Source organism: Citrobacter sp. MGH110 (assembly GCF_001037515.1).
In the GTDB taxonomy this organism is placed as follows: Bacteria; Pseudomonadota; Gammaproteobacteria; order Enterobacterales; family Enterobacteriaceae; genus Citrobacter; species Citrobacter portucalensis.
Genome location: NZ_KQ089830.1, coordinates 2623777 through 2681447, shown reverse-complemented (window position 1 = coordinate 2681447; position 57671 = coordinate 2623777). Strand labels below are relative to the sequence as shown.

General features: G+C 49.7%; 49 protein-coding genes and 1 tRNA gene (1 of these 50 running past the window's edge). 26 read left to right on the top strand and 24 right to left on the bottom strand.

Annotation, left to right across the window (positions count from 1 at the left end):
- A protein-coding gene (pepD, locus tag SK38_RS12700) for a cytosol nonspecific dipeptidase (RefSeq protein WP_008783788.1) crosses the window boundary here: on the bottom strand, nt 1–347 show its start. Its footprint begins 1111 nt before the window's first position; only the first 347 of its 1458 coding nucleotides appear in the window; it begins with the start codon at nt 345–347; the stop codon falls past the left edge of the window.
- A 261-nt stretch (nt 348–608) separates the two neighbouring features.
- Here pepD and gpt point away from each other — a divergent pair, with 261 nt between their 5' ends.
- The 3 genes from gpt (at nt 609) to crl (ending at nt 2871) form a co-directional block, all read left to right on the top strand.
- Nucleotides 609–1067, top strand: a complete 459-nt coding sequence (gene gpt / locus SK38_RS12695; RefSeq protein ID WP_003031380.1) for a xanthine phosphoribosyltransferase — start codon at nt 609–611, stop codon at nt 1065–1067.
- A 100-nt stretch (nt 1068–1167) separates the two neighbouring features.
- The gene (gene frsA / locus SK38_RS12690; protein WP_048214870.1) at nt 1168–2412 is read left to right on the top strand and encodes an esterase FrsA; all 1245 of its coding nucleotides are present in this window, start codon (nt 1168–1170) and stop codon (nt 2410–2412) included.
- Nucleotides 2413–2469: 57 nt separating this feature from the next.
- The gene (gene crl / locus SK38_RS12685) at nt 2470–2871 is read left to right on the top strand and encodes a sigma factor-binding protein Crl (protein ID WP_008783790.1); all 402 of its coding nucleotides are present in this window, start codon (nt 2470–2472) and stop codon (nt 2869–2871) included.
- Between the two features lie 181 nt (nt 2872–3052).
- On the opposite strand, the gene phoE is transcribed toward crl, so the two are convergent.
- A complete protein-coding gene (gene phoE / locus SK38_RS12680) occupies nt 3053–4108 on the bottom strand; it encodes a phosphoporin PhoE (protein ID WP_003830831.1) in 1056 nt (351 codons plus the stop codon).
- Nucleotides 4109–4397: 289 nt separating this feature from the next.
- Between phoE and proB the strand changes: the two genes are divergently transcribed.
- The 11 genes from proB (at nt 4398) to SK38_RS12625 (ending at nt 17469) form a co-directional block, all read left to right on the top strand.
- Complete coding sequence (gene proB, locus SK38_RS12675; RefSeq protein WP_048236045.1) at nt 4398–5501, top strand: glutamate 5-kinase; 1104 nt, start codon at nt 4398–4400, stop codon at nt 5499–5501.
- An 11-nt stretch (nt 5502–5512) separates the two neighbouring features.
- The gene (gene proA, locus SK38_RS12670; RefSeq protein ID WP_048236044.1) at nt 5513–6763 is read left to right on the top strand and encodes a glutamate-5-semialdehyde dehydrogenase; all 1251 of its coding nucleotides are present in this window, start codon (nt 5513–5515) and stop codon (nt 6761–6763) included.
- A 278-nt stretch (nt 6764–7041) separates the two neighbouring features.
- A complete protein-coding gene (locus tag SK38_RS12665; protein ID WP_048236043.1) occupies nt 7042–7761 on the top strand; it encodes a Crp/Fnr family transcriptional regulator in 720 nt (239 codons plus the stop codon).
- A gap of 597 nt (nt 7762–8358) precedes the next feature.
- Nucleotides 8359–8946 carry a common pilus major fimbrillin subunit EcpA gene (gene ecpA / locus SK38_RS12660; RefSeq protein WP_003830835.1) on the top strand — a complete coding sequence of 196 codons (588 nt, stop codon included), beginning with the start codon at nt 8359–8361 and terminating at the stop codon, nt 8944–8946.
- Between the two features lie 52 nt (nt 8947–8998).
- Nucleotides 8999–9676, top strand: coding sequence for an EcpB family pilus assembly chaperone (locus SK38_RS12655; protein ID WP_048236042.1), 678 nt, complete (start codon nt 8999–9001; stop codon nt 9674–9676).
- A gap of 58 nt (nt 9677–9734) precedes the next feature.
- On the top strand, nt 9735–12227 hold the full coding sequence (locus SK38_RS12650; RefSeq protein WP_048236041.1) for a CS1-pili formation C-terminal domain-containing protein: 2493 nt from the start codon (nt 9735–9737) through the stop codon (nt 12225–12227).
- A gap of 10 nt (nt 12228–12237) precedes the next feature.
- A complete protein-coding gene (locus tag SK38_RS12645; protein WP_048236040.1) occupies nt 12238–13845 on the top strand; it encodes a fimbrial protein in 1608 nt (535 codons plus the stop codon).
- Nucleotides 13842–14537: a fimbrial biogenesis chaperone gene (locus SK38_RS12640; RefSeq protein ID WP_048226424.1), complete on the top strand. Its 696-nt coding sequence runs from the start codon at nt 13842–13844 to the stop codon at nt 14535–14537. Before SK38_RS12645 ends, SK38_RS12640 begins: the two co-directional genes overlap by 4 nt.
- Nucleotides 14538–15049: 512 nt before the next feature.
- Nucleotides 15050–16498, top strand: a complete 1449-nt coding sequence (locus SK38_RS12635) for an EAL domain-containing protein (RefSeq protein ID WP_048236039.1) — start codon at nt 15050–15052, stop codon at nt 16496–16498.
- Nucleotides 16499–16763: 265 nt separating this feature from the next.
- Nucleotides 16764–17228 (top strand): methyltransferase family protein, encoded by a 465-nt coding sequence (locus SK38_RS12630; protein WP_048236038.1) that lies wholly within the window; start codon nt 16764–16766, stop codon nt 17226–17228.
- Between the two features lie 165 nt (nt 17229–17393).
- Nucleotides 17394–17469, top strand: a tRNA-Thr gene (locus SK38_RS12625).
- 209 nt (nt 17470–17678) lie between these two features.
- Here the strand turns inward: SK38_RS12625 and SK38_RS12620 are convergent.
- The 4 genes from SK38_RS12620 to SK38_RS12605 all read right to left on the bottom strand — a co-directional run bounded on the left by SK38_RS12620 (nt 17679) and on the right by SK38_RS12605 (nt 22099).
- Complete coding sequence (locus SK38_RS12620; protein WP_048236037.1) at nt 17679–18860, bottom strand: MalY/PatB family protein; 1182 nt, start codon at nt 18858–18860, stop codon at nt 17679–17681.
- Between the two features lie 12 nt (nt 18861–18872).
- Nucleotides 18873–20324, bottom strand: coding sequence for a Na+/H+ antiporter NhaC (gene nhaC / locus SK38_RS12615; RefSeq protein WP_048236036.1), 1452 nt, complete (start codon nt 20322–20324; stop codon nt 18873–18875).
- A gap of 153 nt (nt 20325–20477) precedes the next feature.
- Nucleotides 20478–21482, bottom strand: a complete 1005-nt coding sequence (locus SK38_RS12610) for a LacI family DNA-binding transcriptional regulator (protein WP_008783828.1) — start codon at nt 21480–21482, stop codon at nt 20478–20480.
- Nucleotides 21483–21649: 167 nt separating this feature from the next.
- On the bottom strand, nt 21650–22099 hold the full coding sequence (locus SK38_RS12605; RefSeq protein ID WP_008783829.1) for a GNAT family N-acetyltransferase: 450 nt from the start codon (nt 22097–22099) through the stop codon (nt 21650–21652).
- A 124-nt stretch (nt 22100–22223) separates the two neighbouring features.
- Between SK38_RS12605 and pdxR the strand changes: the two genes are divergently transcribed.
- Complete coding sequence (gene pdxR / locus SK38_RS12600; RefSeq protein WP_048236035.1) at nt 22224–23693, top strand: MocR-like pyridoxine biosynthesis transcription factor PdxR; 1470 nt, start codon at nt 22224–22226, stop codon at nt 23691–23693.
- 192 nt (nt 23694–23885) lie between these two features.
- Nucleotides 23886–24599, top strand: a complete 714-nt coding sequence (locus SK38_RS12595) for a GNAT family N-acetyltransferase (RefSeq protein WP_048236034.1) — start codon at nt 23886–23888, stop codon at nt 24597–24599.
- Between the two features lie 52 nt (nt 24600–24651).
- Here the strand turns inward: SK38_RS12595 and cbdX are convergent, their stop codons facing one another.
- The 13 genes from cbdX to puuD form a co-directional block, all read right to left on the bottom strand.
- Nucleotides 24652–24741, bottom strand: coding sequence for a cytochrome bd-II oxidase subunit CbdX (cbdX, locus tag SK38_RS24045; RefSeq protein WP_003830863.1), 90 nt, complete (start codon nt 24739–24741; stop codon nt 24652–24654).
- 13 nt (nt 24742–24754) lie between these two features.
- Nucleotides 24755–25891 carry a cytochrome d ubiquinol oxidase subunit II gene (gene appB / locus SK38_RS12590; protein ID WP_048236033.1) on the bottom strand — a complete coding sequence of 379 codons (1137 nt, stop codon included), beginning with the start codon at nt 25889–25891 and terminating at the stop codon, nt 24755–24757.
- Nucleotides 25892–25902: 11 nt separating this feature from the next.
- A complete protein-coding gene (gene appC / locus SK38_RS12585) occupies nt 25903–27447 on the bottom strand; it encodes a cytochrome bd-II oxidase subunit 1 (RefSeq protein WP_048236032.1) in 1545 nt (514 codons plus the stop codon).
- Between the two features lie 87 nt (nt 27448–27534).
- On the bottom strand, nt 27535–28392 hold the full coding sequence (locus SK38_RS12580) for a hydrogenase expression/formation protein (protein WP_048236482.1): 858 nt from the start codon (nt 28390–28392) through the stop codon (nt 27535–27537).
- Nucleotides 28392–28793, bottom strand: a complete 402-nt coding sequence (hyaE, locus tag SK38_RS12575) for a hydrogenase-1 operon protein HyaE (RefSeq protein WP_048236031.1) — start codon at nt 28791–28793, stop codon at nt 28392–28394. The genes SK38_RS12580 and hyaE overlap by 1 nt, the downstream gene beginning before the upstream one ends.
- Nucleotides 28794–28798: 5 nt before the next feature.
- Nucleotides 28799–29380 carry a hydrogenase 1 maturation protease gene (hyaD, locus tag SK38_RS12570; protein WP_048236030.1) on the bottom strand — a complete coding sequence of 194 codons (582 nt, stop codon included), beginning with the start codon at nt 29378–29380 and terminating at the stop codon, nt 28799–28801.
- On the bottom strand, nt 29377–30111 hold the full coding sequence (gene hyaC / locus SK38_RS12565; RefSeq protein ID WP_048236029.1) for a Ni/Fe-hydrogenase b-type cytochrome subunit: 735 nt from the start codon (nt 30109–30111) through the stop codon (nt 29377–29379). Before hyaC ends, hyaD begins: the two co-directional genes overlap by 4 nt.
- Nucleotides 30112–30129: 18 nt before the next feature.
- Complete coding sequence (hyaB, locus tag SK38_RS12560) at nt 30130–31923, bottom strand: Ni/Fe-hydrogenase large subunit (protein WP_048236028.1); 1794 nt, start codon at nt 31921–31923, stop codon at nt 30130–30132.
- Nucleotides 31920–33047 carry a hydrogenase 1 small subunit gene (gene hyaA, locus SK38_RS12555; protein ID WP_153753693.1) on the bottom strand — a complete coding sequence of 376 codons (1128 nt, stop codon included), beginning with the start codon at nt 33045–33047 and terminating at the stop codon, nt 31920–31922. Before hyaA ends, hyaB begins: the two co-directional genes overlap by 4 nt.
- Before the next feature lie 208 nt (nt 33048–33255).
- Entirely contained in the window at nt 33256–34536 is a 1281-nt protein-coding gene (locus tag SK38_RS12550) for an NAD(P)/FAD-dependent oxidoreductase (RefSeq protein ID WP_048236026.1), read from the bottom strand.
- A gap of 2 nt (nt 34537–34538) precedes the next feature.
- Complete coding sequence (gene puuC, locus SK38_RS12545) at nt 34539–36026, bottom strand: aldehyde dehydrogenase PuuC (protein ID WP_048236025.1); 1488 nt, start codon at nt 36024–36026, stop codon at nt 34539–34541.
- Between the two features lie 138 nt (nt 36027–36164).
- The gene (puuR, locus tag SK38_RS12540) at nt 36165–36722 is read right to left on the bottom strand and encodes an HTH-type transcriptional regulator PuuR (RefSeq protein ID WP_003830877.1); all 558 of its coding nucleotides are present in this window, start codon (nt 36720–36722) and stop codon (nt 36165–36167) included.
- Nucleotides 36723–36747: 25 nt separating this feature from the next.
- Nucleotides 36748–37512 carry a gamma-glutamyl-gamma-aminobutyrate hydrolase gene (puuD, locus tag SK38_RS12535; RefSeq protein WP_048236024.1) on the bottom strand — a complete coding sequence of 255 codons (765 nt, stop codon included), beginning with the start codon at nt 37510–37512 and terminating at the stop codon, nt 36748–36750.
- A gap of 212 nt (nt 37513–37724) precedes the next feature.
- Here puuD and SK38_RS12530 point away from each other — a divergent pair, with 212 nt between their 5' ends.
- Nucleotides 37725–39143, top strand: coding sequence for a glutamine synthetase family protein (locus SK38_RS12530; protein WP_003830879.1), 1419 nt, complete (start codon nt 37725–37727; stop codon nt 39141–39143).
- A gap of 343 nt (nt 39144–39486) precedes the next feature.
- Nucleotides 39487–40875, top strand: a complete 1389-nt coding sequence (locus tag SK38_RS12525) for an APC family permease (protein WP_048236023.1) — start codon at nt 39487–39489, stop codon at nt 40873–40875.
- A gap of 186 nt (nt 40876–41061) precedes the next feature.
- Here SK38_RS12525 and SK38_RS12520 read toward each other — a convergent pair whose 3' ends face one another.
- Together SK38_RS12520 and SK38_RS12515 are read right to left on the bottom strand one after the other, a co-directional pair.
- Nucleotides 41062–43284 (bottom strand): EAL domain-containing protein, encoded by a 2223-nt coding sequence (locus SK38_RS12520; RefSeq protein WP_048236022.1) that lies wholly within the window; start codon nt 43282–43284, stop codon nt 41062–41064.
- Between the two features lie 504 nt (nt 43285–43788).
- The gene (locus SK38_RS12515; protein WP_048236021.1) at nt 43789–44901 is read right to left on the bottom strand and encodes an agmatine deiminase family protein; all 1113 of its coding nucleotides are present in this window, start codon (nt 44899–44901) and stop codon (nt 43789–43791) included.
- Between the two features lie 403 nt (nt 44902–45304).
- On the opposite strand from SK38_RS12515, the gene SK38_RS12510 reads away from it, so the two are divergent.
- The gene (locus tag SK38_RS12510) at nt 45305–45868 is read left to right on the top strand and encodes a DJ-1/PfpI family protein (protein ID WP_048226390.1); all 564 of its coding nucleotides are present in this window, start codon (nt 45305–45307) and stop codon (nt 45866–45868) included.
- A gap of 56 nt (nt 45869–45924) precedes the next feature.
- On the opposite strand, the gene SK38_RS12505 is transcribed toward SK38_RS12510, so the two are convergent.
- A complete protein-coding gene (locus SK38_RS12505) occupies nt 45925–46671 on the bottom strand; it encodes an SAM-dependent methyltransferase (protein ID WP_048236020.1) in 747 nt (248 codons plus the stop codon).
- 10 nt (nt 46672–46681) lie between these two features.
- Entirely contained in the window at nt 46682–46939 is a 258-nt protein-coding gene (locus tag SK38_RS12500; RefSeq protein ID WP_008783846.1) for a YjhX family toxin, read from the bottom strand.
- 1319 nt (nt 46940–48258) lie between these two features.
- On the opposite strand from SK38_RS12500, the gene pepT reads away from it, so the two are divergent.
- The 4 genes from pepT to SK38_RS12480 all read left to right on the top strand — a co-directional run bounded on the left by pepT (nt 48259) and on the right by SK38_RS12480 (nt 52160).
- A complete protein-coding gene (gene pepT / locus SK38_RS12495) occupies nt 48259–49515 on the top strand; it encodes a peptidase T (RefSeq protein ID WP_048236019.1) in 1257 nt (418 codons plus the stop codon).
- Nucleotides 49512–50873: a C4-dicarboxylate transporter DcuC gene (gene dcuC / locus SK38_RS12490; protein WP_048236018.1), complete on the top strand. Its 1362-nt coding sequence runs from the start codon at nt 49512–49514 to the stop codon at nt 50871–50873. Before pepT ends, dcuC begins: the two co-directional genes overlap by 4 nt.
- 322 nt (nt 50874–51195) lie before the next feature.
- A complete protein-coding gene (locus SK38_RS12485) occupies nt 51196–51825 on the top strand; it encodes a DUF2913 family protein (protein WP_048226383.1) in 630 nt (209 codons plus the stop codon).
- A 98-nt stretch (nt 51826–51923) separates the two neighbouring features.
- Complete coding sequence (locus SK38_RS12480) at nt 51924–52160, top strand: hypothetical protein (protein WP_020996594.1); 237 nt, start codon at nt 51924–51926, stop codon at nt 52158–52160.
- A gap of 101 nt (nt 52161–52261) precedes the next feature.
- On the opposite strand, the gene SK38_RS12475 is transcribed toward SK38_RS12480, so the two are convergent.
- Nucleotides 52262–52891 carry a LysE family translocator gene (locus tag SK38_RS12475; protein WP_048236017.1) on the bottom strand — a complete coding sequence of 210 codons (630 nt, stop codon included), beginning with the start codon at nt 52889–52891 and terminating at the stop codon, nt 52262–52264.
- 109 nt (nt 52892–53000) lie between these two features.
- Here SK38_RS12475 and SK38_RS12470 point away from each other — a divergent pair, with 109 nt between their 5' ends.
- From SK38_RS12470 to foxA, 3 genes are all read left to right on the top strand, one after another.
- Nucleotides 53001–53906 (top strand): LysR substrate-binding domain-containing protein, encoded by a 906-nt coding sequence (locus SK38_RS12470; protein ID WP_048236016.1) that lies wholly within the window; start codon nt 53001–53003, stop codon nt 53904–53906.
- Between the two features lie 124 nt (nt 53907–54030).
- On the top strand, nt 54031–55014 hold the full coding sequence (locus SK38_RS12465) for a helix-turn-helix transcriptional regulator (protein ID WP_048236015.1): 984 nt from the start codon (nt 54031–54033) through the stop codon (nt 55012–55014).
- 121 nt (nt 55015–55135) lie between these two features.
- Nucleotides 55136–57244, top strand: coding sequence for a ferrioxamine B receptor FoxA (foxA, locus tag SK38_RS12460; RefSeq protein WP_128612356.1), 2109 nt, complete (start codon nt 55136–55138; stop codon nt 57242–57244).
- Nucleotides 57245–57671 lie beyond the last annotated feature (427 nt).

Sequence of the window (57671 nt, the reverse complement as noted above, 5' to 3'; positions counted from 1 at the left end):
TTATCCGCACCCAGCGTAGTGCCACGGGCTTTCACCCATTCGCCGTCAATATAAGGCTGGATAGGATCTTTAGTGAAGTCATGCACGGTGTCGTTGTTTTTCTGCGGGACCATATCCAGGTGCGCCTGCAGAACGACCGGCTTGCGGTTTTCCATGCCTGCGGTAGCGGGTTTGCGAATCAGGATATTACCGACTTGATCGCGCTCGACGTGGAAACCTTTCTCTTGGGCCCAGCTCAGAATGTGTTCAGCGAGCTGCTCTTCATGATAGGACGGATGAGGAATAGAACAGATTTTGGCAAAAATATCCCATAGCGGTTGCGGGGATAATTGAGACAGTTCAGACACGTTGAGTCTCCTTGGCGATGTCCTACAAAACTTGCTTGCAGGCCACGGGGTTAGCAGAATTAAAAACACCACAAGTCAGGCTTGCGCGATGCGATTGAGAATACCACTTTCTCCGCTGACGGCTAGCATAAAGCATGCAAAAAGAGGCGCGGATTCCGCGAAACACTGGTTTTTAGTGCGTCAGATCTCTATAATCTCGCGCAACCTATTTCCCCCTCGAACACTTTTTAAGCCGTAGATAAACAGGCTGGGACACTTCACATGAGCGAAAAATACGTCGTCACCTGGGACATGTTGCAGATCCATGCACGTAAACTGGCAAGCCGCCTGATGCCTTCTGAACAATGGAAAGGCATTATTGCCGTTAGCCGTGGTGGTCTGGTGCCGGGCGCATTGCTGGCGCGTGAATTGGGTATTCGTCATGTCGATACCGTATGCATCTCCAGCTACGATCACGACAACCAGCGCGAACTGAAAGTGCTGAAGCGTGCCGAAGGCGACGGTGAAGGTTTCATCGTAATCGATGACCTGGTTGACACCGGAGGTACCGCCGTTGCGATCCGCGAAATGTATCCTAAAGCGCATTTCGTCACTATCTTCGCTAAGCCGGCTGGTCGCCCGCTGGTGAATGATTATGTTGTTGATATCCCTCAGGATACCTGGATTGAGCAGCCGTGGGATATGGGCGTAGTGTTCGTCCCGCCGATCTCTGGTCGCTAATCTAAAAAGTTTTCAACGCCTGGCAACTGCCGGGCGTTGTTCTTTTTGTGCTGTGTCAGGTTACACTATGCCTTAGTGAGTACTCATGGAGGCTGCAATCATGTCACAGGCTAACCTCAGCGAAGTCCTGTTTAAACCCCGCTTCAAACACCCTGAAACGTCAACACTGGTTCGTCGTTTTAATCACGGCGCGCAGCCGTCCGTACAATCTGCCCTGGATGGCAAAACCATTCCGCACTGGTATCGCATGGTGAATCGCCTGATGTGGATCTGGCGCGGCGTCGACCCGCGTGAAATCCTTGAGGTGCAGGCACGTATCGTGATGAGCGAAGCCGAGCGTACAGATAAAGAACTCTACGATACGGTTATCGGCTATCGCGGTGGGAACTGGATCTATGAGTGGGCGAAGCAGGCGATGGACTGGCAACAGAAAGCGTCTATGGAAGAGGATCCGCAGGTGAGCGGACGCCACTGGCTGCATGCGTCTACGTTGTACAACATTGCCGCTTACCCACACCTGAAAGGCGATGAGCTGGCAGAGCAGGCACAGGCTTTGGCGAATCGCGCCTATGAAGAGGCCGCACAGCGATTGCCGGGCACGCTGCGTGAGATGGAGTTTCCCGTCGCTGGCGGTGCGCCGATCACCGGCTTCTTACATATGCCAAAAGGTGACGGTCCGTTCCCGACGGTGCTGATGTGTGGTGGTCTCGATTCCATGCAAACGGATTACTACACCCTGTATGAGCGCTATTTTGCCCCACGGGGTATAGCCATGCTGACGCTGGATATGCCGTCGGTTGGGTTCTCGTCAAAATGGAAACTGACTCAGGATTCCAGCCTGCTGCATCAGCATGTATTAAAAGCGCTGCCTAATGTTCCCTGGGTGGATCACACCCGCGTGGCGGCCTTCGGTTTCCGCTTTGGCGCTAACGTAGCGGTACGTCTGGCGTATCTGGAATCATCGCGTCTGAAGGCGGTGGCCTGTCTGGGGCCAGTGGTTCATGCGCTGCTTAGCGACCCGCAGCGTCAGGCGAGCGTCCCGGAAATGTACCTTGATGTACTGGCTAGCCGCCTGGGGATGCATGACGCCTCCGATGAAGCGCTGCGCGTTGAACTTAATCGCTATTCATTAAAAGTGCAGGGCCTGCTGGGGCGACGCTGCCCGACGCCAATGCTCTCGGGATTCTGGAAGAACGATCCGTTTAGCCCGGAAGAAGAGTCACGTTTAATCACATCTTCATCTTCAGACGGTAAGCTACTGGAGATCCCCTTCAACCCGGTGTATCGCAATTTTGACAAAGGGCTGCAGGAAATAACCGGTTGGATCAATCAGAGATTGTGTTAAAAGTTTGCTAAATTTTAGCGATTTGGTAAAACAGGTGCTTCACCTAAGGAGATCGTAATGACGTTACCGAGTGGGCATCCGAAAAGTAGATTGATCAAGAAATTCACCGCGCTTGGCCCGTATATCCGGGAAGGGCAGTGCGAAGATAATCGATTTTTTTTCGATTGTCTGGCTGTTTGCGTCAACGTGAAACCCGCCCCTGAGAAACGCGAGTTCTGGGGCTGGTGGATGGAACTGGAGGCGCAGGAAAAACGTTTCACGTACAGCTATCAGTTTGGTTTGTTTGATAAAGACGGTAACTGGACGGCGGTGCCGGTGAAAGAGACTGAAGTGGTAGAGCGACTGGAATACACCTTACGTGAATTCCATGAAAAATTACGTGGCTTGTTGACGACGCTGAATCTGGCGCTGGAACCTGCTGACGACTTTAAGGATGAACCGGTTAAGTTAACGGCATAATGAACAGTAAAATGCCGGATGGCGGCGCAACCCCATCCGGCATTTTTTTATGCTATACCCTAAATAATTCGAGTTGCAGGAAGGCGGCGACGCAGCGAATCCCCAGGAGCGTACATAAGTACGTGACTGGGGTGAGCGAGGAAAGCCAACGCACATGCAGCTTGAAATATGACGGGTATAATTAGAACTGGTAGACCATACCGACAGCAACGATGTCATCATCGTTGATGCCCAGTTTATTATCGCTATCCAGCTGGTTGATTTTATAGTCAACAAACGCGGACATATTTTTGTTGAAATAATACGTTGCGCCCACGTCGATATAATTCACCAGGTCTTCATTGCCGACGCCTTCAATATCTTTCCCTTTAGAAAGCACATAACCCAGTGACGGACGCAGACCAAAGTCAAACTGGTACTGAACAACCGCTTCGAAGTTCTGTGTTTTATTGGCGAAGCCGCCGGAAATTGGCGTCATATTGCGTGTTTCAGAATAGAACGTCGCAATATAAATATCGTTAGCATCATATTTTAAGCCGGTTGCCCAGGCTTCAGCTTTATCACCCGTACCGCGAGTTTGCAGATTCTGCTGGTTGGTACGATCGGAGTTGGTATAAGCGCCGCTCACCGCGAAATCGCTGCCGCCAAAGTCATAGGTAACAGAAGTACCAAAACCGTCGCCGTTCTGTTTTTTCACATCGCGATCCTGGTTTTTACCCTGGTATTGCAGGGTCAGATCCAGGCCATCCACGACGCCGAAGAAGTCGGTGTTACGGTAAGTTGCCAGACCGCTGGCGCGTTTGGTCATAAAGTTATCGGTCTGTGCGGAGGAGTCGCCACCAAATTCCGGGAACATATCGGTCCAGGCTTCCACATCATACAGCGCGCCCAGGTTACGACCATAATCAAACGAGCCAAAATCTTTTAATTTCACACCGGCGAAGGCCAGACGTGTTTTTTGTTGGTTAGAGTCGCTTTCAGCTTTATTGCCGGCAAACTCTGCTTCCCAACGACCATAACCGGTTAGTTGATCGTTAATTTGCGTTTCACCTTTAAAACCTAAACGGATATAGCTTTGGTCACCATCTTTGCTGTCATAATCCGTCATGTAATGCATGGCTTTTACTTTGCCGTACAAATCCAGCTTATTACCGTTCTTGTTATACACTTCCGCTGCCTGTACGGATGCCGACGCAACAATTCCCATCACCACTAATGCCAGAGTGCTCTTTTTCATTTTCATTCCTGATTAAAAGTACGCGCTAATATTCACTGGGTGTGATCCCCGTTAAAAGACAGGAGGGTTTTTAACGTCTGGCAATGAACGTTTTATGACAAAGTAAGAATATTTTTAAAAAAGGATGTTTTTTTGTTTCTGTAATAAATGCGTCAAAATCTGCCGCTACGCTTGCTGATCCTGCGCAATAAAATTTCATGCTTTGTGCGCTGGCTGTTGGCAACCGGGGCCAGTCCTGCTAAAACGTTCGTTTGATATCATTTTCCCCAATTTTGAATGGCAGAGAATCATGAGTGACAGCCAGACGCTGGTGGTAAAACTTGGCACCAGTGTGTTAACGGGCGGATCCCGCCGCCTGAACCGCGCCCACATCGTAGAACTGGTTCGCCAGTGCGCGCAGCTCCATGCCGCAGGGCATCGTATTGTTATCGTTACCTCTGGTGCGATTGCCGCCGGACGTGAGCATCTTGGTTACCCGGAGCTCCCGGCAACGATAGCTTCGAAACAGCTGTTGGCGGCGGTCGGGCAGAGCCGACTGATTCAACTGTGGGAACAGCTGTTCTCGATTTACGGTATTCATATCGGGCAGATGCTGCTGACGCGTGCAGATATGGAAGACAGAGAGCGCTTCCTCAACGCCCGCGATACGCTCCGCACGCTGCTGGATAACAACATTGTTCCTGTCATTAATGAGAATGACGCCGTAGCGACCGCCGAGATTAAAGTCGGCGATAACGACAACCTCTCCGCGCTGGCGGCAATTCTGGCTGGAGCCGATAAGCTGCTGCTGTTGACCGATCAGCAGGGGCTGTTCACCGCCGATCCACGCACCAACCCGCAGGCTGAGCTGATTAAAGACGTGCACGGCATTGATGATGCGCTGCGCGCCATTGCCGGGGATAGCGTCTCAGGTCTGGGAACCGGCGGCATGGGCACAAAACTGCAGGCCGCCGATGTCGCATGCCGCGCCGGGATTGACACCATTATTGCCGCAGGCAGCAAGCCGGGCGTGATTGGCGACGTGATGGAAGGCGTTTCCGTTGGGACGCGTTTTCATGCTCAAGCCTCTCCGCTGGAGAACCGTAAACGCTGGATCTTTGGCGCGCCGCCTGCCGGAGAGATTACCGTCGATGAGGGCGCGACCGCAGCAATTCTGGAACGCGGCAGCTCATTACTGCCAAAAGGCATTAAAAGCGTGACAGGTAACTTTTCTCGTGGTGAAGTGATCCGCATCTGCAATCTCGAAGGGCGCGATATTGCCCACGGCGTCACCCGCTATAACAGCGACGCGCTGCGCCGTATTGCCGGACACCACTCACAACAGATCGACACCATCCTGGGCTATGAATACGGTCCGGTTGCTGTCCATCGCGACGACATGATCACCCGTTAAGGAACAGGCATATGCTGGAACAAATGGGCATTGCTGCCAAAGCCGCGTCATACAAGCTGGCGCTGCTCTCCAGTCGCGAAAAAAATCGCGTACTGGAAACCATTGCTGATGAGCTGGAAGCGCAAACGGAAAGCATCCTCAGCGCGAACGTACAAGATGTTGAGCAGGCGCGAGCCAACGGCCTGAGCGAAGCGATGCTCGACCGCCTGGCGCTGACGCCGGCGCGTCTGAAAGCGATTGCTGACGATGTGCGCCAGGTCTGTAATCTTGCCGACCCGGTAGGGCAGGTGATTGACGGCGGCCTGCTGGATAGCGGTCTGCGTCTGGAGCGTCGTCGCGTCCCGCTGGGCGTGATTGGCGTGATTTATGAAGCGCGTCCAAACGTCACCGTTGACGTTGCCTCACTGTGCCTGAAAACCGGCAATGCGGTGATTCTGCGCGGTGGGAAAGAGACCTACCGGACCAACGCCGCCACCGTGGCTGTTATCCAAAAGGCGCTGGAAGCCTGCGGTTTACCCGCGGCTGCCGTACAGTCAATTGATAACCCGGACCGCGCGCTGGTCGCTGAAATGCTGCGGATGGATAAGTACATCGATATGCTGATCCCTCGCGGTGGCGCGGGTCTGCATAAGCTGTGCCGTGAGCAGTCGACCATCCCGGTCATCACCGGCGGTATTGGCGTATGCCATATTTATGTTGATGATACCGCGGAGATCGCCCCGGCCCTGAAGATTATCGTTAACGCCAAAACCCAGCGTCCAAGCACCTGTAACACTGTAGAAACTCTGCTGGTGCATCAGGATATTGCTGAGCGTTTCCTGCCTGCGTTAAGCCAAAAGATGGCGGATAGCGGTGTTACGCTGCACGGTGATGAAATTGTGATGCAGGTTCTGCATGGCCCTGCCAAACTGGTGCCACTAAAACCGGAAGAGCTGGATAACGAGTTTCTGTCTCTGGATCTGAACGTTGTGGTGGTCGAAAATATGGATGGTGCTATCGCCCATATTCGCGAACACGGTACCCAGCACTCGGACGCCATACTGACGCGCACGCTCAGCAACGCCAACCGTTTCGTGAATGAAGTGGACTCTTCTGCCGTGTATGTAAACGCCTCTACTCGTTTTACCGATGGCGGCCAGTTCGGACTGGGTGCGGAAGTGGCGGTGAGCACGCAAAAACTGCACGCACGTGGCCCAATGGGACTGGAAGCACTGACCACATATAAGTGGGTTGGCTTCGGTGACGACACGATTCGTGCGTAATTAAAACTGGGTGATGTAATAATAGCCATCTGATTTAAAAGGCTATTAAGGCATCACCCAGTTAATTCTAACCTTCACCCCGCTGCCGCATTTTTTATCCTGCGTTTTTAACATCATCCGCACCAGTCTGGTTCTGACCTATGCATTCTCTGGTGCCAGAAAGGCGGCGTATCACAGAATTTTCCCTGCCTGCATGAATTTTCCTGGTCTTCGTTTCACGTATTGTTCCCATGGCCCGATCTATTAGAATCAATCTCATTTTTATGAGGAGTTGTTGCGTGAAATCGGATATTCACAAACTTAGCATTCCTGTTGTGCCGCTTGGCAACCCGTTTCCTCCCCGTCATTGTTCGCTGTGCCCAAAGGGAGCGGCGATTGACCGTGATAATCAATACAAATTAATAGACAAAAGAAGGCGGTTTAAAGCTGGGGAGATACTCGCTCGGCAGGATGAAACCGCGGAGATGCTTTTTGTTATCCATGAGGGGTACTGCAAGTCCAGCGTGGAATGTGGCGATAACGTTTATATCAGCCGCTTTTATGTTCCGGGAGATATCATGGCGCTGGATGCTGTCGAAGGAGGGAAGTATCTGACAACTATCCAGGCCGCAACGGCTGCAGAGGTTTGCCACATTGATATTGCGCGGTTGTTCAAGGTAGCAGAGAAGGAGCCTTCGGTTGCTGCTGCAGTCATAAAGTTTCTCTGCAGGGACAATGGATTCATTGTTGAAAAACTGCGGCGCTATGCGAATAAACATGCTGAGGCCAGGATCGCGGCTTTCCTGGTGGAATTTTACGAGATGCATTTACGCATCGGCAGGCCAGAAACGACGCTTCGCTTGCCATTTTCTCGCGAGGAAATTGCCAGTTATCTCGATCTTAAAATTGAAACCGTTAGCCGCTCATTAAAGTCACTTGAACAGCAGAATTTGATTACCTTACATAGGGTACGTACCGTAACTATTAATAGTTATCTTGGTTTAAAACGTTTTATCTAATTTTCTATTTAACGATAATCATTATCTCTCCTGATAAGCCAGGAATATTCATTTTATATGGAAAATTCCTGGTTTTAATTTTGTCAAATAATTATCAATTAGAATGTAGTTTCTGTAGGTGAATGTTTTTTTATAAGAATATTCCCTCGCAAATGGATATATCATGAGAATTTTCTTGCAGCGTTAAAAATTTAGCATAATTGCAACAAATAATAAGCATTATAGAGAAACTATGGAGGTGTTAATTATCTTTATGTTTTGTAAGGGTTTTGCTCTCGTGGTATTTGTATGATCTTTTTGATATTTATCAAAAACATAAAAAAGATGAATTGTTTGATTTGCCTTATTTATTTGGGTGATAGTTCTGGTTCATGGTGTTATTTAAGTAAATTAAACTTAGGAAACTTCTTAGATTATCGTTTTAGTGGGAAAATTCTTAGTCTTTTTGTAATTTTTGCGTTTCAGGGTTTGTTGAGATGTTACTTAATTCAAATGATAATTTTTGGGCGCGGCAATTCTGGCTCGCAATTAATGGAACCGCTGGAGTGACTTAATAATAAGACTCGGTGGTGAGTTTGTTCTTAGGAGAAGATAAAAATGAAAAAATTATTATTAGTGACCTCTCTGGCGTCTGTATTTGTTGCGGCAAATGCAATGGCAGATGTCACTGCTTCTGCAACGGCCTCGTGGGACGCGACGGCAACAAAAGATACCACCAGCATGTTGGTCGTCACTCCGCTGAACTCTTTGACTTTCCAGTATGCGGAAGGTCTGAATGGCTTCAACTCCCAGGATGGCGCGTTTGATGTGACTATTCAGGGCCAGGAAACGGCAACTGATTTTGAACTGACCGCTCAGATTATTAGCAATACTCTGACCAACGCCAGTGGCGATGCGTCTACCCTGAACGTAGGGGTGGCATGGAATGGCACCGCGTTGACTAATTCATCAGATACTGTCCTGGTAAATTCCAGCTCGACTTCTGGTCTTGAAAGCCTGATGGCTGATGGCGCTTACAACGGTGCTGACCGCGTCAGCGATCAATCCAACTTCAAATTCACCATTGCGTCTGCGACTTCTGATGGTAGCACGCCGGTAACGGATTACTCTGCACTGCCAGACGGCTATTGGACTGGTGATGTAAAAGTACAGTTCAATGCAACCTGGACGACTCCGTCCGCCTAAGAAATAAAATTTCGGGAGGAGAAATTCTCCCGAATTTATCAGGAATGGTGTCATGAATAAATATTTACCGGCAGCAATGTTGGTAGGGTTGGTAATCTCTTTTTCCAGCTGGGCAATTAACGTTGGTGATATCACGTCGATAATGACTTCTTCTGAGAGTTCATTATCGAAAGAAATTACTAATACGACAGATTCGGCTCGTTATGTCAGCGTATCGGTAAAAAAACTGTCATCACCTTTAGCGGGCGGAGTCGAAATAAAACCCGTTAATTCCGGGGAATTACTCTCTACGCCTGCCAATCTAATTCTGCCTGGTCAGGCAAAGGATGTTTTTCGCTTCTTTTATAAAGGGCCAGCTGATGATGTCGAGCGTTATTATCGTCTGCAATGGATAGATGAGCCGGTCACCGAGAGCGCGGAAACCAGGGCCAATAAATTGGCTGTTGCGACAGCGTCAGCAGAAATTGGCACGATTTTGGTTGTTGCGCCGCGAAAAGAGCGTTTTGAATATAATCGTAATGGTGATGTTATTAGCAATACTGGCAATGTTTCATTTCGAGTAATCGCCTATGGGGCTTGCAAAGATAATGCTCGCGATCAGGGGCGGGGCTGTCGTGAACGTTATTACATTATGCCAGGTACAAAAATAAAACTGCAGTTCACCGACATTAGTAATAGCCGCTCACGCATTGGGATCTGGCACGGTAAGCAGTTTATTACAGTGAAGTGATGGTCAATAGCAGCCATCTGTACGGGAAAAATAAAAATACCGGATTGTAAGGATGCATATGACAACAACATATATTGTTGGCGGTAGCATTTGTCTTTTTCTTGCGCTGACACCAGGAACTTCACATGCAGCCCCAGTAAAAGTGGGTAATTACGTTATTCCCAGCGCTTTCGCTCGTTCACTGGAGCAGGGAATGACGGTGCCGGTATATATACGTTACAACGAGACTGATGAGAAAAGTCAGCAAAAAATTGCCGATGCGGTGATTTCGCTTGTTGATGGCAATATTACAGTTAAAGCACTGACTCTTGCTGAATTGCCCAATAATGCTGTGTTATCCGAGAAAACCCGCGCGTTAGTGGAAAAAATCCGTGATGTAAAGTTTCACGATAATACGAATATTGAACTGTCAGATGATGCTCGACTGCAACTTAATGTCTCATCATTTCACCTGGAGATGATTGTCAGCAAAGATGCGTTAACTGAAGCGATTGTCGCGCGCAGTAGCTTGCTTGGACCTTCCAGCGTTGAAACTCTGTCTAACGTCCTGAACTACAACTTTGGTACCTACTATAACGATTACCGAAATGGCAGCAGTACCCGCAGCTATCTGACGATGGACAATACAACATCGCTGCGGGAGCACCACATTAATGTTAACGGTTCGTTTTACGGCATCGGTGACAGCAATGGTACCAGTAAACTTTATCGTGCGATGTATGAGCGCGATTATGAAGGGTATCGACTGGCGCTGGGGATGCTTGATACATGGAATGTCCAGTCTATTGCCAGCCTGAATGCGCTGAATGGTGGGAAAATTTACGGTGTGAGCTACGGGAACAAAGGAAGTACGGTTGTTGAGAATACCGCGCTTTCACTCACGCCGATTACCGTATTTTTGCCAGCCGCTGGTGAGGTTCATGTCTTCCGCGATGGACGTTTGCTCAGCGTGCAGAACTTTAATATGGGCAGCTATGAAATTGATACCAGTCGCTTTCCGTATGGTGTTTACGACGTCACGGTAGATATCGTGGTCAATGGGCGGACAATTAATAGTCGTGTCAGCCGGGTTAATAAGATCTTTGCTCGCCAACAAGCTGCCGGAGTTCATCAGCTCTCATGGCAGTTTTTTGGTGGTTCGCTGGATTATGATCGGGTGAGCTATAAGCGTAACCACTATCAGGATTTGGGTAGTGAACAGACCTGGATTGCCGGGGGGGCCGCATCGGTGACGCTGGCGATATTGTCGGGGCTGGGCCTGAAATCAACGATCTACGGTTTTGACAACAATGCGGTTAATGAAACGGATGTCACGCTGAATGTGAATGAATACGTCAGTATTGGCAATCAGATGTTGGTAGCGAACGATTCATCATGGCGAAACATCAGTAACATTAATCTCAATGTCCCTGAGGGATATGGTTCCCTTTGGGCATCTCGTGAAGACAGTAAAATTGGCGATCGCTTGCCTATGCAGGAGCGTGATAACTATTCCATTGGCGGAACTCTTAACCTCGGAAAGTTTATTCCTCATGGTGGTTCACTCACCGTGAGTCAGACGGAGAATCGTTACTCAGGCAATAAATACCGTAATCTGGATTACAACACGACTCTTTATTCTGGAAGGTATGCCATGATTGGGTTACGTGCAGGAATTCAGCGTTATTACTACAACAACCGAAATGACGATGGGCGACAGGAACGTTATGTCAGCCTGGACTTATCGTTGCCGTTGGCGACCTGGTTGAGCATGGGCGTCTCCCGAGATCGCTATGGCAGCACCCAGGGTAATCTCAGTGCACGAAAACAGTATGCTGAAGGGCCGATTAAATCGGTCGGATTATCTGCATCAACGCGTCTGAGTGGTGAACAGTATTACGACAATAATTATTCGGTAAACGGCAATCTAAGTTATGACACGAAATATAACGCTGGCACCGTATCGGTAACACGTTCTGCTGACAACTCCACCAATATGAACTTCTCTTCCCAAGGTTCTCTGGCATGGGCAGGTAAAGACTTCGGTCTGAGTAAAGAGAGGCAGCGTTCTGGCGTTATCGTAAAAACAGATTTGACCGGCGAGGGGAAACTGGCTGCGAAGATTAATAACCGCAATTATCGTCTCAGCGGTAAATCAAATTTCATTGCACTGCCGCCCTATGCTCAGTACAAGCTGGAAATCCTCAATGATAAAAACTCTGAGGACAGCTTCGATATTGTTTCAGGACGCAAACAGGAGCTGACGCTATATCCGGGTAACGTGGGAGTTATCAACCCTGAAGTGAAAAGCATGGTCACCGTATTCGGTCGCATTCGTTATCCCGATGGACAGTTGGCTGCAAATACCGATATTCATAACCACATCGGTAAAACACGTACGGATGCAAAAGGTGAGTTTGCTATCGATATTGATAAAAAGTATCCGGTTATTACGTTAATTTCTGCCAATGGCAGGGTATGTGAAGCCGATCTGGATCTGGAAAAAGCACGCGGCGCTGCGTGGGTTGGCGATGTGAAATGTGCAACGCAAACCACGATGGCACAACGATAAGGTATTAATAATGAATAAATCTCTTTCCCTTATTCTCGGCTGTGTCTTTGCCGCGTTATCTCCATCCGCCTGGGCGCTCTCGGCTTCCACTCAGGCGGCGGTCAACAACAACTATTTGTTTATAGAAAACAATGTTGATAACGAATACTTTATTACCCCGTCCTCTCTCGATCCTCGCATTAGTGGGTCGAACACCTGGGTAAAATATGGAAACGACCAGGATAGCCTGGGATATATGGGTATCGTTGGTTGGGTAGCCAATATCTCATATTATAAAGATATGTGGATTGATAATTCGCCAATCAGTGAACCATTCCGGGGTATTCGTTGCACTACTGGTGCTAATTGCCCTGCATCTGGCTATATTGCTGCCGAGCTAACCGATCAATTTGGTTTTTATCACACCAAAGCAACCGGATCCGGAATCGCCGGTGGATACTATGGTTTTGCATCGCTGACAGACTCGGCGTATGAATACTTCCGCAATATGTCGGTCGGAAGCGCAGAGACATATAACCTTAATTTTTGTCGAACCACGATTGACTATGATTATGCGGCTGGGCAACGTTGTAAAGACCAGAGCAGCGGTAATTGGTATATCAGACCTTATACATTAAATAAAATAGGTCATTTATCTTTGGTTTCTACCAATGCATTTCAGGAGTTATGGGTTGCCAGTGATGGCACCCCGAGCATCACTAAAGACAGTGGTTATTGTGAGCTGGGTGTGGTCAGTCGTGAAGATGGCGTTATCTGTAAGATGATTTCATATAATTTAAATCAAACCAGCAATCTGACGGCTTCACTACGTATTCGTATGTACGCAGATAGCGGTTTGCTCGGTTTTACGCCTGCGGCTGCCACAATAAAATATTCTGGTGATGGTCAAACCTGGACTAACTTTAGCTCGACGTCGGTTTATTATAATGTTTTTAGTAATAGTGGTGAGTATGTCTATGTTTTTCTGTCGAAAACATTCCTGAAAAATATGGTGGATCGTGGCGTCAGTATCACCAACAGCCAACCATTTACATTTGCTTTTACAAATAGCGTGACGCCAGAGTCGGGGTATTACCAGTTTACTCCTTCGCTACAGCTCAATATTGTTCCAAAGGAATATGGGATCAGTATTATCTCATCGGATAACAGCACCTCGGCAAGCGGCAGCGGCACAATTGGCGAGACCGCTCCGATTGAGATGGATTACACCGTGACGGTCTCGGGGCCTCGTCAGGCTGATAGCATTACCGCACAAGTTATTGGGGAAAGTACGACGATAAACAATGTGCCTTATTGCCTGTTCACCTCTACGCAAGGTGGGTTATCTGTCCCCATTCCCGCCTTCCTTCAGTACAACAGTCAGTCGGGTGGCGTGGTACAGAAACGAAATAGTTGTAGTGAAGCGGCAATCAGCATGAGAGATGCGCAATGGCAACAGACGCCCTGGGACGCAAATAATACAGATGATGGAAGCTACTTTGCGACTGATTTAAAATTGCTTTTCCCAATGAATGATTCGCGTTCGATGTTGACCGTTTCCGGTGCGGATTGGGAAGGTGTTGTCAGTGCCAGCGGAGAGATAAAAGTGACGGCGAACTGGGTGGGAGTGACGCCATGAGCCACTGTCGTTTGGCGCTAAGATGGATATTGGCCTTGCTTTCCGGGCTGGCGGTGTTCTCCGCACAGGCCGTCTACCTGGAGTCGACTATTTATGAGATGCCATCGGATAAATCATTTATCAGTAAACGAATCTATAACGATAGCCAGAAACAGAACGTGTACAGTATTAGCGCAGTTAAAATAGATAAACCGGGACCGGGAGGTGAAAACAGAAGTGCTATTGCCGAAGGCGAACTTTTGTTTACTCCGCTCCGTTTTTCACTGGCACCGCAGGCAAGTGAGTTTTTTAAGATTTTCTATCGTGGCCCGCAGGATGATAAAGAACGCTATTACCGAATACTGTTTCGTGAAATGCCGATAACGCTGTTTACCGAGCGTAATCAAGGGAAAGGCGGACAGGCTCTCCCGGTGATCGCTATGGATACCATATTGGTCGTTCGTCCGAGGAAAATGAACCTGGCCTACACCATTGATGAGATAAACGGGACGTTGAAAAACACAGGGAATACTTTTTTCAAAATTATCGTACACCAGGGGTGTCACTCAACTGATGATGAAGCCACCATGCGTTATGTGTTACCGGGGGAGACCTGGCATAGTAGTGAGTTGAAAACAAAAAACCGGAAATTTATCGTAGCGTTGCAGAAATACCTACCCGTTGGTCAGGGTTGCTTAAAACTTAATCATTAGGGGGGGCTGAACCAATATGCCCTGATTATATATTGAACCTATACTGTCACTCGCTATAGAAAATGTAGCAATAAATTTAGAGTCGATGAAACAATATGTCGTGCATATTGCCGGAAATGTTTATGAATACAAGATCTACGACATCCTCTCTTAGTTTGTCGGTCAGCATAAACTACGGTAATATGTTATTCTGTTGGCCATTGTAGTTATATGTTTTGTAAATTTTGTATTTATAGCTTTTTGTTTTGTAATGAAGTGAAAGTGAGTAAAGGGATTTGTACTGATTAAGAAATGGAGATTTTTCTTTTTCAATTTTTAAATGGAACTTACGGTGTGATGAGAATACTCATATGGATAACTGTGATTATAAATTCTGAATTTACGTGATATGGCTTATGGATAAAGTTATATCACGAATCGCCTTATGATTATTGGAGGTCGAAGGTGTTGTATATTCTCTCGTGAATAGATCGAGGGACCTGCTATGCCATAAATTTAAGTTGGTGATAACTATGAATACGAAAAAAATTTTTCTGCTCAGTTATGATACTTTCCTTTTTTCAGGAATAAAAGCATGGTTACCAAATCTGGTATTGGTCGATGCACGGACATTTATTTCTGGCACGCAGTCAGTTATGTCGCAATATCCGTCCTGCTTGCTGGTGATCGATAACCGGTTGCCATTATTATTGGTCAAAAAATGGCTTCAGAGAAACAGTACACAGTTCATCAACATACACTGTATTGTTCTGCGGATGTGCGAAACTCTGCCTGTTAATCGGGGATATGAAGAATATTCCTTTATCAATGGGGCGGAATTGTCGGAGCAGTTGATCGCTCAATTAAAAGAGAGTCTATTGGCACCTAACAAAGTTGTGGAAGTCAATAAAGATTCACCGATGTTTACTTTTAACTTGACTGAATTTGAAGAAGAAATGCTGTATTCATCATTCACAAAAGAAAAACTGCATGATTTCTGTATTGCTAATTCGCTAACAATTAAGTCAGTGTATCGATATCGGGATAAAATTACTGCTCGCCTCGGCTTTTCCAATTTTAATGAAACTGTTATCTTTTTAACCCGAAATAATTTATTAAATGAAAGCTCTATAATCAATAATAATGTGAATGGGGATGCAGTTTACACTGGCGCATATGATTTTTCGGATACTAGTAGACTGAGTATGGCAATAAGGAATGAGGAGATCATTCCTTATTTTCAGCCCATCGTGAATATCAGGGGCGACGTTTGTGGTGTTGAGGTATTGGCTCGTTGGCCACAGGGACATAACTATGCTATTTCTCAGCGAGAGTTTATTCCATTGGCTGAAAAAAGTGGCTTAATCAATGAGTTAACTAGCTATTTAATGACCGCTGTTGCGCGCAATCTGGTCTCTGGAGGCGCAAGCATTAATAAAACTCTGTTCGTTTCTTTTAATGTCAGTCCGTCAGGTTTAAATAATCCCGTATTCTATTGGGAATGCCTTAATTTTATGGAGATAACGCAAGGTCTGCCGATAAAATTGATGATAGAGATAACAGAGAACCAGACGTTCACGATCACTCCTGCAATCAAAGAACTTATTCGTTCGTTACGAAATAAAGGTGTTTTGTTCGCTTTGGATGATTTTGGTACTGGATACGCTAATCTCTGCTATCTCAATGAGTTAGACCTTGATGTAATCAAAATTGATAAAAGCTTCATTAAGGAAATTAAAGAGGCTGATCAATATATCCCTATGCTCGAGTCAATTACTCACCTTTCAGGACTTATGGGGTTACGTACGGTGGCTGAGGGCGTTGAAAATGACTATCAGCAACAATGGCTGGGAAAAAATAATGTTGACTATCTGCAGGGGTATCAGTTTCTACCGCCAGTGACATTTAATGATTTTATCCGGTATTACCAGCAGTCTGTAGATTTGTTTGAATCAGCGTCGGATTCACCTTTATCTACGTAATTCATTTTTGACACGGTTTTTACATATGAAGGGTAAAACCTTTAAACGAGTATGTGCTCTGAGCTGACATGGCCTGCAGCATGATTTTTTCCTAAACACCAGGGGCAGACGCCTCTGGTATGGGCGTCTTTGCATCGCTGCCTGTCTGTCTGGTTAAGTAAAAAGTCCTACAGTGAAGTACGCACCGTTTGTTTATGTATCTTAAACGGGGTATTTATAGTGATATCAGCGTTAATCAAACAGGTACTGAGGTTTGCCCGCAGCCATGCGTCATTTCCTGACAAAATTAAGAGTCTGGCTTCCACCACCACTCATCCTGTTATTATTCCTCATCGCGGATGCGTTGACGGCGATCCCGCGTTTCACATTTGGCGCGGTGACTATCGTAATAAGTGCATTGTTGGCTAGCGTCAGTCTGGCGATGATACTGCATACCGCGTGGCAGATGCGGAAGAAACGTACGACGCTAAACCCACTGCATGCAGAGAAATCGACCACGCTTGTTACTGGCGGATGTTATGCCTGGAGCCGCAATCCAATCTATCTTGGAATGAGTGGACTCCAGTTAGCTTTTGCTCTCTACATTGGTAGCCTGATTGGAATATTGGCTGCACCGCTGTTTATACTGGTGGTTGCCAGATTACATATTGATTTTGAAGAGGAACAACTGCGAAAACATTTCGGGCCGGAATGGATACGCTATGAGCAGCGTGTTCGCCGCTGGTTATAGAATTCCCTTGCCGCGTACCAGGACACCTGTGACGACACGATTCGTGCGTAATTGAATCCGGATGATGCAAAAATAGGCGTTTGATTCGCAAGGCCATTGACGCATCGCCCGGTTAGTTTTAACCTTCTACCCCGTGTTCACATTCGTGGGCATGTCCTTATCAGGGCCGATATAGCTCAGTTGGTAGAGCAGCGCATTCGTAATGCGAAGGTCGTAGGTTCGACTCCTATTATCGGCACCATTTCAAACTCTTCCCAAGTCTACCGAAATCAACGCAAACCCCGTTTACTGCGGTTTTCAGCGCACATCTTATTTTTCGGGTAACCTGCCCCACGTTCTCCGTATCGCCATTCTTGGTTGGTAGTTCAGAGGCCGTTAATCAGGCCTCGTCGAAATGGCTGATAATATCGAGCGGCCCTGTGCCAGGGCCGATTCGTTTACTGAGCAGATTCAACAGGATGTAAATGCAATACGCTTCAATCCCTCTACCGCTTTTTCGAGGTAGGCGCGTGGACATCCCATGTTCAGGCGGATAAAACCTTTTCCAGCAGGACCAAAGCCATTTCCCATTGAAGGCGCAATACCGGCAACATCAAGCATTACCCATTTGAGCTGCTCATCATCCAGTCCAAGCGCTTTGCAATCTATCCACAATAGATACGTTGCCTGGGAAGGAACAACCCGAGCCCATGGGAGATATTCATCAATTTGTTGAATAAACCAGCGTCGATTTTCAGCCAGATAGCCAAGTAACTCGTCTAACCATGGCGCACCATGTTGCCATGCAGCCGTACTCGCCTCGACGGATAGCGCATTGAATACATCAAGTCCATGCGCATCCAGACGGCGTAAAAAGTGTTCACGCAATGCCGGTGCCGGTATCAGAAAATTAGCAATACGCAATGTCGACAAACCAAACGTTTTACTGGCTGAAGTGGCTGAAATTACACGCGAATGCCAGCGTTCTCCCAGATGCAGAACTGAAGTAAATTGTTCTCCAGGAAGCAATAAATCTGCCCATATCTCATCAGACAGCAACGTCACATCATAGGTCTCGCATAGCGTAAGTAGCTGTTCCAGCTCTTGTGCAGACCAACAACGACCGGTTGGGTTATGCGGATTACATAAAATCATTAATGGTGGACGTTCAGTCCGGAATAACATTTCCAGGTGAGCAAAATCCATTTGATAACCGGTAGCCGGGTCCTCATACAACGGATTTTCCAGCAGCTGTCTGCCGTTCAGAGAGATAATTTTAGCGAATGAGCCATAATAAGGTCCCTGAACGACCACGCCTTCACCGGGTTGACTCAGCATTTGTACGAGTAGCGATAATCCCGGAACAACACCTTCAATACTGCAGATCCACTCTTGCTTGATTTCCAGCTGATGCCGGGTTGAGAACCATGAGATTAATGAATCAAAGTAGCTTTGTGGTCGTTCGCTGTAACCAAAAATACCGTGCCCGACGCGATGAGTTAAAGCTTCCTGAACAGCGGGCGGGCAAGTAAAGTCAAAATCAGACACCCACATTGGCAACAGTTGATGTGTATCCTCGCCGAAATATCGCGCCATAAAGTCCCATTTCAGCGAGGCGGTATCGTGACGATCGATAATCTTATTAAAATCCATTACATGCTCTCCCTATTCTGTTGCCGTGATATTTTTTTCTGTTTCTGCCACTGATGGTGCCTTCGCAATACCGATTCCCGTGAAACCGTAAATCAAGGCGAAGAAGATTGCGGCATAGCACTGAATCGCCCATGGCAATAAATCCAGCGTGCTCACTCCTAATGTCGTGGCCATATAAACTCCGGCAGCGGTCCACGGCAACAACGGCTCAATAACGGTGCCAGCGTCTTCAATGGTGCGGGACAGATTTTTGGTATCCAGTCCCATACGACGATATGCGTCTTTAAACAGTTCAGCTGGAACCAGAAGAGCCAGCTTGCCGTCGCTTGTTGCTCCGGTCACCAGAAGGGTGGTACCAATGGTTGCCGCAATTAACTGACCGACACTGTGAATGACCGTCAGTAAGTGGTTAATGATAATGTTGAGCGCGCCGGTTAACGTTAAGGCACCGGCAAAAGAGAATGCGCAAAATACCAGAAGGATAGTGCTCATCATTGAGAACATTCCGCCGCGGTTCAGCAGGCGCGGAACATCAGCAATAATGCCCTCACTCCCTTGCGGGAACATAGTAATGTTGAATCCATCTATAAAGGCATCCAGTCCCTGCTTGATGCTGAGTCCTTGCATGACAACGCCCAGAATCAGGGCTAATACGCATGCACTCAGCATTAAAGGAATGACCGGCTTTTTACGAATTGCGCCCCACAACACAATAACCGGCGGCAAAATCAGAATGATATTGAAGTGGTATAGCGACTCCAGAGCGTTGACAATATCGGTAACCCGTTGCGGCGTGGCGACCTCGCCCAGCATATTGCTGTGGCCGGCAATAAGATAAACCACGGCGGCAAGCAGAAAGCTGGGAATGGTGGTCCATAATAAGTGCTGGATATGCTCGAAAAGGGTGGTATCTGCAACAATGGCCGCAAAGTTGGTGGAGTCTGACAGCGGCGATATCTTGTCACCGAAGTAAGCGCCAGAAACAACGGCACCTGCCGCTGCTGCCATCGAAACATCCAGTCCGGCGGCAACGCCCATCAATGCTACGCCAACCGTTCCGGCGGAACCCCAGGAGGTTCCGGTACACACCGATACGACGCTGGTCAAAAAGAAGGCGGCGATGAGAATGTATTCGGGGCTGATGAGTTTAAGTCCCCAGTACACCATGTAAGGGATGGTGCCGCTGAACATCCATGTACCAATCAGGCCGCCGACACAGATAAGAATCATGATAACCGGCATTGCTTTGGCGAGTTTATCAACCACCGAATTAATGATGTCTTCCCAGCAATACCCTTGCCACCAGGCCATACCCGCGGCGACTGCAGCAGAACATAGCAACAAAGGCTCAATACGTAGCCCCATGATGCCGTAGCCAATAATTAGCAGCAGTAGCATGGCTAAAATAGGGATCACTGCCAGTCCAAATGAGAGTGTTTTTTTCTGATTTTGAGAGGCATTCATTCATGAATCTCCAGTCTGTAAGGTCGCTCAAGAGTAGAGAACACCCTTTTGCCTGACTGTGATCGCTCATTGGCCCTCATGTAAGCGATTACATGAAGACGTTAAACTTGAAGTCGATCACAATTCAGGGGCTTGACGATTTACGCATTGATTTCAGAGAGAGGGGGGAAGAACAGAATCGCGGATCACTAAATCCGCAGTGAAACTATTCACGCTGGGACGCTGAGTTGCGCCCTTAAAAAGCTGTATCGCCAGCTGCGAAGCGCAGCGAGCCATGCGCTCAACGGGATAATGCATTGTTGTGAGTGCGGGGTAGAGATAGCGGGCCATCACCACATCATCAAATCCAACGATCGAAAGCTGCTGCGGAAGTGTAATTCCCTGCTGATGGAGAATGCGCATAATTCCGGCGGCCATTACATCATTAAACGTCACCGCTGCGGTGAAAGGAATGCCGCAATTAAGCAGCTGGTGTGCAGCGCGTTCGCCACCTTCTTCATTAAAGGGCACGCTAATCACCCAGTTTTTATCTGGCGTAATGCCATATTCGGCCAGCGCCTGGCGATAGCCTTCCAGCCGCTCACGGCGATCGATAATCGGTAAATCACTTGTCACGCAGGCAATACAACGGTGCCCCTGTTCCAGGAGATGTAGCGTGGCTGTTTTAGCTGCCTGACTATTTTCCAGCCACACGCAGCGATTGGCCATCCCGGCAATATAGCGGTTCACGACCACCATGGCAGGAAAATGAGCGGCATATCGCAACAGTTCCTTTTCAGACAGTCTACTGGCATGGACCACAATAGCTTCACAGCCCTGGTTTATCAGGAAATCGAGTCCTGATTTTTCCATTCCTTCATCGTGGCCACCGCTGCATACCATCAGCCGAAATTGCTGCTGGCGTGATACTTCTTCCACGCCTCGGGCAAGCCTGGCAAAAAAGGGATCGGCAAGGTTGCCGGTCAATAACCCGAGCATGTCACCGCTGCGTTTCGCTAATGCAATAGCGGCGGCATTGCGATGATAGTTCAGTTCGCGCATGGCTTTTTCAACACGCTCACGCGTCACGGGTTCAACCCATGCGGTTTGATTAATAACACGTGAAACTGTTGCGGTGGACACTCCCGCTAACTCTGCAACATCCTTTATCGTTGCCATGCTGGCTCTTTACCTTTTTGATTCTTAAGAATTTGCTTATCGCTGGGTCTTTTCCTTATCTTATTCAGGTTGGGGGGATTTGTCACCGAGACATCCTCTGAGTATATCTACTCAGAGGCTTATTTTTAGTACTGAATAATTAAATACTATCCTGAGTATTATTATCCTTACATACGATATTCGATCATCCCGCTCTTTTGGGCCACCCAGTCATACAGACGTTGTCCACGGAGATTGGTTTCATGCGTATGCCAGTATAATCTTGACGCGTGGTGTTTTTTGGCTTGTTGTTGGACATACTCGATAAGCTGTTTACCGATATGTTGACCACGTACCTCTTCGCTAACAAATAAATCTTCGAGATAGCAATAGTTGGATTCTGCCCATGTTGAACGGTGAAAGAGATAATGCACCAGTCCCACTATTTTTCCATCATATTTGGCAACAGCACAATAAACAGGTTCGCTCGGGGTAAGGAAACGCTCCCACGTTAATTTTGTTACTTCATCTGAAATTTTAGTGCGATAAAATGTTTGATAGTTTATCCATAAAGGAAGCCAGCTGGCGTAGTCTTTTTGTTCTGCACTTTCAATAGTAACGGTATTCATGTTAATCATATATATCCTGATATTTTATACGAGTAATGTGTTAGTATGATGATACTAAGAACTTTATAAATTCTCGTAAAGAGACACTTTCGATATATTGATAGGATCCACTTTTAGTATAAAGGTTAATACAATGAAGAAAAACAATGCGCCTTTATTTCAAGGATTTGTTTTAGGAAAAGGCGCGGTTAAGGTGCAGGTTTACCACATCCTCCGCGATCACATCCTCGAAGGGCGATTGCCGCCAGGAACAAAAATGCCGTCAACCAGGGCATTGTCCGAGATGATGTCAATTTCACGAAACTCAGCGATCGCCGGTTATGACAGGCTATTAGATGAAGGGTATATCCTGACCCGTAAAGGGTCTGGAACATATGTCTCACATAATATTCCGGATCGGAGTATCAGCAATAGCTATCCAAAGATGGCGTCGGGGGACGTCGTCTCGCCTGATGAACAGGTTCACAGCCGAAATAATCCTGTTCGCGATTTGTGGTCAAATGAGTATGAAGGGCGCGGCATGAACCGCCTATTTGCGGTTGGTGTCGGGTGTACGGATCTCTTCCCGCATGCGTTATGGGGAAAGCTACTGCAACGTGTCTGGAGACAATCCCGGCATCAACTGGGCGCTCACACTCATCCTTGCGGGTACTTTCCATTGAGAAAAGCGGTTTGCCGCTACATTAAAACAACGCGTGGAGTGAACTGTAACGAAGAACAGATAATCATCGTAAATGGTATTCAACAGGCATTGAACATTACTGCACGAGCATTGCTGTCGGCAGGAAGTGACGTTTGGCTGGACGACCCGGGTTACAAAGGCGCCCGCGGAGCCTTCATGTCAGTTGGCGCGATGGTGAGGCCCGTACCGGTAGATAGCGAGGGAATGAACGTCCGCTATGGTATTGATCATTTTCCTGACGCTAAGTTGGCCTATGTCGTCCCGTCGGATCAATATCCATTAAGTGGAACGTTAAGTTTATCCCGGCGTTTTGAGTTGCTGGAATGGGCGAAGTTGAATCAGGCATGGATATTTGAAGATGACTATAATAGCGAGTTCCGTTATGCCGACCGTTCTTTACAAGCTCTGCAAGGATTAGATCAGAATCAACGCGTAATCTACGCCGGAACATTTTCTAAAATGATGTACCCGGAATTCCGTTTAGGTTTTTTAGTTGTCCCGCCGGGTTTACAAGAACAAATTATGGTGACGAAATATTTTTCCGATCTTGGCACCAGTTATCTTGAACAGGCTGTGATGGCGAATTTTATTGAGGATGGTCACTATGCCAGTCATGTGCGCCGAATTCGTAAGGCATGCTATGAAAGAAGAACTGCGCTGGTCAATGCTATTCAAGAATACCTGGCTGATAAAATGATTGTGCAACCTTCTGACTCTGGCGTCCATATTGTGTGCTGGCTACAAAACGGATTAACCGGAAATGAAGTTGAGGAGCAAGCCAGATTACTAGGGATGGGAATACTATCACTAAGTCGTTATTACCAGAGCGATGTCTCACGACAGGGGATTTTGATTGGTTTTGCAAATCATCCGGTAGAGGCAATTGTTGATGGGATTCGCCGTTTGGCTCAGGTTATTTAAATTATAATTTATTCAGCTCTTAGCATTAATGCAGTAAATACGTTTCTTTCGCTACGGGCAAAAATATAGTGCCTGTTTTTTGTACAATTAAAGAGTGTGGATCCGTTAAAAACACGCATTGTGGTTCTTTTGGGCCGCTCAGTTTGATCATACCCTGCGCTGGTTTAGTTCTGTTTTGTAAGAGGTACAGATATGCCGGGCGTCTTTAATCAATTCCAACAACCCGTAGGTATGACTTTGTCTGACTGGAAAGGCGCACCCTTTCCACAGGCTCAGCAAATTACAGGTCGCTATTGTAAGCTTGAGCGCATTAACACCGAACGCCATGCAAAAGAGTTGTATGAAGCGTACTGCGAAGCAAGCGATTGTCGTGACTGGACATATCTGGCGGTCGGACCTTTTGAAACTTTTGATGCCTTCCTGGTTTATTTAAAACACATGGAAGAACAGACAGATCCGATGCATTTTGCCGTGATCGATTTAACCAGTATGAAACCTGTTGGTACGTTTGCTCTTATGCGGATTGATCCCGCAAATGGTGTGATTGAGGTAGGGCATGTTTCTTACTCCGTACGCATGAAACGCACGCGAATTTCAACGGAAGTCATATCATTGCTTTTAAAGTACGTTTTTGAGGATCTGGGCTATCGCCGTTTTGAATGGAAATGTGATGCCTTCAATGAGCCTTCCCGTAGGGCGGCGGAGCGCTTTGGCTTCAGTTTTGAAGGTATATTTCGGCAGGCTATCGTTACCCGGGGTCGTAATCGAGATACCGCATGGTACTCAATCATTGACGGTGAGTACCCGATACTTCGACCTGCCTACGATCTGTGGCTCGATGAGCGTAATTTCGATAGCCAGGGACGGCAGATTCGGCGCCTTGGCGAGCTGATGGAAAGGGGATAAAAAAGCTCCCCGAATAAACCGGAGAGCCAGAAAGCGTAGCGCACGCGCAGTATTATTTCTGCCGCGACTCCAGCCAGACCAGTGCCAGCGTGGAGAGTGCGCACATCAGCAGAATGCCGACAAACCAAAACAGATACCACATCGTACGGTCCTCCCTAGTAAAGTTCGTGATTGTGGCGGCGGATCGTTTCTACATTGATTCGTCCCAGCATTTTGTAATAACTCCACACGGTATAAAGCAGAACGATCGGTAGAAAAATCAGCACAATAACCAGCATGATACTGAGCGTCATCTGGCTGGAGGTACTGTCCCACACCGTCAGGCTAGAGAGCGGATACGCGCTTGAAGGCATCACAAACGGAAACAGGGTGATTCCGGCGGTGAAGATCACGCAGGCCTGGGTCAGTGAAGCGCACAGAAATCCCCATACGGCCCGACGTTGCCCGCAGGCATAGATCGCGAGCATCGGGAACATCATGCCAAGCAGCGGAATAATTAACAGCAGTGGTGACTGATAAAAGTGCGCCATCCACGCGCCCGGTGAGGTCGTTACCATTTTTAATAGCGGGTTGGAAGGACCATTCGGATCCTGGCTAAGTAGCACATAGCCGTCGATCCCCGTCCATAGCCAGTAACCGGCTAACAGAAAGCAGAGCACGACCAGCATTGCGCTACGACGGGTAGCAGAGAGCGCACGTTGGTGAAGAATGCCGTCGGTCTTCAACTGGAGCCAAACACCCCCTTGCAGAATAACCAGCATCAGGCTTAATGCGCCGCACAGCAGCGCAAAGGGTGAGAGTAACTGCCAGAAAGTGCCCAGGTATTGCACATGAAGCTGTGGTGTGAAGATAAAAGGCACGCCCAGGAACAGGTTGCCGAACGCGACGCCGAAGATAACAGGAGGGACCAGGCTCCCGATAACCAACCCGGTGTCCCACAAAGCACGCCAGCGTGCATTGGCTATTTTTCCGCGATAATCAAAGGCCAACGGGCGAAAGAAAAGAGCACACAGCACCAGGATCATCGCCACATAAAACCCCGAAAATGCGGCGGCATAGACCCGCGGCCAGGCCGCGAATAATGCACCGCCCGCCAGAATGAGCCACACCTGGTTACCTTCCCAGTGCGCCCCGACGCTATTAATCAACACCCGACGCTCATCATCGTTTCGCGCGATCAGCGGTAACAGGCAGCCGACCCCCATATCAAACCCGTCAGTGACCATAAAGGCCACCAGAATGATGCCAATCAGCAGCCACCAAATGAGCCGCAACGTTTCATAATCCAACATGATTGTCTCCTTTATCCCTGTTGTTGCGTTGGTTGCTGGTTATGCATTGCATCTGGACCAAGGCGCGCGTATTTCTGCATCAGGTAGACCTCAGCAATTAAAAACAGGGTGTAAAGCGTGAGAATTAGCCCCATCGAGAAGGCCAGTTGGCCTGCGCTCAGCGCGGAGTGGGCGTACCATGTCGGCAAAATATCCTGAATCGCCCACGGCTGGCGGCCAAACTCCGTCATAAACCAGCCAGCTTCGATGGCAATCCACGGGAGCGGCAGGCTCCACAGCGTCATGCGCAGTACCCAGCGATGCTGGTCGATACGCCAGCGTAAGGTCTGGATCAGCGCAATCGCCATCACCAGTAGCAGCAGCGAACCGCAAGCAATCATGATGCGAAAGCTCCAGAACACGGGGGCCACTTGCGGAATGGTGCCGCGTTGCGCGGCCTGATATTGCGCTGGCGTAACGTGGTTCATGTCAGGCGCGTAGTTCGCCAGCAGGATGCCGTAACCCAGATCTTTCTCCACAGCGTGAAAAGCGTTCAGTACCTGAGGCGTGCGGTTACCTTTGGCAATTTCCTGCATCAGTAACCACGCCTCACGGCCCCGCTGCAGGCGTGGGAGCGCGTCCGCCATCAGGTTTTTCAGCCCCGGAACCGGCGTATCCAAAGAGTGGGTCGCCAGAATACCCAGCAGGGCCGGTATTTTCACGGCAAAGGCGTTACGCTCTTGCTCCTGCTGCGGCCAGGCGATGACATGAAAGGGCGCGGGGGCCGGTTCGGTTTGCCATTCGCCCTCCATTGCCGCCAGTTTTACTGGCTGGAGCTGGGCGACCTCAAAGGCTGAGCTATCACCCAGTTGTAGCGTGCCGAGGATAGCCAGCGTGCCAAAGACGGAACCCACCGCGAAGGAGCGCCGGGCGAACTCGCGATTGCGACCACGCAGCAAATACCAGGCGCTGATGGACATCACAAACATGGCGCCGGTGACATAACCAGACATCACGGTATGCACAAATTTCACCTGGCTGACGGGGTTAAAGACCAGCTCGCTAAAGCTGGTCATCTCCATGCGCAGGGTATCAAAATTAAAGTGAGCGCCAGTTGGATATTGCATCCAGCCGTTGGCGTTGAGGATCCACAGGGCCGAAATGTTAGAGCCAAACGCAACCAGCCAGGTCACCAGTAAATGCTGATACTTGTTTAAGCGCTGCCAGCCAAAGAAGAACAGCCCCACGAAGGTGGATTCAAGAAAGAAGGCCATCAAGGCTTCCATCGCCAGCGGGGCACCGAAAATATCACCCACATAGTTGGAATAGAGCGACCAGTTAGTACCGAACTGAAACTCCATGGTCAGGCCGGTTGCCACGCCGAGCGCAAAGTTAATACCGAATAGCTTTCCCCAGAAACGCGTCATGTCGCGGTAGACTGTTTTGCCGGTCACCACGAACAGGGTTTCCATGATGGCTAGCAAAAAAATCAGCCCCAGCGTCAGGGGAACAAACAGAAAATGGTACAGCGCGGTCAGTGCAAACTGCCAGCGCGATAGGTCAATGACGTCCCACATGCGAACTCCATCAGGCATTAGAGAGTGAATAGGTAAGAAAAAAACGTCAGACCCGCAGTAGACAAGTACGCGGGTCTAAAGAGGGGATCAGGCAGGCGGGCCGGATGCCAGCCAGCCGCAGACTTCATCCAGCCGCTCGAGCGAGTCGAGCAGATCTTCCTGTGCGGCCAATACCAGTTCCGGCAACGGACAGATCTCATAACTCTCAAGCAGAAGCCCTTTCAGGGTATCCAGACAGCGAACATGCCAGACATGGCGCAGCGCCGTGGCGTCGATTTGGCTCTCGCCGTAGCCGATGGTGCGGATTTGAATGTGCCCTTCGCCGCACAGGCGGGCGAGGAACAGGCGATCCGCGTCGCTAATCGGCAGTTGGGTGAGGTTAATGCTATGGGGTTGCGCTGCCGGATCGCGCACGTGCGCCAGCAGTTCCTGGGCCAGCGTCAGGCCATTCATCAACCCATCTATAGGCGGAGGCAGCAGGCTATCGTCCGGCAGCGTAGTGATTGTTGCCGCCTGCCACAGTGCCCGTGGTGCGCTGCCTACTTCCAGATGTTCCTGCCATTGCCCCTTGTCATCCTGACAACGCACCCGCCAGATACCGCAGAAAATCGACTCCTGAATCTCGCTCGCCCTGCCGTCAGCATGCTGAATGCGCACGGAAACTTCGCCTTCGCCGAGTAGCGTATTCAGAAAGGTGAGATCGTCTGCATTGAGCGAGGATAAATCCCATCCCAGCACATCCTGTTTGGCGGGAATTCTCTGGGTGAGCTGGTGGCGCACATCGGCTAACAATGCCATCACCGCCGGGCTGTGCGGACAGTTTTCCAGTGTTGCCATGCTGGGGTCGCTGTTGAGCTGGCAGGTGAGGGGCAAGGGATTCATGCTGAAGCAGTCATCACCTGGCTGCGTTCCTGGCCCCAGCAGATGAAAAAAGGAATCGCTCATCATGCAGACTCCGGCGGTATACGTTCTTCAACGAGGGGACGCATCAGGTTGAGCAAGTCGGCCCACGGGTGGATACCGCTGAGAATGCCGCGCAGCTCACCTTGGGTAAACACCAGGGTAGCCGGAAAACGGAACACGCCGAAGCGATCGCCGATCGCCTCACTGTGTTCAAGATCCGCCATGGCGATGTGCCAGTCAAACTGGGGAAACTCGCGGAGCAACTCGGCAATCATGACCGGGTTATCGCTGACTTCCGGTGTACGGCGAGGATCGCTACTGAGCAGGACCACGCCATTACGCACGCGGGTTATCCAGTCATCCAGTTCAGATGCGCTCAGCGGTTGCCAGCCCTTAGCCAGCATTCGCTGCCATAGCGCAGAAAACGGTTGGTCATTCAACATGTTAATTATCTCTCCAGCGTTACGCGATACTGGCGAATACGCACGCCTTCATAGTTTTCCATCGACAGGCAGTCATAGTTCAGGCAACGCGTTTCATCGCTTGTCTGTGGCACAATGCCCCACGCGGCCAGTTGCGTAAGCGCGGCCTGTTCCGCCGCCGGGAGCTGAGCGCGCGCGATGTCGGTCAGGCTGCCGCCATAGTCGTCCAGCTGTACCGGCTGTAGTCCCACCAGAGCGATGTGCGCGGGGAGATGGCCGCGAATATCCGCCAGAGCCAGCACTTCAGAGAAGCTGTTCTGATGCAGACTCATTTTTTTAGCGCTGAGGTAACTCGGGACTTTGTCTCCGGCGTAAGTTTGCAGGGTTCCCGGCTCAAGCCCGTAGTCGATGGCGTCAAGCAGCAGCAAATGGCTGGCCTGCTCAACGTAGCCCAGCAGATTCAGTCCCTGCGTGCCGCCGTCAACAATCTCTACCGATTCTGGCCAGTGATAATGGGCGTACAGGCGCTCAGCGAGGCGAATACCAAACCCTTCATCTGCCCACAGCAGGTTGCCTAAGCCCATCACGATGACGTTAGGTTCGCTCATGACGCCTCCTTATCGTGCTGACCCTTGGGAAACTTATGGCTACGAAAGCCGTTAATCATGGTTGAGATGACGGTTTCGTCAGACATGATGTCCTCACGAATCGCCATATACACATGGCCTACGATGAAGGCGGCGATGAACCACATCCCTAACCGATGCCAGCTGTGGATATCGAGAGAGTTCCCGCCGGTCCAGTAGAAAAACTCCGTCACATAGCGGAAAGGGGTAAAAATGGCGTACTGGCTATGTTCGCTGTATAAGGCAAAACCGGTGAGGATCATAAAAACGGAAAGCAGGAAATAACCGCACATCGCCGCCTGTGCGATGGGGTTATGACCGATATCATCTCCCGGTTTTTTTTCCAGAAACAGATACCAACGCACCACAGAATACGCACCCTGCCACCAGCTGCGCCGCCAGACCGGCACGATAAACAGTTCGCGTGAATAACGGTTACCGACGAAGGCCCAGTAAATGCGCATCAGCAGTATCACCGTGAACACCATGGCGGCGGCGAAATGCACCAGCCGGATGTCGCCTATATAGAACAGATAAGTGGCCTCACCGCTGACCGACGGCAGCGGTCGGCCAATGAAGTATCCGGTCACCATCAACACCAACATGCAGCCCACCGTCAGCCAGTGCCACAAGCGTACTGGCGCTTCAAACACATAGTGGCTGGTGGCGGTATCACGCGCCTCCCTGACGCGTAGGGATGTTTTTCCAGTCATCGTTCCGTTCCTTAACGCTTAGCGAACCTGGACGGCGATAAGCTCGCTGCCGTCGTCGCCGAGTACGTGGGTTGAACATGCCAGGCAGGGGTCGAAGCTGTGCAAGGTGCGCAGGATCTCCAACGGTTGATCCGGTATCGCCATTTGGGTGCCCATCAGCGCCGCCTCGTAAGCGCCAATTTGTCCCTTTGGATCGCGCGGGCTGGCATTCCAGGTGGTCGGCACCACGCATTGATACAGGTCGATCTTCTGGTCGCGAATCGATGCCCAGTGGCCTAATGCTCCGCGCGGCGCTTCGGTAAAACCGATCCCGCGACAGTGCTGCGGCCAGCTTTCAGGCTCCCACTTTTCGGTATTTGCGGTAGCCAGATTGCCGTTTTTCAGGTTGGTCATCAGCTTGTCGAAGAAATATTGCAGCTTGCTCACGGCCCACTGCGCTTCGTGCGCGCGGCACAGAATACGTCCCAGCGTTGATTGCATACCCGACAGCGGCAGCTTGAGGGCGGACATCATGCGATCCACGGATTCAATCGTGGCGGCATCCCCTTTGTGATAGGCAATCAGCGTACGCGCCAACGGCCCAACTTCCATAGCGTGTCCGCGCCAGCGCGGGGCTTTAATCCACGAATAGCGTTCCTGTTCGTTGAGCTGCTTGATATCGGTATCGCTGCCTTTGACATCGCCCGGGTTGTACCAGGGTTCAGTAATCCCTTCGAACGGGTGGCGACCTAATTGATCGTCCGGATAACGATACCAGGCATGATCGACAAACTCCTGAATTTGCTGCTGATCGTTCAGGTCCACCGGCATGACGTTGTTAAAATCACCGTTAATCACCGCGCCGCCAGGCATCAATAGGCTCTTCGCGCTGAAGTCATTGGCGATATCCGGGAACGCGCCGTAGCTTAAGACGCACTTATCAGAAAGCCCGGTGCCAATCTGGCTCCAGGGTTTATTGAACTGGCCGATAGCCAGCGCGTCAGGCACCATGACGTTGTTGATGAAATCAGCGGTGCGGGTGATGATCGACTGCACCAGGTTCAGGCGTTCCATATCGACTGCGCCTACCGCGCCGCTCTGATCGATATTGATAGCGCACGGCATCCCGCCGACAATCCAGTTCGGATGCGGATTCTTACCGCCAAACACCGTATGGATTTTGATGATCTCGCGCTGAAAATCGAGCGCTTCCAGATAGTGGGCAAAGCCCATCAGGTTGGCCTCTGGCGACAGCTTGTACTGCGGATGTCCCCAATAACCGTTGCGGAAAATCCCCAACTGACCGCCTTCGACAAATTTCTTCAGGCGATTTTGAACGTCAAAGAAGTAGCCTGGAGAAGACATCGGCCAGGCTGAAAGGCTTTGTGCCAACTGCGATGTGGCGCGCGGGTCTGCTTTCAGTGCATTCAGCACGTCAATCCAGTCCATTCCGGCTAACTGGTAAAAATGCACCAGATGGTCGTGGCACCACAGCGTCGCCAGCATAATATTGCGAATGATGTTGGCGTTGTCGGGCACCTTTATGCCAATAGCGTCCTCAATGGCATAGACCGAGGCGAGCGCATGTACGCCGGTGCACACTCCGCAAATTCGTTCGACAAATGCCCAGGCATCGCGCGGGTCGCGCCCCTGTAGAATGATCTCCAGCCCGCGGAACATAGTGCCGCAGGAAACTGCGTTGGTGATGATGTTCTGCTCATTAATGTTCACTTCACAACGCATATGGCCTTCAATGCGCGTGATGGGGTCGACAACCAGGCGGCGACCGGCATTATTGACCGTATATCCCTGGGTTTGATACGAATTGCTCATGCCTGTTTATCCTTATTGTCTGGAGACTGTTGTCCGGCGTCGGCTAGTTGCTGTTTGTGGCGGTTGTGTTGATTGACGGCGCTGGCGACTGCGTGAACACCGACACCGGCCGCCACGACGCCTAGCGCGGTGAGGCCCACGGTATCGGCGGTTGAATGCGTCCCCATTTGTGGAATATCAACCACGCGGCTGTAGAACGAACCGCGATCCCAGAAGCCGTTTTCCGAACATCCCAGACAACCGTGGCCGGACTGGATGGGGAAAGAAACGCCACCATTCCAGCGGGTGGTGGAACAGGCGTTATAGGTGGTTGGCCCTTTGCAGCCCATTTTGTACAGGCAATAGCCTTTGCGGGCGGCGTCATCGTCCCAACTCTCAACGAACTCCCCGGCGTCAAAGTGGGCGCGGCGGTAGCATTTATCGTGAATACGCTGACCATAGAACATCAGCGGACGACCCAGACGATCGAGTTCAGGCAAACGATCAAATGTCACCATGTAGGTAATGATGGCGCTCATGACATCCGGAATCGGCGGGCAGCCGGGCACTTTCACGATCGGCTTATCGGTGATCACCTTATCGATCGGCGTAGCCTGGGTAGGGTTAGGCCGGGCAGCCTGCACGCATCCCCAGGAGGCGCAGGTTCCCCAGGCGATAATCGCGCTGGCTCCTGCTGCGGCTCGTTTTAACTTTTCAATAAAAGGGCGCCCGCTGCTGATGCAAAACATCCCTTGCTCGCCCAGCGGAGGGTTGCCTTCGACGGCCAGAATGTAGCGGCCATGGTACTGGCGCAAAATGTCTTCAAATACCTCTTCGGCCTGCGTTCCGGCGGCGGCCATCAGCGTGTCGTCGTAATCGAGGGAAATCAGGGAGAGGATGACGTCTTTGGCAAGTGGGTGAGAGGAGCGGATAAATGATTCGGTGCAGCAGGTGCATTCCAGCCCGTGGATCCAGACTACCGGGATCCGGGGTTTGTTCTCTAGCGCCCAGGCAATTCTGGGCGTCATTCCGGCTCCCAACCCCAGCGATGTAGCCGCGAGGCTACAATATTTGAGAAAACTGCGTCTGCTTACGCCTTTGCGGCGCATCGCCTGATAAAAGGTCTCCTCGTTATTCGTATTCATAACACGCGTTTCTTCCCCCGTTGAGTTCTGGCGCATGCCGCCAGCGATATCTAAAAAAGCGTATCCGATCGGAAGGGAGAAACAATGCAAAGAGTGTGGTTATGTCCTATTGCGATATTTTCGTACCTGTTATCTGTTTTTCGCTTTCCAGGAATAAAAAAACGCACAGGGGGGATCGCCCTGTGCGTCGGGTTTATCGCGGAAGAACTTAAACCCCAAGGCGATCGCGTAAGCTGTAATATGCCGCCCCCATGGCGGTAAACGGAATGCGCAGGCTGCGGCCTCCCGGGAACGGGTAGTGCGGCAGGTTGGCGAACGCGTCAAAGCGCTCGGCATCCCCGCGCAGCAGTTCGGAAATCAGGCGTCCTGCCAGGTGAGTACAGGTCACGCCGTGGCCGCTGTAGCCCTGCATATAGTAAATGTTGGTATCAAGACGGCCGAACTGCGGCATACGAGACAGCGTTAACAGGAAATTACCGGTCCAGCGGTAATCAATTTTTACCCCCTGCAATTGCGGGAAGGTCTTCAGCAGTTTCGGCATTACCAGACGCTCAATATCGTCCGGATCGCGAGCGCCGTAGACCACACCACCGCCGTACAGCAGGCGGTTATCCCCGGTCAGACGGTAGTAATCGAGCAGGTAGTTACAATCTTCCACACAGTAGTTTTTCGGGATCAGCGAGCGCGCCATCTCCGCCGACAGCGGTTCGGTGGTTAACACCTGCGTGCCGCACGGCATGCTGCTTTTTGCCAGCGCAGGTTCCAGTTTGTCACCGAGATAGGCGTTGCCCGCGACGATCACAAAGCGGGCCGTCACCTGGCCTTTTTCAGTGCTGACCACCGCCGGGCTGGTGTGCTGAATACGGGTGACTGGCGACTGTTCGTAGACGCGTCCGCCGTTCAGACGAATGGCGTTAGCTTCGCCAATCGCCAGGTTCAGCGGGTGAATATGACCACCGCTGTGGTCGAGCAGCGCGCCGACATAACGATCGCTGCTGACTTCGCGACGAATTTCACTGCTGTCTAACAGTTCAAGCTGCGTGTTGCCGTAGCGTTCCCAGTTCGACTTCTGCTCTTCCAGCGTTTCCATCTGTTTGTGGTTCAGCGCTACAAACAGCCCGCCGGGACGATAGTCGCATTCGATCTGATAACGCTTGATGCGTTCGCGGATGATATTGCCGCCTTCAAACATCATTCCACCGAGCATTTTAGCGGCGTCCGGGCCATAGGTACGTTCGATGACGTCGATATCGCGACTGTAGGAGTTCACCAACTGACCGCCGTTACGTCCGCTGGCCCCGAAACCAATACGCGCGGATTCCAGTAGCACCACGTCATAACCCATTTCCGCTAAATGCAGGGCGGAGGAGAGTCCGGTATAACCACCGCCCACGACGCAAACATCACAGCTTACCGATTCGCTAAGGGGCGGAAACGGTTCGTACTGATTGGCGCTTGCGGCGTAATAACTGCTGGTATGTTCAGTCATGATTAAGACTCCAGGGAGATCCAGATGGTTTTCAGTTCGCTAAATTTTTCCAGCGCATGCAGGGATTTATCGCGTCCGTTACCGCTTTGCTTATAACCGCCGAACGGCACGGTCATATCACCGTCGTTGTAGTTATTCACGAAGACTGAGCCGGCTTTCAGGCGACGGCTCATACGATGGGCGCGCGACAAATCGCGGGTCCAGACCGCGGCGCCGAGGCCGTAGTCACTGTCGTTAGCCAGCGCCAGAGCTTCGGCTTCGCTGCTAAAACGGGTGACGACCAGTACCGGGCCGAAGATTTCATCACGGCTAACGTGGGCCTGCGGTGCGGTATCGACAAAAATCGTCGGGCCGATAGCGGCGGGATGTACGTGGCTGCGGCCATCCAGCGCCAGCGTGCCTTGCGCTTCACCGTCGCGAATAAACGTGTCTACGGTGTCGGCATGCGCATTGTCGATAAGCGTGCCCATCGTGGTTTCCGGATCCAGCGGGTTGCCAGGCTGCCAGTTTTTCGCCTGCTCTTTCAGCAGCGCGATAAATTCGTCGGCAATACTCTCTTCCAGCAGCAGGCGCGTACCGGCGATACAAACCTGGCCCTGGTTATAGAAGATACCTGCCGCTGCATTAGCGGCGGCTTTCGGCAGATCCGGGCAGTCGGCAAACACGATATTGGCGCTTTTACCCCCGGCCTCCAGCCAGACGCGTTTCATGTTGCTGTCGCCAGCATCTTTGAGCAGTTGCTTGCCGGTACGAGTCGAGCCGGTAAAGGTGATCACATCAACATCCGGATGTTGTGACAACGCCTGACCCGCTTCGTGACCATACCCGCTAACAACGCTGAGAACGCCATCGGGCAAACCTGCTTTTTTAGCCAGCGCAGCCAGGCGAATGGCGGTCAGCGGTGATTTCTCCGAGGGTTTGAGGATCACGCTGTTACCCGCAGCCAGTGCCGGGCCGAGTTTCCAGCAGGCCAGCAGCAGAGGAAAATTCCACGGTACGATGGCGGCAATCACGCCCACCGGTTCGCGCACAATCAGTGCCAGATCGTTCACCGAGGTAGTGGCAACTTCGCCATAGACTTTATCTATAGCTTCGGCATACCAGCGGATGGCGCGTGCCGCGCCGGGAATATCATCACGCAGGCTATGGCGAATCGGTTTACCGGTATCGAGCGTTTCCAGTAGCGCCAGCTCCTCGTGATGCTGCTCCATTAAATCGGCGAGTTTGTGCAGTACCGCTTTGCGCTCTGCGGGTGATGCTTGCGACCAGTCTCCGCGTTCAAAGACGGTACGGGCTGCGGTGACCGCGCGGTCCACATCCGCTTTTTTACCGCGGGCGACTTTAGCCAGAGGACGTTGTCCTGCCGGATCCAGCGTAATAAAGGTTTCGTTATCAGCGGCGGCACAATATTCGCCGTTAATAAATAAACGGGTCTCTGGTGAATAATGGCTGGCTTTCTCACGCCAATATTTAAGATTCTGAAAGTTCATAGCTACTCCTTTTATATCAATAAGATAAAGTTCGTTGCTGATCTTTTTCAGGCAAAATCAGGCTGCACGATGCCCCAGGGATATACCCTGTTAATGCGCGTTATTTAAGAAGGCCTGAGAAACTCAGGCCGCTACTTATTAGAAAGTGGTGGGAGTGTGGGCACTAATGATGCGGCAGATCCCTGCCGAGGTGTTGCTGAAGCTGTGTGGTATGCCGGTGTTAATGGCATAGCTTTGCCCTGCAACAAGAGGATACGTTTGACCGTTGATGGTCAGTATCACTTCACCTTCCAGTATTGTGCCAATCTCTTCACCCTGGTGTTTAATTCTCTCCCCGGTTGTCGTGCCTGGCTGATAGGTTTCAAACATCATTGCCAGCGTACGATTCGGATTTCCGTTGTGTACCAGCTTCATGGATACTCCCTGACTCCCGATCTCAATCAAATCATCCTGATTGATAACCACCTGCGGTTCGTCAGGCTTTTCCGGTTCCGCGAAGAACTCGGAGAGCGACAGCCCATATACTTTCAATAGCTTTTGCAGCGTACTGATGGCAGGACTGACTTTATCCTGCTCTATGGTGCTGATGGCGCTATGCGTTAACCCAGACAGTTCGGCGGCACGACGCTGCGAAAGACCCAATTGCTGGCGGATCTCTGACAAACGTTTACCCGGCGCCAGGCCGTCATCGCTCATAATTGCATTTCCTTAACTGTAGTGGTCAGAGTCGCTGTTTTTCAGCGAGGTGGTTCTGACAAGCGGTGATAAAACCTTCAAGTAACAAACGCGACAGGGCGTATTCGCTACTGTTCCATTCCGGGTGCCACTGCACGCCGAGCGCGAAAGGATGGTCATAGACGCTGGCAGCTTCCACTAATCCATCCTGCGAGCGTGCTTCCACGCGCAGCTGCGGGCCAAGGGTTTTTGCGCCCTGACCATGCAAGGAGTTGACCCAAAACGTGCTGCAACCTGGTATTAACTGAGATAGCAATCCTCCCTGTTGAACCTGGACTTCATGAGATGGTGCATATTGCTGCTCCACCGGGAGTTCCGCATCTTCACGATGTTCCAGGAACTGTGGATGATCGCACAGGCGACGATACAGAGTCCCGCCAGTGGCGACAACTAATTCCTGTAAGCCCCGGCAGATGGCGAAAATGGGAATGCGCCTTTCGAGCCCGGCGGTAATTAGCGCCATGCTCAGAAGATCACGCCCGGGATCGGCGTCAGACTCATCGCCATTTTCACCATAGAGGTGCGGCTGCACATTGCTTGGGCTTCCTGGCAGGAAGATACCGTCCAGTTTCGGTAACAGCGCGTTCAACAATTCGGGTTCCGCAAGCGCATGGGGAAGCGCTATCGGTAATCCACCGGCATTTAATACCGCATTCAGGTACTTTTCTTGCAGAGTCTGGGTCTGGTGACCCTTAAGCCTGTTCCTACACATCACTACACCAATAACTGGCTTGTCAAATATATTGCCCATGATCGACCTCACGTTTTGGAATAAATTATTGCCAAACGGTTCCTTGTTGTGCCATTCCGTTCATTATTTTCTCAATCTAGCAGCGGAATAACCTTCTAGCAAACTTAATTTAACATTTGACAAACAATTTGTTTGCATCCAGAGTCGAAGGGTGGACATTATATTTAACAGTCAAATCACAGAACAGCTTACCAGGCCAACGGCGGTGAATCATGGAAACCAATATCGTAGAAGTTGAGAATTTTGTTCAGCATTCTGAAGAGAGACGAAGTAGCGCGTTTGCGCGCGAAGTTAAGCAATATCTGGAACGCTATCCTAATACGCAGTATGTGGATGTGTTGTTAACCGACCTTAATGGCTGTTTTCGCGGTAAGCGCCTTCCCGTTGCGGGATTGCATAAGTTAGAGAAAGGCTGCTATTTCCCGGCATCCGTTTTCGCGATGGATATTCTGGGCAATGTGGTCGAAGAGGCGGGATTAGGCCAGGAGCTTGGCGAACCCGATCGGACCTGTGTACCCGTGGCAGGTACGTTAACCCCTTCGGCTGCCGATCCGGAATTTATTGCGCAGATGATGCTGACGATGCTGGATGAAGATGGCGCTCCCTTTGACGTTGAGCCGCGGAACGTACTAAACCGACTCTGGCAGAAACTTCGCCAGCGCGGTCTGTTCCCCGTCGTAGCGGTAGAGCTGGAGTTCTATTTACTCGATCGTAAGCGTGACCCCGAAGGTTATCTGCAGCCGCCATGCGCGCCGGGAACGGACGATCGAAATACCCAAAGTCAGGTTTATTCGGTTGATAACCTGAACCACTTTGCTGATGTGCTGAACGATATCGATGAACTGGCCCGTTTGCAGCTGATCCCGGCTGACGGCGCGGTGGCTGAAGCCTCCCCAGGGCAGTTTGAAATCAACCTCTACCATACCGACAACGTGCTCGATGCCTGCGATGACGCGCTGGCGCTGAAACGGCTGGTACGGCTGGTGGCGGAGAAACATAAGATGCATGCCACTTTTATGGCAAAACCTTATGAGGAGCATGCCGGTAGCGGGATGCATATCCACATCAGCGTCATGAATAACAAAGGTGAGAACGTGCTGGCTGATGCGAATGGCGATGATTCCGCGTTATTAAAGCGTGCGCTCGCTGGGATGATTGATCTGATGCCCGCATCAATGGCGCTGCTGGCGCCGAATGTGAACTCCTATCGCCGCTTCCAGCCGGGGATGTATGTTCCGACCCAGGCGTCCTGGGGGCACAACAATCGTACGGTGGCGCTGCGTATTCCCTGCGGCGACCGTGATAACCATCGGGTTGAATATCGCGTAGCGGGGGCTGATGCCAACCCGTATCTGGTGATGTCGACCATTCTGGCGGGGATCCTTCACGGTCTGGATAACGAATTGCCGTTACAAGAAGAAGTGGAGGGTAACGGTCTGGAGCAGGAAGGGCTGCCGTTCCCGATTCGCCAGAGCGATGCGCTGTGGGAGTTTATGCAAAATGACAGTCTGCGTGAACTATTGGGTGAGCGTTTTAGCCATGTGTATCACGCCTGTAAAAACGATGAGCTTATCCAGTTTGAACGTCTGATTACCGACACTGAAATTGAGTGGATGCTGAAAAACGCCTGACCGTTGTACAGGTCATTGAAAAAGAAGTCGCATCATGCGGGCTGAGCGGAGCCAGCCCGTAAAAATTGCAGGAATACCTGCCATTTCCCGGATGTCGCGTAATGGAGCGCGGGCGACAACGGGTCTTCAGATAACCGACAGAGTTTGTGACGAGGAAATGTGATGATGCCAATGTTTAAAAACCCGCCCCGCGTGAGTATTCATGGCTCCCGCAGTAAATACGGACCGCATCTGCGCCGTACCACATTGACGCCTTTTTTATGCCATTCCTCCCCGACACGACCCAGGTCTGCTGTACCCACGTTTCGAACGCAGATCTGGACTCGTAGCGGGGAGGAAAATTATGTCGACTAACTCTTCTGCTGATCATTCTGCCCAGCCGGGCAAAGCACAGCTGCGTAAATCCCTGAAGCTGTGGCAGGTGGTGGTGATGGGGTTGGCCTATCTCACCCCGATGACGGTGTTTGACACCTTTGGCATTGTTTCGGGTATCAGCAATGGCCATGTTCCGGCCTCCTACCTGCTGGCCCTGGCGGGAGTACTGTTTACCGCCATCAGTTATGGAAAGCTGGTGCGCCAGTTTCCACAGGCCGGTTCGGCCTATACCTATGCGCAGAAAGCCATCAATCCGCACGTGGGGTTTATGGTCGGCTGGTCGTCACTGCTTGACTACCTTTTCCTGCCGATGATTAACGTCCTACTGGCGAAAATTTACCTTTCCGCGCTGTTCCCGGGGGTTGCGCCATGGATTTGGGTGGTGATGTTCGTCGCGATCCTCACCGCGGCCAATCTGAAAAGCGTTAATCTGGTAGCCAACTTCAATGCGCTGTTTGTACTGGTGCAGGTGGCGATCATCGTGGTGTTCATTTTCCTCGTGGTGCAGGGGCTGCACAAAGGGGAAGGGGTTGGGACCGTCTGGTCGCTGCAACCGTTTATCAGCCAGAATGCGCATTTGATCCCGATTATCACCGGGGCGACCATCGTCTGCTTCTCGTTTCTCGGCTTTGATGCGGTAACGACACTATCTGAAGAGACGCCGGATGCTGCGCGCACCATCCCGAAAGCTATCTTCCTCACCGCCCTGTACGGTGGGCTGATCTTCATTGCCGCCTCGTTCTTTATGCAACTGTTCTTCCCGGACATTAGCCGCTTTAAAGACCCGGATGCGGCGCTGCCGGAGATTGCGCTGTATGTCGGCGGCAAGCTGTTCCAGTCTATTTTCCTGTGTACCACCTTTGTGAATACGCTGGCTTCAGGTCTGGCGTCGCATGCCAGCGTTTCGCGTCTGCTGTACGTGATGGGCCGCGATAACGTCTTCCCGGAGAAGTACTTTGGTTATGTCCATCCCAAATGGCGTACACCCGCGTTGAACGTCATCATGGTCGGGATTGTGGCGCTGTCGGCCCTGTTTTTTGACCTGGTGACTGCCACGGCGTTGATTAACTTTGGTGCGCTGGTGGCCTTTACGTTCGTTAATCTCTCCGTGTTTAACCACTTCTGGCGTCGTGAAGGACGCAAGCATACCTGGCAGGAGAAGCTGCACTATCTGGTATTGCCTATGGTCGGTGCCGCCACGGTGGCCGTACTGTGGGTGAATCTTGAGGTGACATCGCTGACGCTGGGTCTGGTATGGGCCGGCGTTGGGCTGGTGTATCTTGCCTGGCTGACCGGACGTTTTCGCAAACCGCCGCCGCAGTTTGACGCCGCGAAATCTGAGCGCGCCTGGGAGTGATGGAAGCTGAATTGGCCGTAGCATTCGGCTGAGTTGAGTTAAAAATGAAACACGGTATGTCGCGGCAAACGGCCGCGGCATACCTGCTTTAATTAAAGTCCCGCTTGTTTTAGGGAATAAAAATACCGGCACGGGAGCCGGTAAGTGAATCAATGTAGGAATATAATTATTATTATAATTACTGAATTATAATTCAGCCAACTCAATAGGAACGGGTTTCCCTATATGGTATCCCTGTAACCAACCAATACCCATCGTAATTAGCATCTTTTCAATTTCCTCATTTTCAACAAACTCAGCGACTACTTCCATGTTTTTGAGTTTTGCTACTTCGCAGAAGGATCTGACGGCGCATCGACTAAATTCATCGGTCAGTATGTTACGGATGAAGGAACCATCAATTTTCAGAATATCTGCATCTAACGTTCGTAGTCGTGAATAGCTTGATGCTCCTGTGCCAAAATCATCAATAGCAATTTTAGAACCGGCTTTACGTAGTGCTCTCAGAACATCAGTGACATTAGCGTTGTCAATGATATCTGATTCAATAACTTCAAATATTATACGCTCAGGTGCTATTGAGTATTTTCTAAACAATGTAAAAACATTATCAAGAAAATCAATTTTATTAAGCGAGTCAGGCGTCAGATTAATGGAGAAGTGACTGTTTGGGTCAGATTTCTGCCGTGACTGTATAAAACGAAATGTTTGCTCTATAACAGTGATATCCAGCGCAGGAAGTAATCCTGCCTCGCGAGCAACCGGTAGAATGGTGTCTGGAAAGATTAACTTACCATCAACCATTTTTATCCGAATAAGTATCTCGTGATAACGTGTCAGTCCCGTGGTTGAAACGATCGGCTGAACAACCAGCATCGTTGATACGATGGGTTGAGCCATAAGCTCAAACGACTTTCTGTCAATTGCCTTTTGCAACATATGACGAATGACAGCCTGGCTGACAATTTTATCACCTGGCACTTGCGGGCTGAGTAACAATGGTTGCCCCTGCATTAACGAGATGTAGCTTTGGGTATTAAGATGCTTAATTGCTTGAGATAAATTTTTAATCAGGTTTTTCTCGGTGGTATATGCCACACCACAAGATAGCCCTAATTGGTAGTCCTTCCAGATAAAACGAAAAGAGTTTAGGTCCTTGTAGAGATCAGGAATGTCAGGGACAGCATTAAGGCGAAGAATTATTCCATGACCTGGTGCGTAATAAATGTCACCTGTACCCTTAATCAATTTACGTACATATGCGCTTAGCGCTTTTACAAATTCAAAACGGAATTCTATTCCGTGAGTTTGCTCCAGCGTATTCAACTCTGTACAACGGATGTAACACAAGCACTCTGTTGCGTGTTTACGGATGTCCATTTGCAGGGCCTGAAAGTTAGGCAGTCCGGTGTTAGGCTCTGATCTAAAAAGTTGTTTGAGGCGGCGGAGATATTTTCGGTTATGAACCACAAGTACACCGGTAACAACAATCGTAATAGAAAAGACAAACACTATCGTGGAGGAAATCACGAGGCTATGTAAATAATTATTATAGTTAGCAGGTGGAATATAACTGTTTATATAATATCCCAACAGGATAAGCATTGTTACCCATACAGGGGATATCAAAGCATGGCCAATACAGATCACTCCCCATAGCATTACTGGAAGTAACCACAGTAATGAATAGTCTGTAAATATAAGAATATCTTCTCTGATGACGATCAAAGCGGACATAATGCACAGTAACAGCACCAGCCATAATACTTGATACAGAATAGGAGGGCCGGATTTTATCAGCGCCTTTACTTGTCTAATGTATAGAATGCACCATGCAGGATTTTGAACGCTTCTAAGCAACAGATAACAAAAAGGGATGCCAGTCAGGCAAGAGTTCATCAGCCACTGTAAGTTAATTAATGTTTGTAGTGTAAAAAGGTTTGCGATCGGTGCAGAGGCTGTGTTCGACTGGAACCAGTGATCAATCGAGATGAATAGTAAGGCGTTGCAACACACGAGCCAGACAATACGCAGGGTTGTAAGCTGGCTACGACCAAAGCTAACCGCGCCTCGTTTGCCTGTCGAGAAAAAGTAGAGTGTCTGGCTAATGAGAGCAGCCAGTAGCTGAGCCGTTAGTGTGAATACCGAAGATAAAGAGTAAGAGTAAAGCGCATACAAGAAAAAGGCAGCCAAAATTGGCAGCGCCTTTTGCCGGTATAAAACCAGCAGTGCAGAAATGAGAGGTAAAGTGAGATCGTAAAAATGCAGTGTTATACCCGCAACATCCTCTTGCTTACTGAGATGACCTGCGACCAGCTGTAATGCAAAAAACGCGATGCCGACACAAAAATAGTCTCTAAATGTATTAATGAAATTTATACTTTCCGTTTTTCTTAGCAATATCATCATTCGCAATTCTCAGTGAGTTATCACCGTTCTCGATTTAAGTCATCTACTTAAAACAGGTTAGATTTAGGGCTTGAAATGTGTATTATTGGATGTTTTCGCTAATTGAAAACTATTTTAAAATCTGTTATGTGAGTTTTTTAAAGGTAATCCTCGACAATTTCCCTATGTTTCGCAACACAGAGGAGAACAATATTGCTGGTTGTACAGATAATAAAAGTTGCGTCAGTAGCCATTATTTCAGACAGAATAGTCGATCGATAAAAACGATCAATATAAATTTTTTGATAGTTTTCATCGATAGGTTTGGCAGATCATAAATACCATGAAAGATCGATGAAAGCTATTGAATTGTTATTATTTAATGTTATTTGTTTCGTGAATGTTAGTTGAGCTACTCTTTTTTTGAATATTAACTAATGGCTACACCTTGATATGAAAATCATTCTTTTATTGCCAGGAAAGTGAGTTTCCCCACCTTCCCACAACACACTCAATTGTTAATCATTAACGAGGCTGCTGCTGTGTCGCGCAGTGAATACCGCCGCCACCGGCAGCGATACCGTCGATATTCAACTGAATAATTTCACGATCGGCAAACAGATCCTGCAAAATAGTATGGGTATTACAATCGGTGCGCTTATCGCCAAATTGCGGTGCAATGACGGCATCATTACACAGATAAAAATTGATATACCCCGCGGCGAAATCATCGCTCGCATAAGTCTGGCGGATGGTAGAAGGTCCTTCCAGCGTGACTACCTCCAACCGTCGGCCTTTGGCATCCGTGGCGGCCCGTAATATGTCCAGATGACGTCGGGTGATCGCGTAATCAAAGGATGACGGATCCTGCTCAAGACCCGCCACCACCGTACCCGGATGCGTGAATCGGGCGTAAAAATCTGTATGGCCGTCGGTAATATCCTTGCCGGCAATACCCGGCAACCAGATGATTTTCTCCAGACCTAGCAGTCGCTTTAGTTCTTCTTCGCATTCGGCTTTGCTGACGCCAGGATTACGGTTGGAGTTAAGCACGCAGCTCTCGGTAATAATCGCCGTGCCTTCACCATCTACCTCAATACCGCCACCTTCCAGAGTCAGCACCGAGCGAAGAAACTCGGCCTGAACGTAATCAGTTACGAATTCAGCCACATCGGCATCACGTTCGTGCTCTTGCTTATTCCCCCAGCCATTGAAATTAAATCCCACACCGCCGAGCGTACCGCTGGCGCTTTTCACAAACACCGGCCCGGTGTCGCGGATCCACAGATCGTCTATTGGGTGAACCAGAAGATTGACTGACGGCCCGCACAGACGCGCGGCGAGTTCGCTGTCTTCTTCGCGTACTAACATATTCACGGGTTCAAATGCGGCGATGGTTTTGGCAACTAACGCCAGGTTTTCCTGCACCACCGGTAGCAGATGAGGCTCCCAGATCTCCGCACTGGCACCAAACGCCATCCAGGTTGCCGTATGTGGTGCGCCTTCATCAGGCATTTGCCAGCGGCGGTTCTCTGTTGCGCAGGCAAATTGGCTAAAGCTGAAGCCCGTCATACCGGCGAGTAGCATACTCGTTGAAGTCACCAGGCCTTGTCTGACGAATGAACGTCTTGTCATCATAGGATTAACCTTTGCGTATTTTTACCTGATATCAGGTGAATGAAATAATAATAGATAATAAATATTCTGCGTATTTTAAATATTGAATAATAAATAAAGTGATCGCGGGTAAATTTTATGCGAAATATAGCACAAGAGATATGCGTTGCAATCTCTTAGTTTTATATAATGAGTGAAGCTGGCTTCTATTAAAATTTCTCAACTATATATTTATATATAATTTATATTTATCAGCATGAACATATGTCACGCCGTTGGCTCTGAGTCCTCGTCTGGCGGGCCTTGCCGTGGATTGTGATCTGGCCGATTGTTCTGTTGTATTTATTAATGCCATGAACCGTGTGGACTATAGTAAAGATGGCCGTTATTTCTCATCATTAATAACCGTGAGTGGGGGATGTGAATGAAGAAGATACTGATGCTGGTCGGAGATTATGTCGAAGATTATGAAACGATGGTGCCTTTTCAGGCTTTGCAAATGCTTGGGCATCGTGTGGATGCCGTCTGTCCGGATAAAAGTCAGGGTGACTACGTTCAAACCGCCATTCACGATTTTGATGGGGCGCAGACATACAGTGAAAAGCCGGGGCATCGTTTTACGTTAAATGCGAATTTTGCCGAGGCGCGGGTCGCCGATTACGACGCACTGTTGATCCCCGGCGGGCGTGCTCCGGAATATCTTCGACTGAATCCAGATGTCATTAAGCTGGTGCAAGATTTCAACACTGCCGGTAAGCCTATCGCCGCAGTTTGTCATGGGCCCCAGCTGTTAGCGGCAGCGGGGGTGTTAGAAAACCGGACCTGTAGCGCTTATCCGGCCTGTGCGCCTGAGGTTCGTCTGAGCGGTGGGCATTATGCCGATATTGGTATTGATCAGGCCCACGTTGATGGCAATCTGGTGACGGCACCAGCATGGCCCGCGCATCCGCAATGGTTAGCTAAATTTGTTGAAGTATTAATGAAGTAAGCGATGATGCGATGAAAAAGTCGGTATAACCTGCCAGGCTATACCGACAGGACATATTACCTCTGCATGAGTGCGAACACGCCCCACCCGATATATTCCCGGGTGAATGCAACGTGGCGGACTGGTGAACTTCTCAGTTGCTCTCTGACTTCGGCGGCAAACTCATCGTCCGGATTAGCCTCTAGCCACCGGCGCATCGTCAACCATTTTGCCGCCTCGTATCTGTCCCAACCTTCCTGGTCAGCCAGTACCATTTCAACCACGTCATAACCGAGCAGGTCGAAAGACGAAACAAGTTCTGGCAGAGAAAGAAAATCGGCTACTGAAGTCGCGCCGCAAGCCATAGCGATCTCCTCCGTTGCGGGTATCTGATGCCAGTACGGTTCGCCGATGAGCAGGATCCCGCCTGGTTTGAGACTTTGTTCCAGCTGTTTGACCGTTCCGGCAACGCCGCCGGCAATCCAGGTTGCACCAACGCAGGCGGCAATATCGAATTTTTCTTCGGCGATATAACCTGTTGCATCGGCATGAATAAAACGCACGTGCTCAGTGACGCCCAATTCACTTGCCCGCAGGGTGGCTTGCTCACTGAATAACTGGCTCATATCGATACCAACGCCGGAAATTCCATGATCGCGTGCCCAGGTGCACAACATCTCGCCCGAGCCGCTGCCGAGATCCAGGATGCGGGTTCCTGGGGGCATCCGTAAAACCTGACCTAACGTCGCATATTTTTGCGCGGTGAACGGATTATGAATGCGATGTGCGCTTTCGCTGATCGTAAAAATCTTCGGGATATCCATCTCTCTCTCCTTAGCGATTATCCAGTTGGGCGCGAACGTTGTTCAGGCCGGTGGTATTGATGCGGTAGGGCTGACCATTAACGGATTTGATCAGCTTTTTCGTTCTGAGTTTTTTGAATACGTCGAGCGTGCAGTCGCAGAGCAGTAACCCTTCGCGGCTATAGCATTCGACGGAAATGACGCGACCAGATGCATCGCGGACGTGAGCAATACGGCCACCTTTGGCGAGAACGTGTAAGGTACGTTGTTCCTGACGGGATAAATTCATACTGGAAAACCTGTTTAATCATCATGTGCAAAACGTGCAAACACACAGCGGTGTCCGCATTCGATTTCGGCGCATTGATAACCAGTCCGGCCTGAAAAGGTCGGTAAGCTGATTATCTGATGATTACATTCTCCAGCATCAAAGCCTCGGGTTGAGTTGATAGGTATTTACCTGCTGAATCATACCAGCCTGGGCGAGTAGGGGAATCGTTCTGTCGGGAAAATGTGATCTATGACGAAAAATTGCGTTTAGCTTATTTTATAATTTTTTAACTCTCGTTAGCTGAGCAGTGTATGGATATATTAAATTTATTGAATATTCAGACATCGTCAGTAGCGGTATTGGCCGTAATGATGCGTTGTTAGCCCCACTTGCGTCATACTATAGATTAGTGATATTTAATTTTTCCCTATCCTAATTTTGTTTTATTTGATAAACATGTCTTTATTATAAAAAGGATTTTTAATGGTGTTTTCTTTTAATTCTTTTTAGGAATTTTCTTAACGTCGTGAAGTGTGTATACTCAATCCAGCAAGAAGCTCTTCTGTTATCATCAAAACTATAAAAATGTCCTTAACACCCGTATTACCTCTGCCCTGAATCTCTTCTCAGGGGAGAGGTTTTTTTTGCCTGTGTATAATTTTGATAATCGTCATATATAGATAATTTAATATTATTGTTCTTGTTGTTTTGCATTAGTGATGACGACAGGTTTTGTTCTGTGAACCATACGGTAATGTTGAAATAGTATCGCTATGAATCTATTTCATGGTGAATAGTGTGATTTCATCTTTATTTATAGGGGTATTATATAGTTTTTCTTATAACTATCTGTTTTTAAGCGTTATGTTAATTTTCGCTTTTGAAGTAATTGTGATTTTGTTCACGGATTTTAGTGCGTTAAGTGGCTATTTGTAGAGAGGTGCAAACGGTTGCATGTTGCTGTTACAGCATTTGTTCATTAAAAAAATATAGCGATGGTATGTCTTGTGTCGGTATCGGGGGCAAGAATCTAAATGATTTTTATTATCCCTTAGACATGCGAATTCAGTTTATGACTTCTGTTAGCTTAACACCATGGAAAATGTAGTAAAACAGACAGGGAATATGATTTTATCAATCAAAAGGAGTTTTTAATCACTGGTATAATTACTGGCCTTTTTTATCTTCCTTTATATAAATCGTTGTCGTAACACCCATAAAATCAGCGTTCTGGGATGAGCGCTGATTTTATTTTGTTCTCAGATTATTCAACCCACGCTGTATGCAGGTCTTCTCTTGCAGTACCTCGTAAATGATACATTAAAGGATCTCCTGGAATGGATATTGTTGAACGCTTTATTAACTACACGAAAATCAATACCACGACCTCAAGGGAAAATGGTGCTAATGGGATAATGCCTTCTTCACCTGGTCAAATGGAACTGGCAAAACTACTTGCAGTAGAACTTGAAGCATTAGGAATGGAAAACATTGAGGTCAGGGATACTGCTATTGTGACCGCGACCTTACCTGGAAATACCGATGACACCATCCCTGTCGTTTCCTTTTTTGGTCATCTGGATACCAGCGCAGAACAGACCGCGGACACAAATGCGCAACGTCTTCACTACAGCGGTGGGGATTTGTGTCTGAACAAGGAGCTGAATATTTATCTGCGTGAAAGTGAATTTCCGGAACTGAAAAATTATATCGGTGATGACCTGCTGGTGACGGATGGTACCAGTCTGCTAGGGGCTGATGATAAAGCCGCCATCGCCGCGATTATGAATGCCCTGGAGTACCTGATCGCGCATCCGGAGATTAAGCATGGGCCGGTGAAAGTCGGTTTTGTTCCTGATGAAGAGCAGGGATTACGGGGAGCAAAAGCGTTTGATGTTGCGGCGTTTGGTGCTGATTTTGGCTATACCCTGGACTGCTGCGGCATTGGAGAGTTTGTCTATGAGAACTGGAACGCGGGTGATGCGGAAATCATCTTTACCGGCCAGTCCGCGCACCCTATGTCGGCCAAAGGTAAGCTGAAGAACTCTCTGCTGATGGCGCATAAGTTTATTGCGATGCTGCCCGGTGGAGAGGCGCCTGAGTATACGGAAGGACGCGAAGGGTATTACTGGGTAAAACAGCTTCAGGGTAACAGCGCCCGTACGGTGCTTAAGCTGGATATCCGGGATTTTACCGAAGAAGGGTATAAGGCGCGTATGGCATATATCCGCCAGCTTGCCGTCAGCACCTGCGCGCTGTGGGGAGAAAACAGCGTGGTCTGTCATTTAACCGATCGCTATGCCAATGTGTTCAATAGCTTGCAGGACGATGCACACTACCCGATTGATATTGCGTTACGCGCGTATCAGAAGTGTGGCATTACCCCGCAACCTGTCGCCATGCGTGGTGGGTATGATGGCGCAGTGCTATCGCAGAAAGGACTGCCTTGCCCGAATATTTTTACCGGTGCTCATAACTTTCATTCAATTTATGAATATCTACCGGTGCGTTCACTGCGAGCCGCCAGCGATGTGGTGGTAGCGGTCATTGAGGAAACCTTTGCTGAGTTCGCGCAGAGGAGAGCTCAGTCATGATTCAGGTGTTAATTGCCCTACTGGTTATCGTGGTGGTCGCGCGTCTGATACTGAAAGGTTATCGCGCTGAACCCGTGCTGTTCATTGCGGGCCTGGTGTTGATGATTTGTACGGCGTTAACCGGATGGGGTTCTGTATTACCGAAGGGCGTTGCCAGTACGGGGATTTCATTTCTCGATCCTTTCGAGGTGATGCGCGATCTCTTTAGTACGCGTGCTGCCGATCTCGGCCTGATGATTATGGCGCTCATGGGATTTGCGCATTACATGGATCATATCGGGGCAAATGAAGCGGTTGTGCGGGTCGTGACGAAGCCTTTGCGCGCGCTGCGTTCGCCCTATGTGCTTCTATTTTTCTCCTATCTGCTCGCCAGCCTCCTGCAGTTGGCCATCCCATCCGCTACCGGGCTTGCCGTGTTGCTGATGGGGACGATGTTCCCCATTATGCTGGGGTTAGGGCTTTCTGCGGCCTCGGCTGCTGGGGTTATTGCCACCTCGCTTGGTGTGGCGTATACCCCGACGGCCATCGATGCTATCAGGGGATCTAAAGCGGTCAATATGGATGTGGTGGAATACGTTGTTTACCACCAGGGACCCGCAGCGCTGGCAACCGTGCTGGTCGTCGGCGTCTGCCATTTCTTCTGGCAGCGGCATTGCGACCGTAAAGCGGGGACGCTTCCACGGGAAATCGGTAGCGCTGAGGTGACTGATTCAGGAAAAGCCCCGGCTTTTTATGCGCTGCTCCCGATGCTTCCGATATTGATGGCGGTGGGATCATCGGAAATGTTCGTCAGTGGTATTAACCTGAATATTATCACCATTGTGCTCATTTCAATGACTGTCTGCATGTTGATTGAGTGGCTGCGGGTGCGTGATTTAAAGTCAGTATGCGAAGGATTCAGCCATTTCCTTAAAGGCATGGGCACCGCCTTTACCGGGGTGGTTGGGCTACTGGTTGCGGCAGGTGTTTTTGCTCACGGGATTAAAGTTATTGGTGCCATTGATCAATTAATCCTGATGGCGGAGCACGTGGGATTACCTCCATTTGCTATGGCGGTGGTGTTTGCGCTGGTGACGCTGGCGGCAGCAATTATTATGGGATCGGGTAATGCGCCATTCCTTGCTTTCGTTGAGCTGATCCCGCAAATCGCGGCAAGTATGGGCGCTAACGCTGTTGCCATGATCCTGCCGATGCAACAGGCATCACATATGGGGCGGGCAATTTCACCGGTTTCCGGCGTGGTGATTGCCGTTTCCAGTGGGGCGAAAATAACGCCATTTGATGTGGTTAAACGTACCGCCGTACCGTTGATCGTGGGCTTTGTAACGCATACCCTGATCATCGGTATTTTCTATTAACTTTGTCTGTAATAAGCAAACTTCCGGGTTGCTGAATGCCCGGTAGTTTGCTTTTTCTGTTTACAGGTCTCATCACAAAAGGTGATATTGATTACTGGTGATTATTATTAACCTTTATCTTTATCGCATTATTCTTATTAGTCATTGTTGAGCCACCCCGGATTAATGATTAATAAGTATGATGTATTATATTTGCACGTTTATTACATAGAGATAAGTTAATCTGGATCATATTTTGGCGATTTTAGTTGTAGTAATTTTTTAATAGAGTAATACAAGAATGACGTGGAATAACAATGATGATTTATTTGGGCAGGTTTAAGTGGTAAGGGATTCTGGAAGAGTTAGTACGTTACGACATCATTATCAGGATGATCTGGAAGCCTTTACCTGGAGTGCGTTAGTCGCAATTGGTATTGCAATAAAGGATCATAAAATCTACTCTAAAATGTCAGAGCATCTATTCATTATGCATTGGCTGGCTATTGCCAAAAAAAGAAAAATATTTTCGAAGAGCATTGTCAGTGAGCTTCAGTGGTTAATTGATGAGGGGAAGAAAAAAAGCCTCAATGCACAACTTAAATTTAAAATAGAATATTTGTACGCCACATCGAGTGGTGATGTGACAATGCAAAACGACTATTTTAAATTTACTCACACGATTGAAGTGTTGAGAAATAATGGATGGGAGAGCTTTCTGCTCACTCCGGAGAAGTGGCAAGGCCTTCATGAAAGTATTAAGGTCAGAAAAGGTGACTTTATTTTTATGGATGACACCCGGCTTCAGGAGTGCTTTGGCGTGCAGGGCGAGATAGTCAAACCTTTCTGTATTCGAGTGTACGGCGATATTGAGTTTGCAAAGTTAACGTTCATCAAACATAACCTGCCGGTTGAATTTGTGAAACATATTTCGAATGAGTTTTATTACTTCAATTTTCTTTCAGTTAAGTAATGCTTAACTGATATGGGGGACAAATTTCTGTTTGTTCAAAGAGTGTATTGATCTACCTGTGAAATTATCGGATTTATACCACGCGCAAAGGACAGCGAATGTTTACTCGAAAGTTAGTGATTACAACTGAATGGATAAGGTTGTCGGATACGCCAGACAATGTGTCCATTTCTTTTCGGGGCGTTCTTGAGATCGGTGAAAGCACGGTTGTACCAGATGGCAACACTCCTTTACTTCGCTTAGAAAATGAAATGGCACCTGTCGCCGTTGATGCGTTGTCATGGGTAAGGGTGCCAGTTGAACGCCAGGAAAATGTTATCGTCTATATTTTCTGAATCCTGGTTTATAAATCCATTAATAATGTTAATGTCGATTTGTTCTTATTTTATTCCTCCCGGTGCAAGATGAGATGTATGGCTGAACAATTCGTTGGGGATCACATCGCGGGTGAGAGCATTTGTAGCGCGTGTACATTATAAATAATGCCAAACACCGCCACCGCGAGCAGAAACAGGGAGGAGATAAAAACGCTGCGTCTGGCAAACCGCTCTGGCATCCAGCGTTTGAAAACCATGATGTAAAAAGACAGCACCGTAACATCAAAAATAACCCATACCAGCGTTAGCGTCACAATGCTGGTGGTGAAATCTTGCGTAATGGCAATGAACTGGGGAAAAAACGCTACGAAAAACAAAATGTCCTTTGGGTTAGCGACCCCTGTCAGAAATCCATGGATAAGCCCGCTGTTATCGCGTTTTGGCGCACATAGTCCGGGGTTTGAGTCCCTGGCCCGCAGGCCGTTAATCGCCATCACACCGATATACAACGATCCCACAAGACCCAGTACGCCAAGCCATATCGCAGATATTGAAACCACGCCAGCTAGCATCAGTGCAGCCAGAGCAATCAATACTAAAGAAGCGCCGTTAGTGCCAATCAGCGTGATAAAGGCCCGGCGATAGCCGTGCTGCGACGCGGTGGTGGTAATCAGCGCCACGACCGGACCCGGAGTTAACAGCAGGGTTACTACGCTGAGGCTATAGGCAGCCAGTAAAGTGAAATTCATACCTGATTATCCTGATGATATTTTCCATCAGTATTCCGCCTGCGTGGCGCATTGAAAAACGAATAAAACTGCGCTCTACTGTGAGTAAAACTCAACATAGAAGCTGAGAATGACGCTACCTCCGTTGTATGCCCTGAGGGCTTTTGAAGCCGCAGCCCGTCTGGGATCGTTCAGTAAAGCCGCTATTCAACTTAACGTGACGCCGGGCGCGGTAAGCCGTCATATTCGCACGCTGGAGGCATGGTTTGGTTGCGAGCTATTTGTCCGCAGCGGCCCGCGTATCGAGATAACGCCTTCTGGCCAAGGGCTGGCGCAGCAGTTGACGGCTGGGTTTCAGAGTCTGGAACACGCGTGTCATGCCTTTCGCAGCAGCAGTCATGAGCTACGGCTGAAAGCGCCGTCTACGTTGACGATGCGCTGGCTTCTGGACGTGCTGCGTCATTTCCGTGAAGCGCATCCGACCCCGGTTGTCGAAATTTCCAGCGTCTGGATGGATACCGATTCGGTATCCTTCGGTCGTGAACCGTATGACTGTGCGATCCTGTTAGGGAATGGCCATTTTGGTGACGATACCGACAGCCGGTTGCTGTTTCAGGAGTGGCTTATCCCGGTGTGCTCACCCGCACTGCTGGTGCAGGCGCAGCGCGATCTTTCTGCCTGTGAACTGATTCATCCCTCAGCGGATCGCCGTGACTGGCGTCGGTGGCTGCAACGCACCGGGAAGTTTCCGGCGTTGAATCTTGCGCGAGGCAAAGTGTTCGACACCCTTGAGCAGGGCAGTCTTGCCGCGATGAGCGGTCATGGCGTGTCCGTTGCCGACCTGCTGTTAAGCCTGGCGGCCATTCAGGCAGGGATGTTGGCGTTACCGTTTAAAGATGCGGTAGCGACTGGCGAGGGTTATTACCTTGTCTGGCCAAAGACTTCAACACGGCTTAGAAATATTGAGCTGCTGTATCGCTGGTTAAAAGAGGCTGCGCCGTGTGTCTCCTCGGCAGATCTAAACTGGCTGGATTAAGCTGTTTATTCTGCTAATCACCCATATTGATAATGGTTCTCATTATTATTGTCGTATTGCGCAGGTAATGGTAATGTTGCTTCAGTTATAAACCGTTAATCCCATTTTCTGTGCAGAAGACAGCATGAACAATACCACCGCCCTGAATGCCTCCGGACGCGTCGCTCGCACTTTCTCCGTCAGCGAGTTTATGGATTTTGGTGAGCGCTACGGGATCGATTACCGCTTTCCCCAGTTGGCACAAAGGCCGGATTTACCGTCTGGCAGCCCTGTTCTGCAAGGTGAAATTGAGGAGATGACTCTCCCATGTGGGATGTGCGTGACGCATTCCGACGTACAGGTATTGCAACCCTACGAAACCACCTCTCGTCACGACAGCCCTCTGTATATGCTGGTGGTACTGGAAGGCTGCGTGATCCTGACGCTTAACGGACAGGAGCACGTGGTGCGCTCCGGCATGGCGTTTAGCTCACGCCTGAGTGAGCACCAGACGATGCGTGCCCGTCATCATGCTGATTGTAAACTGCGGACATTATCGCTCGGTTTGTATCCCGACGGCGCGTGTCGCACGGGGTTGCTCGAATCGTTGATGCGTGAGTGGGAAAGATGCCAGACGCCGACGCTTATCTGGCAGGTGCCGGGGTTTTTACTCAGCGGACTACAGTACGCGCAGCAGAGTACGATTAGCCATGTTTCTCGTCAGCTGATGCTGGAAGGGCTGATATTACAACTGTTTGGTCATGGCCTCAGCGTGTGTCAGGTCGAGAGCGGTAAACGTCTTGCGGCGAGCGGTGGGCAGCAGCGGCTGGAGGTCGTTCGCCGACTGCTGGAGCAGAGTCCCGAAAAAGACTACACCCTTAATGAACTGGCCCAACGCGCAGCGATGAGTCCCAGTAGCCTGCGCAGTAAGTTTCGCGCAGCCTATGGCTGTTCGGTATTCGACTACCTGCGCGATTGCCGTCTGGAACGTGCGCGCGGCTATCTACTGGAAGGATATAGCGTACAGCAGGCGGCCTGGATGTCGGGTTATCAGCACGCCACCAACTTTTCTACCGCTTTTCGCCGCCGTTACGGCTTTTCACCCGGTGATTTGCTCAAACTTTGCTAATCCATATTTGCGTTTTACGCACGTGATTTCCTGACAATTTGGCACTGCGCATAGGCAACCTGGCATCCGGCATAGCTATCTCCGCCAGCAAAAAGGTAATAATTCTCACTTACAATTAGACATGCCTTTGGAGATATTCATGTTCGCGAAGACTCGCTTGGCGCTGCTGGTGGGATGGGTTACCGGCAGCGTGGCTTTTCCTCTGCTGGCGCAGGAAACAACAAAAAACGATACGGTGGTTGTCACCTCGCAGATGCAGAGCGGGGCCACGAAGCTTGCCACGCCGGATATTGAAACGCCGCAGTCGGTATCGATCGTTACCCGTGAACAGTTTGAAGAGCAGGGCGCAACCAGCGTGCGGCAGGCCGTCAGCTATACGCCGGGTGTGTACAGCAATCAGATTGGCGCCTCCAACCGCTTTGACTACATCGTGCTGCGTGGCTTTTCTGACGGTAGCCTGGATAACGTCTATCTTGATGGTCTGAAGATGATGGGCGACACCAACTCACACAGCTCGCTGGTGGTCGATCCGTGGTTCCTCGAAGATATCGAAGTCGTACGTGGCCCGGCTTCCGTACTGTATGGCCGTTCCTCCCCGGGTGGCATTGTGGCGCTGACCTCACGTAAGCCGTCGTTTGATGCGGGCGGTGAGGTGAAGCTGTTTGCCGGCAACAATAACCAGCGCGGCGCGGCGTTTGACGTCACCGGGGCGCTGGATGATAACGATCGCGTGGCGGCGCGACTGAGCGGGATGACGCGTTACGCGGACTCGCAGTTTGGTCCATTGAAGGAAGAGCGTTACGCGCTGATGCCCAGCCTTACCTGGCGTATCACCGACCAGACGCGTCTGGATCTGATGGCCTATCTGCACCGCGACCCGGAAGGCGGTAGCCACTCCGGTCTGCCGTATGACGGCACCGTGGTTCCGCATTACGGGCAAAAGATCTCCAACACCTTTTACGAAGGCGAGGATGATTACGACAAATACGATCGCCGTGAAAACATGGTGGGCTACAGCATTGAGCATATGTTTGATAGCGGTTGGTCGGTGCGGCAAAAGCTGCGCTATCTGCATACCGACGTTGAGCTGAATCAGGTGTATGCGGCGGGCTGGCTGAATGAAACCGAGCTTAATCGCGGTTACTCCGGCTCCGATGAAAAAATGTCGGCGATTACGCTGGATAACCAGCTCGACGGCAGCTTTGATACCTGGCAGGTAAACCACCGTCTGCTGGTGGGGATCGACTATCAGGATCGCAGTAACAATACTACCGGTTACTACGGCGCTTTCCCGCCGATTGACGCTTTTAATCCAGTGTACGGCGCGAAGCCTGATTACATCGACATGTATGCGCGTGAGAAACACAAGCTGCGCCAGACGGGTTACTATTTGCAGGATCAGATGTCATGGGATCGCTGGCGTATTACGCTCGGTGGTCGCTACGATCAGGTCAGCGTTTCTAACATTGATAAGATCAAGGATACTCGCAGCGATCTGGATAAAAACAACTTCAGTACCCGTGCCGCGCTGCTCTATTTATTCGATAACGGCTTTGCGCCGTACGTGAGTTATTCCACTGCCTTTACGCCAACCAGTTTTGCCGATGAGAACGGCAATCTGCTGGATCCGATGAAAGGCAAGCAGTGGGAAGCCGGGCTGAAATATGAGCCGGAAGGACTCAACAGCCAGTTCAGCGCATCGGTGTTCCGTATCAATCAGACGAATATAGCCACCAAAGAAGAGCCGACCGATCCGTACCGCTCGATTGGGGAAATTGAATCTGAAGGGGTGGAGCTGGAGGCAATTAGCCAACTGACGGATAGCTTCCGTTTGCAGGCGGCGTATACCTATACCGACATTCGCTATAAGAAAAGTAGCCCGGAAGAGCAGGGCAAGCGAGCAGTGTACGCCCCGCGTAACCAGGCCAGTACCTGGCTGAGCTACGATGTGAAAAGCGGTCCGCTGGACGGCCTGACGTTGGGTTCAGGTGTGCGCTACGTTAACGGTATTACCAGCGATCGCCTGAATACTCACACCCTGCCGTCCTACACACTGGTGGATATGGTGATTGGTTACGACTTAACGAATATCGGCATTAAAGGGTTGAGCGCGCAGTTGAACGTTAACAACCTGACCGACAAGCGCTACGTTGCAGCCTGTAACTCGCTCTCATACTGCTACTTCGGCGCCGAGCGCAGCATTGTCGGCAGTGTGTCCTGGAAATTCTGATGTTTTAGCCGGATGCGGCGCTGGCGCCTTATCCGGCCTACGGCAGCGTGTAAATCGTAGGTCTGATAAGCACAGCGCATCAGGCATAGTGGGTTACGGTTATTTTGTAAAACCGTTCTGCAGACAAATCTGCGCGCTGGCGCCTTATCCGGCCTACAGCAGCGTGCAAATCGTAGGCCTGATAAGCGCAGCGCATCAGGCATTGTGATTGAGGTTATTTTGTAAAACCGTTCTGCAGACAAATCTGCGCGCTGGCGCCTTATCCGGCCTACGGCAGCGTGCAAATCGTAGGCCTGATAAGCGCAGCGCATCAGGCTTTGTGATTGCGGCTATTGTGTAAAACCGTTCTGCAGACAAATCTGCGCGCTGGCGCCTTATCCGGCCTACGGCAGCGTGTAAATCGTAGACCTGATAAGCGCAGCGCATC

What these genes read in the sequence shown, in the direction of transcription:
- gpt (WP_003031380.1), top strand. Translation starts at nt 609, where the DNA reads ATGAGCGAAAAATACGTCGTCACCTGGGACATGTTGCAGATCCATGCA.
- frsA (WP_048214870.1), top strand. Translation starts at nt 1,168, where the DNA reads ATGTCACAGGCTAACCTCAGCGAAGTCCTGTTTAAACCCCGCTTCAAA.
- crl (WP_008783790.1), top strand. Translation starts at nt 2,470, where the DNA reads ATGACGTTACCGAGTGGGCATCCGAAAAGTAGATTGATCAAGAAATTC.
- phoE (WP_003830831.1), bottom strand. Translation starts at nt 4,108, where the DNA reads ATGAAAAAGAGCACTCTGGCATTAGTGGTGATGGGAATTGTTGCGTCG.
- proB (WP_048236045.1), top strand. Translation starts at nt 4,398, where the DNA reads ATGAGTGACAGCCAGACGCTGGTGGTAAAACTTGGCACCAGTGTGTTA.
- proA (WP_048236044.1), top strand. Translation starts at nt 5,513, where the DNA reads ATGCTGGAACAAATGGGCATTGCTGCCAAAGCCGCGTCATACAAGCTG.
- ecpA (WP_003830835.1), top strand. Translation starts at nt 8,359, where the DNA reads ATGAAAAAATTATTATTAGTGACCTCTCTGGCGTCTGTATTTGTTGCG.
- SK38_RS12655 (WP_048236042.1), top strand. Translation starts at nt 8,999, where the DNA reads ATGAATAAATATTTACCGGCAGCAATGTTGGTAGGGTTGGTAATCTCT.
- SK38_RS12650 (WP_048236041.1), top strand. Translation starts at nt 9,735, where the DNA reads ATGACAACAACATATATTGTTGGCGGTAGCATTTGTCTTTTTCTTGCG.
- SK38_RS12645 (WP_048236040.1), top strand. Translation starts at nt 12,238, where the DNA reads ATGAATAAATCTCTTTCCCTTATTCTCGGCTGTGTCTTTGCCGCGTTA.
- SK38_RS12640 (WP_048226424.1), top strand. Translation starts at nt 13,842, where the DNA reads ATGAGCCACTGTCGTTTGGCGCTAAGATGGATATTGGCCTTGCTTTCC.
- SK38_RS12635 (WP_048236039.1), top strand. Translation starts at nt 15,050, where the DNA reads ATGAATACGAAAAAAATTTTTCTGCTCAGTTATGATACTTTCCTTTTT.
- SK38_RS12630 (WP_048236038.1), top strand. Translation starts at nt 16,764, where the DNA reads ATGCGTCATTTCCTGACAAAATTAAGAGTCTGGCTTCCACCACCACTC.
- SK38_RS12620 (WP_048236037.1), bottom strand. Translation starts at nt 18,860, where the DNA reads ATGGATTTTAATAAGATTATCGATCGTCACGATACCGCCTCGCTGAAA.
- nhaC (WP_048236036.1), bottom strand. Translation starts at nt 20,324, where the DNA reads ATGAATGCCTCTCAAAATCAGAAAAAAACACTCTCATTTGGACTGGCA.
- SK38_RS12610 (WP_008783828.1), bottom strand. Translation starts at nt 21,482, where the DNA reads ATGGCAACGATAAAGGATGTTGCAGAGTTAGCGGGAGTGTCCACCGCA.
- SK38_RS12605 (WP_008783829.1), bottom strand. Translation starts at nt 22,099, where the DNA reads ATGATTAACATGAATACCGTTACTATTGAAAGTGCAGAACAAAAAGAC.
- pdxR (WP_048236035.1), top strand. Translation starts at nt 22,224, where the DNA reads ATGAAGAAAAACAATGCGCCTTTATTTCAAGGATTTGTTTTAGGAAAA.
- SK38_RS12595 (WP_048236034.1), top strand. Translation starts at nt 23,886, where the DNA reads ATGCCGGGCGTCTTTAATCAATTCCAACAACCCGTAGGTATGACTTTG.
- cbdX (WP_003830863.1), bottom strand. Translation starts at nt 24,741, where the DNA reads ATGTGGTATCTGTTTTGGTTTGTCGGCATTCTGCTGATGTGCGCACTC.
- appB (WP_048236033.1), bottom strand. Translation starts at nt 25,891, where the DNA reads ATGTTGGATTATGAAACGTTGCGGCTCATTTGGTGGCTGCTGATTGGC.
- appC (WP_048236032.1), bottom strand. Translation starts at nt 27,447, where the DNA reads ATGTGGGACGTCATTGACCTATCGCGCTGGCAGTTTGCACTGACCGCG.
- SK38_RS12580 (WP_048236482.1), bottom strand. Translation starts at nt 28,392, where the DNA reads ATGAGCGATTCCTTTTTTCATCTGCTGGGGCCAGGAACGCAGCCAGGT.
- hyaE (WP_048236031.1), bottom strand. Translation starts at nt 28,793, where the DNA reads ATGTTGAATGACCAACCGTTTTCTGCGCTATGGCAGCGAATGCTGGCT.
- hyaD (WP_048236030.1), bottom strand. Translation starts at nt 29,380, where the DNA reads ATGAGCGAACCTAACGTCATCGTGATGGGCTTAGGCAACCTGCTGTGG.
- hyaC (WP_048236029.1), bottom strand. Translation starts at nt 30,111, where the DNA reads ATGACTGGAAAAACATCCCTACGCGTCAGGGAGGCGCGTGATACCGCC.
- hyaB (WP_048236028.1), bottom strand. Translation starts at nt 31,923, where the DNA reads ATGAGCAATTCGTATCAAACCCAGGGATATACGGTCAATAATGCCGGT.
- hyaA (WP_153753693.1), bottom strand. Translation starts at nt 33,047, where the DNA reads ATGAATACGAATAACGAGGAGACCTTTTATCAGGCGATGCGCCGCAAA.
- SK38_RS12550 (WP_048236026.1), bottom strand. Translation starts at nt 34,536, where the DNA reads ATGACTGAACATACCAGCAGTTATTACGCCGCAAGCGCCAATCAGTAC.
- puuC (WP_048236025.1), bottom strand. Translation starts at nt 36,026, where the DNA reads ATGAACTTTCAGAATCTTAAATATTGGCGTGAGAAAGCCAGCCATTAT.
- puuR (WP_003830877.1), bottom strand. Translation starts at nt 36,722, where the DNA reads ATGAGCGATGACGGCCTGGCGCCGGGTAAACGTTTGTCAGAGATCCGC.
- puuD (WP_048236024.1), bottom strand. Translation starts at nt 37,512, where the DNA reads ATGGGCAATATATTTGACAAGCCAGTTATTGGTGTAGTGATGTGTAGG.
- SK38_RS12530 (WP_003830879.1), top strand. Translation starts at nt 37,725, where the DNA reads ATGGAAACCAATATCGTAGAAGTTGAGAATTTTGTTCAGCATTCTGAA.
- SK38_RS12525 (WP_048236023.1), top strand. Translation starts at nt 39,487, where the DNA reads ATGTCGACTAACTCTTCTGCTGATCATTCTGCCCAGCCGGGCAAAGCA.
- SK38_RS12520 (WP_048236022.1), bottom strand. Translation starts at nt 43,284, where the DNA reads ATGATGATATTGCTAAGAAAAACGGAAAGTATAAATTTCATTAATACA.
- SK38_RS12515 (WP_048236021.1), bottom strand. Translation starts at nt 44,901, where the DNA reads ATGATGACAAGACGTTCATTCGTCAGACAAGGCCTGGTGACTTCAACG.
- SK38_RS12510 (WP_048226390.1), top strand. Translation starts at nt 45,305, where the DNA reads ATGAAGAAGATACTGATGCTGGTCGGAGATTATGTCGAAGATTATGAA.
- SK38_RS12505 (WP_048236020.1), bottom strand. Translation starts at nt 46,671, where the DNA reads ATGGATATCCCGAAGATTTTTACGATCAGCGAAAGCGCACATCGCATT.
- SK38_RS12500 (WP_008783846.1), bottom strand. Translation starts at nt 46,939, where the DNA reads ATGAATTTATCCCGTCAGGAACAACGTACCTTACACGTTCTCGCCAAA.
- pepT (WP_048236019.1), top strand. Translation starts at nt 48,259, where the DNA reads ATGGATATTGTTGAACGCTTTATTAACTACACGAAAATCAATACCACG.
- dcuC (WP_048236018.1), top strand. Translation starts at nt 49,512, where the DNA reads ATGATTCAGGTGTTAATTGCCCTACTGGTTATCGTGGTGGTCGCGCGT.
- SK38_RS12480 (WP_020996594.1), top strand. Translation starts at nt 51,924, where the DNA reads ATGTTTACTCGAAAGTTAGTGATTACAACTGAATGGATAAGGTTGTCG.
- SK38_RS12475 (WP_048236017.1), bottom strand. Translation starts at nt 52,891, where the DNA reads ATGAATTTCACTTTACTGGCTGCCTATAGCCTCAGCGTAGTAACCCTG.
- SK38_RS12470 (WP_048236016.1), top strand. Translation starts at nt 53,001, where the DNA reads ATGACGCTACCTCCGTTGTATGCCCTGAGGGCTTTTGAAGCCGCAGCC.
- SK38_RS12465 (WP_048236015.1), top strand. Translation starts at nt 54,031, where the DNA reads ATGAACAATACCACCGCCCTGAATGCCTCCGGACGCGTCGCTCGCACT.
- foxA (WP_128612356.1), top strand. Translation starts at nt 55,136, where the DNA reads ATGCCTTTGGAGATATTCATGTTCGCGAAGACTCGCTTGGCGCTGCTG.